The organism is Streptomyces sp. NPDC043854 (assembly GCF_056436005.1).
In genome coordinates, this window is sequence record NZ_JBWKDK010000009.1 from 1 (window position 1) to 55,386 (window position 55,386).

General features: G+C 72.6%; 55 protein-coding genes, 1 rRNA gene and 1 pseudogene (1 of these 57 only partly in view). 31 read left to right on the plus strand and 26 right to left on the minus strand.

All coding sequences use genetic code 11. The features are described 5' to 3' along the window. Nucleotides 1-91, plus strand: a 5S ribosomal RNA gene (rrf, locus tag AC068A_RS11005); the annotation flags it as partial. Between the two features lie 155 nt (nucleotides 92-246). Then, nucleotides 247-816, plus strand: a complete 570-nt coding sequence (locus AC068A_RS11010) for a GNAT family N-acetyltransferase (RefSeq protein WP_478583634.1) — start codon at nucleotides 247-249, stop codon at nucleotides 814-816. Here AC068A_RS11010 and AC068A_RS11015 read toward each other — a convergent pair. The 6 genes from AC068A_RS11015 to AC068A_RS11040 all read right to left on the minus strand — a co-directional run bounded on the left by AC068A_RS11015 (nucleotide 813) and on the right by AC068A_RS11040 (nucleotide 7,897). Then, nucleotides 813-2,339, minus strand: coding sequence for a P-loop NTPase family protein (locus AC068A_RS11015; RefSeq protein WP_478583636.1), 1,527 nt, complete (start codon nucleotides 2,337-2,339; stop codon nucleotides 813-815). The genes AC068A_RS11010 and AC068A_RS11015 overlap by 4 nt on opposite strands. A 3-nt stretch (nucleotides 2,340-2,342) precedes the next feature. Further along, on the minus strand, nucleotides 2,343-3,761 hold the full coding sequence (locus AC068A_RS11020) for an ATP-binding protein (RefSeq protein ID WP_478583637.1): 1,419 nt from the start codon (nucleotides 3,759-3,761) through the stop codon (nucleotides 2,343-2,345). A gap of 19 nt (nucleotides 3,762-3,780) precedes the next feature. Further along, nucleotides 3,781-5,340 (minus strand): SCO6880 family protein, encoded by a 1,560-nt coding sequence (locus AC068A_RS11025; protein ID WP_478583639.1) that lies wholly within the window; start codon nucleotides 5,338-5,340, stop codon nucleotides 3,781-3,783. After that, nucleotides 5,337-6,668, minus strand: a complete 1,332-nt coding sequence (locus tag AC068A_RS11030; RefSeq protein ID WP_478583640.1) for a hypothetical protein — start codon at nucleotides 6,666-6,668, stop codon at nucleotides 5,337-5,339. The genes AC068A_RS11025 and AC068A_RS11030 overlap by 4 nt, the downstream gene beginning before the upstream one ends. Then, a complete protein-coding gene (locus AC068A_RS11035) occupies nucleotides 6,658-7,479 on the minus strand; it encodes a DUF8175 domain-containg protein (protein WP_478583642.1) in 822 nt (273 codons plus the stop codon). Before AC068A_RS11035 ends, AC068A_RS11030 begins: the two co-directional genes overlap by 11 nt. Nucleotides 7,480-7,588: 109 nt before the next feature. Continuing rightward, nucleotides 7,589-7,897 carry a hypothetical protein gene (locus AC068A_RS11040; protein WP_042818271.1) on the minus strand — a complete coding sequence of 103 codons (309 nt, stop codon included), beginning with the start codon at nucleotides 7,895-7,897 and terminating at the stop codon, nucleotides 7,589-7,591. 373 nt (nucleotides 7,898-8,270) lie between these two features. On the opposite strand from AC068A_RS11040, the gene AC068A_RS11045 reads away from it, so the two are divergent. Then, nucleotides 8,271-8,711, plus strand: coding sequence for a YunG family protein (locus AC068A_RS11045; RefSeq protein WP_478583645.1), 441 nt, complete (start codon nucleotides 8,271-8,273; stop codon nucleotides 8,709-8,711). 33 nt (nucleotides 8,712-8,744) lie between these two features. On the opposite strand, the gene AC068A_RS11050 is transcribed toward AC068A_RS11045, so the two are convergent. Continuing rightward, complete coding sequence (locus tag AC068A_RS11050) at nucleotides 8,745-9,581, minus strand: pentapeptide repeat-containing protein (RefSeq protein ID WP_478583646.1); 837 nt, start codon at nucleotides 9,579-9,581, stop codon at nucleotides 8,745-8,747. 168 nt (nucleotides 9,582-9,749) lie between these two features. Here AC068A_RS11050 and AC068A_RS11055 point away from each other — a divergent pair, with 168 nt between their 5' ends. From AC068A_RS11055 to AC068A_RS11070, 4 genes are all read left to right on the plus strand, one after another. Continuing rightward, entirely contained in the window at nucleotides 9,750-10,535 is a 786-nt protein-coding gene (locus AC068A_RS11055) for a thioesterase family protein (RefSeq protein ID WP_478583648.1), read from the plus strand. Between the two features lie 47 nt (nucleotides 10,536-10,582). Next, a complete protein-coding gene (locus AC068A_RS11060; protein ID WP_478583650.1) occupies nucleotides 10,583-12,295 on the plus strand; it encodes a serine/threonine-protein kinase in 1,713 nt (570 codons plus the stop codon). A 73-nt stretch (nucleotides 12,296-12,368) separates the two neighbouring features. After that, complete coding sequence (locus tag AC068A_RS11065) at nucleotides 12,369-13,370, plus strand: C40 family peptidase (RefSeq protein ID WP_478583925.1); 1,002 nt, start codon at nucleotides 12,369-12,371, stop codon at nucleotides 13,368-13,370. A 203-nt stretch (nucleotides 13,371-13,573) separates the two neighbouring features. After that, the gene (locus tag AC068A_RS11070; protein WP_478583651.1) at nucleotides 13,574-14,284 is read left to right on the plus strand and encodes a phosphatase PAP2 family protein; all 711 of its coding nucleotides are present in this window, start codon (nucleotides 13,574-13,576) and stop codon (nucleotides 14,282-14,284) included. Nucleotides 14,285-14,436: 152 nt separating this feature from the next. Here the strand turns inward: AC068A_RS11070 and AC068A_RS11075 are convergent, their stop codons facing one another. Both AC068A_RS11075 and AC068A_RS11080 read right to left on the minus strand, forming a co-directional pair. Then, nucleotides 14,437-14,709, minus strand: coding sequence for a hypothetical protein (locus tag AC068A_RS11075; protein ID WP_478583653.1), 273 nt, complete (start codon nucleotides 14,707-14,709; stop codon nucleotides 14,437-14,439). 125 nt (nucleotides 14,710-14,834) lie between these two features. Continuing rightward, nucleotides 14,835-15,071 (minus strand): hypothetical protein, encoded by a 237-nt coding sequence (locus AC068A_RS11080; RefSeq protein ID WP_478583654.1) that lies wholly within the window; start codon nucleotides 15,069-15,071, stop codon nucleotides 14,835-14,837. A 223-nt stretch (nucleotides 15,072-15,294) separates the two neighbouring features. Between AC068A_RS11080 and AC068A_RS11085 the strand changes: the two genes are divergently transcribed. Beyond that, nucleotides 15,295-16,131: an SCO4651 family lipoprotein gene (locus AC068A_RS11085; protein WP_478583656.1), complete on the plus strand. Its 837-nt coding sequence runs from the start codon at nucleotides 15,295-15,297 to the stop codon at nucleotides 16,129-16,131. 154 nt (nucleotides 16,132-16,285) lie between these two features. Further along, a complete protein-coding gene (locus tag AC068A_RS11090; protein ID WP_478583658.1) occupies nucleotides 16,286-16,438 on the plus strand; it encodes a hypothetical protein in 153 nt (50 codons plus the stop codon). Nucleotides 16,439-16,525: 87 nt separating this feature from the next. On the opposite strand, the gene AC068A_RS11095 is transcribed toward AC068A_RS11090, so the two are convergent. Next, nucleotides 16,526-16,873: a metal-sensitive transcriptional regulator gene (locus AC068A_RS11095; RefSeq protein WP_478583660.1), complete on the minus strand. Its 348-nt coding sequence runs from the start codon at nucleotides 16,871-16,873 to the stop codon at nucleotides 16,526-16,528. Nucleotides 16,874-17,069: 196 nt separating this feature from the next. On the opposite strand from AC068A_RS11095, the gene AC068A_RS11100 reads away from it, so the two are divergent. After that, complete coding sequence (locus tag AC068A_RS11100; RefSeq protein WP_385427483.1) at nucleotides 17,070-17,690, plus strand: DUF47 domain-containing protein; 621 nt, start codon at nucleotides 17,070-17,072, stop codon at nucleotides 17,688-17,690. 5 nt (nucleotides 17,691-17,695) lie between these two features. Beyond that, nucleotides 17,696-18,694 carry an inorganic phosphate transporter gene (locus tag AC068A_RS11105; protein ID WP_478583663.1) on the plus strand — a complete coding sequence of 333 codons (999 nt, stop codon included), beginning with the start codon at nucleotides 17,696-17,698 and terminating at the stop codon, nucleotides 18,692-18,694. Between the two features lie 142 nt (nucleotides 18,695-18,836). On the opposite strand, the gene pstB is transcribed toward AC068A_RS11105, so the two are convergent. The 7 genes from pstB to mshD all read right to left on the minus strand — a co-directional run bounded on the left by pstB (nucleotide 18,837) and on the right by mshD (nucleotide 28,369). After that, nucleotides 18,837-19,613: a phosphate ABC transporter ATP-binding protein PstB gene (pstB, locus tag AC068A_RS11110; RefSeq protein WP_478583664.1), complete on the minus strand. Its 777-nt coding sequence runs from the start codon at nucleotides 19,611-19,613 to the stop codon at nucleotides 18,837-18,839. Between the two features lie 29 nt (nucleotides 19,614-19,642). Beyond that, on the minus strand, nucleotides 19,643-20,722 hold the full coding sequence (pstA, locus tag AC068A_RS11115; protein ID WP_478583666.1) for a phosphate ABC transporter permease PstA: 1,080 nt from the start codon (nucleotides 20,720-20,722) through the stop codon (nucleotides 19,643-19,645). Next, the gene (gene pstC / locus AC068A_RS11120; protein ID WP_478583667.1) at nucleotides 20,722-21,711 is read right to left on the minus strand and encodes a phosphate ABC transporter permease subunit PstC; all 990 of its coding nucleotides are present in this window, start codon (nucleotides 21,709-21,711) and stop codon (nucleotides 20,722-20,724) included. Before pstC ends, pstA begins: the two co-directional genes overlap by 1 nt. A 130-nt stretch (nucleotides 21,712-21,841) precedes the next feature. Next, on the minus strand, nucleotides 21,842-22,978 hold the full coding sequence (gene pstS / locus AC068A_RS11125; protein WP_478583668.1) for a phosphate ABC transporter substrate-binding protein PstS: 1,137 nt from the start codon (nucleotides 22,976-22,978) through the stop codon (nucleotides 21,842-21,844). Nucleotides 22,979-23,989: 1,011 nt separating this feature from the next. Next, on the minus strand, nucleotides 23,990-24,952 hold the full coding sequence (locus tag AC068A_RS11130; protein ID WP_478583669.1) for a CHAD domain-containing protein: 963 nt from the start codon (nucleotides 24,950-24,952) through the stop codon (nucleotides 23,990-23,992). Further along, complete coding sequence (locus AC068A_RS11135; protein WP_478583670.1) at nucleotides 24,933-27,215, minus strand: RNA degradosome polyphosphate kinase; 2,283 nt, start codon at nucleotides 27,213-27,215, stop codon at nucleotides 24,933-24,935. Before AC068A_RS11135 ends, AC068A_RS11130 begins: the two co-directional genes overlap by 20 nt. 221 nt (nucleotides 27,216-27,436) lie before the next feature. Continuing rightward, complete coding sequence (mshD, locus tag AC068A_RS11140) at nucleotides 27,437-28,369, minus strand: mycothiol synthase (protein ID WP_478583671.1); 933 nt, start codon at nucleotides 28,367-28,369, stop codon at nucleotides 27,437-27,439. 210 nt (nucleotides 28,370-28,579) lie between these two features. Between mshD and AC068A_RS11145 the strand changes: the two genes are divergently transcribed. Then, nucleotides 28,580-30,394 (plus strand): bifunctional metallophosphatase/5'-nucleotidase, encoded by a 1,815-nt coding sequence (locus AC068A_RS11145; RefSeq protein WP_478583672.1) that lies wholly within the window; start codon nucleotides 28,580-28,582, stop codon nucleotides 30,392-30,394. Nucleotides 30,395-30,537: 143 nt separating this feature from the next. On the opposite strand, the gene AC068A_RS11150 is transcribed toward AC068A_RS11145, so the two are convergent. Continuing rightward, nucleotides 30,538-31,311 carry an alpha/beta fold hydrolase gene (locus AC068A_RS11150; RefSeq protein ID WP_478583674.1) on the minus strand — a complete coding sequence of 258 codons (774 nt, stop codon included), beginning with the start codon at nucleotides 31,309-31,311 and terminating at the stop codon, nucleotides 30,538-30,540. 138 nt (nucleotides 31,312-31,449) lie between these two features. Between AC068A_RS11150 and AC068A_RS11155 the strand changes: the two genes are divergently transcribed. Next, complete coding sequence (locus AC068A_RS11155) at nucleotides 31,450-32,037, plus strand: TetR/AcrR family transcriptional regulator (RefSeq protein ID WP_478583675.1); 588 nt, start codon at nucleotides 31,450-31,452, stop codon at nucleotides 32,035-32,037. Between the two features lie 212 nt (nucleotides 32,038-32,249). On the opposite strand, the gene AC068A_RS11160 is transcribed toward AC068A_RS11155, so the two are convergent. From AC068A_RS11160 to AC068A_RS11180, 5 genes are all read right to left on the minus strand, one after another. Beyond that, a complete protein-coding gene (locus AC068A_RS11160; RefSeq protein ID WP_478583677.1) occupies nucleotides 32,250-33,788 on the minus strand; it encodes a sensor histidine kinase in 1,539 nt (512 codons plus the stop codon). Then, nucleotides 33,785-34,534: a response regulator transcription factor gene (locus tag AC068A_RS11165; protein WP_478583927.1), complete on the minus strand. Its 750-nt coding sequence runs from the start codon at nucleotides 34,532-34,534 to the stop codon at nucleotides 33,785-33,787. The genes AC068A_RS11160 and AC068A_RS11165 overlap by 4 nt, the downstream gene beginning before the upstream one ends. A gap of 97 nt (nucleotides 34,535-34,631) precedes the next feature. Beyond that, nucleotides 34,632-35,804: a S1C family serine protease gene (locus AC068A_RS11170; protein WP_478583679.1), complete on the minus strand. Its 1,173-nt coding sequence runs from the start codon at nucleotides 35,802-35,804 to the stop codon at nucleotides 34,632-34,634. 194 nt (nucleotides 35,805-35,998) lie between these two features. Next, nucleotides 35,999-37,021 (minus strand): LacI family DNA-binding transcriptional regulator, encoded by a 1,023-nt coding sequence (locus AC068A_RS11175; protein WP_478583681.1) that lies wholly within the window; start codon nucleotides 37,019-37,021, stop codon nucleotides 35,999-36,001. Nucleotides 37,022-37,114: 93 nt separating this feature from the next. Further along, a complete protein-coding gene (locus AC068A_RS11180) occupies nucleotides 37,115-37,849 on the minus strand; it encodes a response regulator transcription factor (protein WP_478583683.1) in 735 nt (244 codons plus the stop codon). 506 nt (nucleotides 37,850-38,355) lie between these two features. Here AC068A_RS11180 and AC068A_RS11185 point away from each other — a divergent pair. The 12 genes from AC068A_RS11185 (at nucleotide 38,356) to ygfZ (ending at nucleotide 48,517) form a co-directional block, all read left to right on the plus strand. Beyond that, on the plus strand, nucleotides 38,356-38,610 hold the full coding sequence (locus AC068A_RS11185; RefSeq protein WP_179173447.1) for a MoaD/ThiS family protein: 255 nt from the start codon (nucleotides 38,356-38,358) through the stop codon (nucleotides 38,608-38,610). Nucleotides 38,611-38,621: 11 nt separating this feature from the next. Next, entirely contained in the window at nucleotides 38,622-40,409 is a 1,788-nt protein-coding gene (locus AC068A_RS11190; RefSeq protein WP_478583685.1) for a hypothetical protein, read from the plus strand. Nucleotides 40,410-40,528: 119 nt separating this feature from the next. Beyond that, nucleotides 40,529-41,257, plus strand: coding sequence for an LmeA family phospholipid-binding protein (locus tag AC068A_RS11195; RefSeq protein ID WP_478583687.1), 729 nt, complete (start codon nucleotides 40,529-40,531; stop codon nucleotides 41,255-41,257). Nucleotides 41,258-41,675: 418 nt separating this feature from the next. Further along, the gene (locus tag AC068A_RS11200; RefSeq protein WP_478583688.1) at nucleotides 41,676-42,521 is read left to right on the plus strand and encodes a sulfurtransferase; all 846 of its coding nucleotides are present in this window, start codon (nucleotides 41,676-41,678) and stop codon (nucleotides 42,519-42,521) included. Between the two features lie 54 nt (nucleotides 42,522-42,575). Then, nucleotides 42,576-42,866 (plus strand): DUF1416 domain-containing protein, encoded by a 291-nt coding sequence (locus AC068A_RS11205; RefSeq protein ID WP_478583690.1) that lies wholly within the window; start codon nucleotides 42,576-42,578, stop codon nucleotides 42,864-42,866. 188 nt (nucleotides 42,867-43,054) lie between these two features. After that, nucleotides 43,055-43,318, plus strand: coding sequence for a DUF3099 domain-containing protein (locus AC068A_RS11210; RefSeq protein ID WP_478583691.1), 264 nt, complete (start codon nucleotides 43,055-43,057; stop codon nucleotides 43,316-43,318). A gap of 111 nt (nucleotides 43,319-43,429) precedes the next feature. Then, nucleotides 43,430-44,284 carry a hypothetical protein gene (locus AC068A_RS11215; RefSeq protein WP_478583693.1) on the plus strand — a complete coding sequence of 285 codons (855 nt, stop codon included), beginning with the start codon at nucleotides 43,430-43,432 and terminating at the stop codon, nucleotides 44,282-44,284. Next, on the plus strand, nucleotides 44,281-45,111 hold the full coding sequence (locus AC068A_RS11220) for a hypothetical protein (protein ID WP_478583695.1): 831 nt from the start codon (nucleotides 44,281-44,283) through the stop codon (nucleotides 45,109-45,111). The genes AC068A_RS11215 and AC068A_RS11220 overlap by 4 nt, the downstream gene beginning before the upstream one ends. After that, nucleotides 45,108-46,037: a hypothetical protein gene (locus AC068A_RS11225; RefSeq protein ID WP_478583697.1), complete on the plus strand. Its 930-nt coding sequence runs from the start codon at nucleotides 45,108-45,110 to the stop codon at nucleotides 46,035-46,037. Before AC068A_RS11220 ends, AC068A_RS11225 begins: the two co-directional genes overlap by 4 nt. A 304-nt stretch (nucleotides 46,038-46,341) precedes the next feature. Continuing rightward, the gene (locus AC068A_RS11230; protein WP_478583699.1) at nucleotides 46,342-46,914 is read left to right on the plus strand and encodes a heme-binding beta-barrel domain-containing protein; all 573 of its coding nucleotides are present in this window, start codon (nucleotides 46,342-46,344) and stop codon (nucleotides 46,912-46,914) included. A 151-nt stretch (nucleotides 46,915-47,065) separates the two neighbouring features. Beyond that, the gene (locus AC068A_RS11235; RefSeq protein ID WP_385681609.1) at nucleotides 47,066-47,530 is read left to right on the plus strand and encodes a Fur family transcriptional regulator; all 465 of its coding nucleotides are present in this window, start codon (nucleotides 47,066-47,068) and stop codon (nucleotides 47,528-47,530) included. 21 nt (nucleotides 47,531-47,551) lie between these two features. Continuing rightward, complete coding sequence (ygfZ, locus tag AC068A_RS11240; RefSeq protein ID WP_478583701.1) at nucleotides 47,552-48,517, plus strand: CAF17-like 4Fe-4S cluster assembly/insertion protein YgfZ; 966 nt, start codon at nucleotides 47,552-47,554, stop codon at nucleotides 48,515-48,517. A 24-nt stretch (nucleotides 48,518-48,541) separates the two neighbouring features. Here the strand turns inward: ygfZ and dtd are convergent, their stop codons facing one another. Next, on the minus strand, nucleotides 48,542-48,967 hold the full coding sequence (dtd, locus tag AC068A_RS11245) for a D-aminoacyl-tRNA deacylase (RefSeq protein WP_179173437.1): 426 nt from the start codon (nucleotides 48,965-48,967) through the stop codon (nucleotides 48,542-48,544). A gap of 162 nt (nucleotides 48,968-49,129) precedes the next feature. On the opposite strand from dtd, the gene AC068A_RS11250 reads away from it, so the two are divergent. The 3 genes from AC068A_RS11250 to AC068A_RS11260 all read left to right on the plus strand — a co-directional run bounded on the left by AC068A_RS11250 (nucleotide 49,130) and on the right by AC068A_RS11260 (nucleotide 52,049). After that, nucleotides 49,130-49,771, plus strand: a complete 642-nt coding sequence (locus AC068A_RS11250) for an RsiG family protein (RefSeq protein WP_478583703.1) — start codon at nucleotides 49,130-49,132, stop codon at nucleotides 49,769-49,771. 146 nt (nucleotides 49,772-49,917) lie between these two features. Further along, a complete protein-coding gene (locus AC068A_RS11255) occupies nucleotides 49,918-51,162 on the plus strand; it encodes a GNAT family N-acetyltransferase (protein ID WP_478583704.1) in 1,245 nt (414 codons plus the stop codon). A 95-nt stretch (nucleotides 51,163-51,257) separates the two neighbouring features. After that, nucleotides 51,258-52,049, plus strand: coding sequence for a putative protein N(5)-glutamine methyltransferase (locus AC068A_RS11260; protein ID WP_478583929.1), 792 nt, complete (start codon nucleotides 51,258-51,260; stop codon nucleotides 52,047-52,049). Between the two features lie 115 nt (nucleotides 52,050-52,164). Here the strand turns inward: AC068A_RS11260 and AC068A_RS11265 are convergent, their stop codons facing one another. Further along, nucleotides 52,165-53,016 carry a LysR family transcriptional regulator gene (locus tag AC068A_RS11265; protein WP_478583706.1) on the minus strand — a complete coding sequence of 284 codons (852 nt, stop codon included), beginning with the start codon at nucleotides 53,014-53,016 and terminating at the stop codon, nucleotides 52,165-52,167. Nucleotides 53,017-53,111: 95 nt separating this feature from the next. Here AC068A_RS11265 and AC068A_RS11270 point away from each other — a divergent pair, with 95 nt between their 5' ends. The 3 genes and pseudogenes from AC068A_RS11270 (at nucleotide 53,112) to AC068A_RS11280 (ending at nucleotide 55,375) form a co-directional block, all read left to right on the plus strand. Further along, nucleotides 53,112-53,843, plus strand: coding sequence for an SDR family NAD(P)-dependent oxidoreductase (locus AC068A_RS11270; RefSeq protein ID WP_478583708.1), 732 nt, complete (start codon nucleotides 53,112-53,114; stop codon nucleotides 53,841-53,843). A 248-nt stretch (nucleotides 53,844-54,091) separates the two neighbouring features. Next, nucleotides 54,092-54,622, plus strand: a pseudogene (locus tag AC068A_RS11275) (transposase family protein). Nucleotides 54,623-54,790: 168 nt separating this feature from the next. Beyond that, nucleotides 54,791-55,375: a hypothetical protein gene (locus AC068A_RS11280; RefSeq protein ID WP_478583710.1), complete on the plus strand. Its 585-nt coding sequence runs from the start codon at nucleotides 54,791-54,793 to the stop codon at nucleotides 55,373-55,375. Here AC068A_RS11280 and AC068A_RS11285 read toward each other — a convergent pair. Then, nucleotides 55,366-55,386 carry the 3' end of a hypothetical protein gene (locus AC068A_RS11285; RefSeq protein WP_478583712.1) on the minus strand. 162 nt of this gene lie beyond the right edge of the window, so the window shows 21 of its 183 coding nt (coding positions 163-183); the start codon falls outside the window, past its right edge; the stop codon is at nucleotides 55,366-55,368. The genes AC068A_RS11280 and AC068A_RS11285 overlap by 10 nt on opposite strands.

Sequence of the window (55,386 nt, forward strand, 5' to 3'; positions counted from 1 at the left end):
GCCCGGTTACATTCCGAACCCGGAAGCTAAGCCTTTCAGCGCCGATGGTACTGCAGGGGGGACCCTGTGGGAGAGTAGGACGCCGCCGAACAATCATTGCGGGAAGCCCCGCACCAACCCCCTCGGGGGTTGGTGCGGGGCTTTTCTGCGTTCACCGGCACCCCAGCAGTCCGCTACCTTCACCGGCCGACATGCGGCCTGATATCCGGGTGCGGGGAGGGCTGGGTGCGTGGTTGGATCCGGGCCATGAATCAGCATGTGATCCGGGCCGTGCGTGCCGACGAGTGGGAGAAGGTCAAAGGGCTTCGACTGGTTGCGTTGAGCGATCCCATGGCGCCCCTGGCGTTCCTGGAGACCGCAGCCCAGGCCGCGGAGAAGCCCGACGAGTTCTGGCAGGACCGGGCTCGGGGCGCTGCCGAAGGGCGCGGCGTGCGGCAGTTCGTCGCCGAGGCCCCCGACGGGCGGTGGGACGGGTCGGTGACCGTGTTCCTCGAGGAGGTCGGGTCCACCGACTTCCTGGAGCAGGACATCGAGCGCAACCAGGGGCACGTCGTGGGTGTGTTCGTGCGGCCCGAGCAGCGCAGGACCGGAGTCATCGACGCCCTGTTCAAGGCTGCACTGGAATGGGCCTGGTCGCGGGAGGAGCCGGAGCTGGAACGCGTACGGCTCTTCGTGCACGAGGACAATGCTCGGGCCGGGGCCTTCTACCGGCGGTTCGGGTTCGAGCCGAGCGGGCTCGTCATCCCCAAGCCGGGCGATCCGACCTCCAAGGAGCTGGAGTACGTCTTCGCCCGGCCGGCGAGCCAGAAGGGCTAGAGCTCGGGCCAGCGGGCGCGGGCCTGTTCACGGCTGCGGCACAGGGCGATCAGGGGGAGCGCGTCCTGCCGGAGCAGTTCGGGCAGCTGGGGGATCGGGGCCACGGCCGCGACGTCCTCCAGGACCAGCGTCAATGGTGGGTCGAGCCGGCCGTGGGATGACCGTGCGGCCATGCGGCGGCCGTGCTCGACCACGCTCGACGCGAGTGCGGTCAGCAGGGGCATTGCACTCGGATGGGTACGGGGATCCTCCAAGGATTCACCCACCACATAAAGGGTGCCCCCCTCCTGCACGAACGATGCGAGGGCGAGCGCATCTGTTCGGTTCGGGGTGCAGGCCTCGCGGATGTGGATCGACGTCAGGCAGGACAGGGCCCGGGCCGTGAGCCGGAGGGCCTGCTCGCGGCGTTCGGGATGGGCGGTGAGCGCGGATTCGAGTTCGCCGGCAGCGCCGGGAGCCGCCTGGGGGTGGGTGCGCAGGATCCGGACCGGGTCCTGGACGGCCGTGCCGAGGACCCAGCGGTGGATTTGCTTGAACGGGCGGTCGTCCAGGGCGGCCGCCTGAAGCCAGCTCCGCAGGAGGATTTCGGCGGTGTCGGCCACGGCCGCGTCCCTGCGGGCCGGCGGGCGTACCGGGGCCAGCACCGCGGCGGCGCGGGCGGCCGCGGTGTCCCGGTCGGCGCAGGCGTCGGCCGGGTTCCAGTGCATGCGGGCCGGGGTGTCGCAGCGATGCGTGGGGTCGTAGAGGAGGACCGGGCCGAGCTTGGCACGGGCGTCCTTGGTTTCCGCCCAGAGGGCCGGGGAGGACGTGACGACGAGGGCCGCGCCCTCCGCGGTGGCCAGGCGCCCCGCGGCCAGGCGGTGGCGCTCGGCGGGGCCGGCGTGGACGAGGTCGGCGGCGGGAGGCTCGGGCGCCGGATCGGCCACCGGCGGGGTGCGGGGCGGGGCGTGGCCGAAGCCGTAGCGGTAGGCGTCGTCCACCGGGCGGTCGTCGTCCACCGGGCGGTGGGCGCCGCCCACCGCCCGGGCAGGGGCGGTCGCCTTGGCTGCGGTCACCGGCTGCCCGGGCTTCGGCTGCGGCTCGGCGGCCGGCTGGGGCACCGGCGCGGCCGCGTCCTGTGGCGGGTCCGCCGGGTGCGGGCGGTCGGCCAGGGCGCGGCGGGCCTTCGTGCGGGCGACGACGCCGATCACGAAGACGGTCAGGACGAAGAGGACGAGGAGCTGCCCGACGAACAGGCCCCAGAACAGGCCCCAGCCGGAGAGGGCCGAGGGGTCGGTGTCCGGCCAGGCGGCGGCCATGTCGTGCGGCCGCGTTATCAGGGCCCGGACGGCCCGCGGGGTGCGGGTGAACGTGACGGTGTCCGGCCAGGAACCCCGGTCGAGGAGGGCCGCCAGGCCGGTGGAGGACCACACGAGCGCGGCCAGGCCGAGGAGGAAGGCGAGGAAGCCGACCAGGACGCCGTCCGGGATCCCGCCCCGGGGGGTGTCGGGGGGCGGGATACGTCTCGTGCCGCTGTCGTGCATGGGTCATGCCACCGTTGTCGCGGATCCCGGTCCGCCGCCCTGGTGGCGTTCGGCGAGCAGGGCCCGCTGTTCCGCCTCCCATTCGGCCGCGAGCAGGTCGTCGGGGAGCGGGGGCGGGGTGGAGGACTCCGTCATGGCGCGGTCCGTGTAGACCAGGGGGCGTTCGGCTTCGGTGATGAGGTGTTTGACGACCTGGACGTTGCCGTTGACGTCCCAGACGGCGATGCCGGGGGTGAGGGTCGGGATGATCTCCACCGCCCAGCGGGGCAGGCCGAGGACGCGGCCGGTGGCGCGGGCCTCGTCGGCCTTCTGGGCGTAGATCGTGCGGGTCGAGGCCATTTTGAGGATGGCCGCGGCCTCGCGGGCGGCGGCGCCGTCGACGACGTCCGAGAGGTGGTGGACGACGGCGACGAAGGACAGGCCGAGGCGGCGGCCGAACTTCAGCAGGCGCTGGAACAGCTGGGCCACGAACGGGCTGTTGATGATGTGCCAGGCCTCTTCGACGAGGAAGATGCGCTTCTTGCGGTCGGGGCGGATCCAGGTGTGCTCCAGCCACACGCCGACGATCGCCATCAGGATCGGCATCGCGATCGAGTTGCGGTCGATGTGGGAGAGGTCGAAGACGATGAGCGGGGCGTCGAGGTCGATGCCGACGGTGGTGGGGCCGTCGAACATGCCGCGCAGGTCGCCGTCGACGAGGCGGTCGAGGACGAGTGCCACGTCGAGGCCCCAGGCCCGTACGTCGTCTATGTCGACGTTCATGGCCTCGGCGGATTCGGCCTCGGGGTGGCGCAGTTGTTCGACGATGTCGGTGAGGACGGGCTGGCGGTCGCGGATGGTGTCGACGACGTAGGCGTGGGCGACCTTGAGGGCGAAGCCGGCGCGCTCGTCGAGGCCGTGGCCCATCGCCACCTCGATGATGGTGCGCAGCAGGGCGAGCTGGCCGGTGGTGGTGATCGCCGGGTCGAGGGGGTTGAGGCGGATGCCGTCGTCGTTGGCGGCGATGGGGTCCAGGCGGATGGGGGTTATCCCCAGCGCTTCCGCGATCAGGTTCCATTCGCCGACGCCGTCCTCGCCCTGGGCGTCGAGGACGACGACCTGGCGGTCGCGGAAGCGGAGCTGACGCAGGACGTAGGTCTTCTCCAGGGCGGACTTGCCGTTGCCGGACTCGCCGAGGACCAGCCAGTGGGGGGCGGGGAGCTGCTGGCCGTAGAGCTGGAAGGGGTCGTAGATGTAGCCCTTGCCGCTGTAGACCTCGCGGCCGATGATCACACCGGAGTCGCCGAGTCCGGGGGCGGCGGTGGGCAGGTAGACGGCCTGGGCCTGCCCGGTGGAGGTGCGTACGGGCAGGCGGGTGGTCTCGACCCTGCCGAACAGGAAGCTGGTGAAGGCGTCCGTCAGAGCGGACAGCGGATCTCGCATGGGCGGCCTTTCCTTCCAGCTAGCGTCGGATGCCGGTGGCGAACGGCAGGGTGTTGACGAAGGCGCGGTGGTGCTCGCGGTCGCACCACTCCAGCTTCAGGTAGGACTTGCCGGCCGAGGCGCGGATGGTCCTCTTGTCGCGGGCGAGGGCTTCCGGTGAACGGGACGACACGGTGATGTACCCGACCAGGTTGACTCCTGCCGCACCGCTGGCGAGGTCTTCACCTCTTTGGTCGAGGCGGCCGTGGGCGGCGATGTCGCGGGGGTCGACGGTGCGGTTCATCTTGGCGGCGCGGGAGGCGTCGGCCTCGTCGTTGGTCTTCTCGGTGAGCATGCGCTCGATGGCGATCTCGGTGGGTTCCAGGTCCATGGTGACGGCGACGGTGCGGATGACGTCGGGGGTGTGGACGAGGAGGGGGGCCAGGAAGTTCACGCCGACCGGGGTCATCGGCCACTCCTTGACCCAGGCGGTGGCGTGGCACCAGGGGGCGCGGGTGGAGGACTCGCGGGTCTTGGCCTGGAGGTAGGTGGGTTCGACGGCGTCGAGTTCGGCCGGCCAGGCGTTGCGCTTGGTCATGGCCTGGATGTGGTCGATGGGGTGGTCGGGGTCGTACATGGAGTGGACGAGGGAGGCGAGGCGGCCCTGGCCCAGGGGCTGGCGTACGCGGATGTCGGCCTCGGCGAGGCGGGCGCAGATGTCGGTGAGTTCGCGGGCCATGACGATGGCGAGGCCGGTGTCGCGGTCGAGCTTGCGGCCCTTGCGGGAGCCGGCGCGGGCGATGGCGTTGGCCTCGGCGGCGAGTTCGCGCGTGTAGTACATGCAGGCGACGAGGTACGCGCGGTGCTGCTCGGAGGAGGTGGAGACCATCGACTGGAGCTGGTCGTAGGAGTCGCGCAGCCAGACGGGGGAGGTCGGGTCGCCGCGCTGGGCGACGTCCTTGGCGTGGGCGTCGGGGTCCGCCGGGAGGGTCCGGGCCAGCATCTGGAGGCGGGTGACGAACCCGTCACCGTTGGCGACGTGCTTGAGGAGGGTGCCGAAGCGGTCGACGAGGGCTTCCTGGTCCTCGCTGTCGCGCAGGCCGACGCCGGGCCCCTCGATCTCGATGGCGGCGGTGACGGTCCGGCGGTCTGCGTGGAGGAGTACGGCGATCTCGTCGGGGCCGAAGGGAGCGGAGAGCCAGCTGATGCGGCCGATGCCGGGGGGCGGGCCGATCTCGACCTCGCGGCCGTCGGCGGCGCGGGTGCCGGCCTCCATGGCGCCGGAGCGGTAGGTGGTGCCGCGGCGCAGGATCCGCTTGTAGCTGCGGTTGATCTCGAACCACCGGTAGATGGTGCGGCCGCGGTAGGGCAGGTACACGGCGGCGAGCGCGAGCAGGGGGAAACCGGCCAGGGTGACGATGCGCAGGGTGAGGCCGGGGATGAGGAGTCCGCTCATCATGCCGAGGAACGCGCCGGCGATGATCAGGGCGATCTCGCCGTTCTCGCGGTTCTTGCCGACGATCGCGTTCGGCCGGGCGCGGCCGATGAGATACGTGCGGCGGGGCGCGACCGGGTGCAGCTGGTGGGACTGGGCCGTCAACGCCCGTCACCTCCTGTGTTCCTCGTGCTGGAGCTCGTACGGGGCGAGGGTGCGGCGGGTGCGCCGCCGGAGCCGCCGCCGGTGGGGCGGCTGCTGTGGGCGGCCACGCCTCCGGAGAGGGGGTTGGCGGGGCGCGGGGCGCTGTCGCCGCCGCCGGAGCGGTGGGCGCCGCGGCTGCTGTGGGCCTTGATGCCCTGGGACACGAGGGTGGCCGGGGAACTGATGACGGCGGCTGCCTGGGCGCCGTCGGTGGCCTTGCTGCGGCCGGCGCGGGCGGCGGCGATGTCGTCGCCGAAGCCGGGGACGAAGCGGTAGATCATCGCGGAGGCGAAGATCGCCAGGAGGATGATGGCGAGGCCGGAGACGACGGCGGAGAAGGCGCCCGGGCCCTTGTCGCCGGCGAGGGCCCCGGCGAGGCCGAGGACGATGACGATGACCGGCTTGACGAGGATGACGGCGATCATGATGCCGGCCCAGCGGCGGACGTGGCCCCACAGGTTGCGGTCGACGAGGCCCGCGTAGACGACGACGCCGAGGAGGGCGCCCACGTAGAGGAGGGCGGCCCGGATGAAGAGCTCCAGGAAGAGGACTCCGGCGGCGAGGACGGTGACGAGGGAGACGACGATCAGCATGATCGGGCCGCCGCCGATGGAGTCGCCCTTCTTGAGGGCCTCGATGAACGAGCCGAAGAACACGTCGGTCTGGCCGCCGCTCGCGGAGGCGATGACCTCGGTGACGCCGTCGGTTGCGGAGACGACGGTGTAGAGGATCAGCGGCGTGAAGGCGGAGGCGAGGACGGTGAGCCAGAGGAAGCCGATGGCTTCGCTCAGGGCGGTCGCCAGGGGGACGCCGCGGATGGCGCGCTTGGCGACGGCGAGGAGCCAGAGGACGAGCGTCAGGACGGTGGACGCGGCGAAGACGACGGCGTACTGCTTGAGGAAGGCGCCGTTGGTGAAGTCGACGTTGGCGGAGCCAGTGACGGCTTTGCTGAGCTCGGTGACGATCCACGCGGCCGCGTCGGCGCAGCCCCGGGCCAGGGAGGCGAGGGGGTTGAGGGCGTCGGCGGGGTCGGTGGGGGCCAGGCCGGTGCGGGGGGCTCCGCCGGTGGCTGCGCCTTGGCCGCGCTCGCAGTACTGCTTGGCCGGGCCGATCAGCAGGTCGCACGGGTTGTTGCTCGCGCCCGGCGAGGGTGTCGGTGTCGGAGCGGGTGTCGTTGCAGGTGGCGTGGCTGGTGGGGTGGTCGCCGCGTAGGCGCGGGACGCGAGGGCCACGACGGCCATGTGGACGGTTGCCACGACACCCAGCCGGAGCCGGAGGCTAGCGGGCATAGGTGAACCCTCCGAACTCCTTGATGGCCTTGCTGATGTCGTCTGCCGTGGATGCGGCGACGTCGCCGGGGACCGGCGCCGGTCCGTCCTGCTGGGTGTCGGCATTGACCTTCCAGTCGCTGCCCGTCCAGGTCAGCTCGAAGACCCAGGTCTTCCACGTGGTCCGGACCGGATCGGTGGACTTGGTGCCCGACATGCCGATCAGGCCGGTGTACCAGACCGAGACCTTGGCGGTGTTCGGGGTATACGCGTCGATCCGGGTGCCGACGGGCACGGCGCGGGTTACGAAGGTGCTGCCCTGCGGAGGATTGCCGTTCGCGTCGAGTCCGAGTCTGGCGAGGAACTCAGCGGAGTAGGCCGCGTCCTGCGGACCCTTCAGGCGGCCTGCCGCTGCCGGTGTGTAGATGGTGTCCACGAGGGTGTGCCGGGTGTCCTTCTTGAACATTCCGTCAGAGCCGAGCGCCACCGCGTAGTTGGCGGCGGCCGATTGGGCGCCCTGTTCGGTTTGGGGAAAGCCCTTGGGGATGCCTGCCGATTTGCCGTCCACCGGGAGGGTGCCCGTGGGGGCCGTCTGGGAGGTGGCCGGGGGTTTTTCCGAGGTGGTTGTGGTGTCGTTCGACTGGTTCGCGAACGCGATGGCGGCGATCAGCAGGACCACCACACCGACCACCGTGACCAGGCTGCGCGAGGCGCGCGGGGTGCGGCGGGGGGCGCCGTACGGGTCGGCGGGGGTTTCCGGGAGGCGGGTACGGGTGTGGCCCGTGCCGCCGACGTCGCCGTAGCCGCCGCCGTACTGGTCGTCGTTGCTCATTGCCTGTCCGCCCCCTCCGCGTCGTACGACGGTAGCGCTGGTCCCGCGTGGATGCGGTGTGGTGAGTCGTCCTCGGGTATCGGGTACGGGTTCCTGCGGGCGGACCCGGTTATACGGCCATTCCGTAGACGATCGTGAACAGCGTGCCGAGGGAGCCGATGATGAAGACTCCCGTGAGTCCGGCGACGATCAGGCCCTTGCCCTGTTCGGCGCTGAACGTGTCGCGGAGGGCGGTGGCGCCGATCCGCTGCTTGGCCGCGCCCCAGATGGCGATGCCGAGGCAGAGCAGGATCGCGACGGCCATGATCACTTCGATCATGACCTTCGCTTCATTGCCGAGGCTGCCGAACGGCCCCCAGTTCGGGGCGATTCCGCCGATGATGGTGGTGATGTCGCCCTTTTCAGCTGCCAGGATCATGTAACTCACCGCCCCTATATGGGTAGTTCCGGTAGCCCGTGCCCGACGGCAGGGGTCACTCACTATCTTCGCTGATGAAACCGCCGTCGTATGTCGACTTGGCGCCTCTCTTTACCCGATGTCCCGGTCCTTGGACCGTTCGGGCGCTCTGACCTGGGCGGAGGGCGGCCGGTACGCGGAAGGGCGTGGGGTCACTCTGTGTACCACGGGGGGTGACCGCGGGCAATGAGCGCCGTCCCGGTGTGTGTGGGGGCTGTGCGGCGGTTAGCCCGAACTGCTGATGCTTGTCCGACGTTCCGTCAGTCGGTCCATCGGGTCGGTCGGGGCGGCTTCGGGGCGCCGATTGTCAGTGGCGGCAGGCAGGCTGGGGGTCGTGACGACTACTCAGAGCAGTGCCGCCGCCGTTCCGTGGACGTTGGCGGACGTCGAGGCGGCCATTCGCGCGGGTTGGTCCGCGGAGACCTGTTCCCCCGACGACGTCGAGCGGGAGCCCTGGAGCGCCGACAACCCGGCGTGGGGCCACTGCGACATCACCGCGCTGGTGGTCCAGGACCTGCTGGGCGGCGGGCTGTTGGTCGGTGAGGTCTGGCTGGACGGGGAGCAGCACGGCTTCCACATCTGGAACCTGCTGCCCGGCGGGATACCCGTCGATCTGACGAGGGAGCAGTTCCGGCGGGGGCAGGTGGTGACCGAGGGGCGGCTGATGGGGCCGCGGCCCAAGGGGCGGCTGCCGAGGCGCTGGGAGGAGTACCAGCTGCTGCGTCGGCGGGTCGAGGACAGGCTCGGGCCGCTGGGGCCGCCGGCCGCCGGGTGAGCGGGCGGCGGCCGGCCTTCCGGGGCTGCCGGGTCAGGCCCAGTGGGCGGGGCGGGTGAGGGTGGCCGGGATCTTGGTGTGGGTGTCGCCGCGGGCGGCGTTCAGCTGGGCCTGGGTGAGGAAGAGCGCGTCGCGCAGGTCGGCGCCGCGCAGGTCGGTGTCGCGGAAGTCGGCGCCGATCAGGTCGGCGAGCCGGAGGTTGGCCCGGCCGAGATCGGCGGCGATCAGGTAGGCGCCGCGCAGGTTGGCGCCGCGTAGGTCCGCGCCGGCCAGGCGGGCCCCCATGAGGTCGGCGCCGCGGTGGTTCTTCCTGCGGCCGGGGGCCTTGGCGCGGACGAGCTCGCTGGTCTTCAGCAGCAGGGTGTTGATCTGCTGCCGCAGGGCGCCGACGTCCAGCCCGGCCAGGGCCCCGGCGTCCGCCGCGGCCCACCGGGAGGTCTCCTCCAGGGCCTGGCGGAGCTCGGGGTGCACGGGGCGGGCGGCGGGGCGGGCGAGTGCCTCGGTGACGTAGAAGAGCAGCTCGTGCAGCTGCCGCAGGACGGGGAAGACCTCGAACATGCGGCCGGCGGTGCCGGGGTGCGTACGCCAGTCGCGGCCGCCGAAGGTGACCTGGGAGACCTGCTGTCCCGCGCCGAAGCAGTCGAACGTGGTGCAGCCCTGGAAGCCCTTGCTGCGCAGCTGGGTGTGGATGCCGCAGCGGAAGTCCTGCCGGAGGTTCTTGCAGGGGGTGCCGGCGGCCTTGTTCACCGCGAAGTCGTTGGACTTGGCGAAGGGCAGGGCGACACAGCACAGCGCGAAGCAGTTGGTGCAGTCGGCGTGCAGGTCGGGGATGGCGGCAGGGGCGGCGGGGGCGGCGGGGCTGTCGGACACGGTCCCATTGTCCCCTCTCCCCTGTCCCCGTTCGAGCGGGGGCGCCTGCGGTCCTGCGCCGGGCTCGGGGCCGGGCTCGGCCCGGGGCAGGTTCGCGCCCGGGGCGGCGGCCGGGTTTCGGCCGCAGAGGCCTGGCGATCCGGGTTACCCGCGGGTAGCGTCCCGGGTATGGCGTTCTACGAGCGGATCGACGGGCAGCGGTTCCTGGCCACCGAGGACACGCGCGGCCCCTGGGACCCGGGTGCGCAGCACGCCGGCCCGCCGGCCGCGCTGATGGCGCGGGCGGTCGAGGAGCGGGCCGGTGCCCGGGCGGGCATGCGGATCGCGAGGATCACGTACGAGATCCTGCGGCCGGTGCCGATCGGGGCCGTGCAGGTGGTCCTGAAGGAGCTGCGGTCCGGGCGCAGCACCGAGGTGGTCGAGGCCGCGCTGTTCCCCGCGGGATCGACGGCGCCGGTGATGCTGGCGCGGGCGCTTCGGGTGCGGGTGGCCGACGGGGTGGTGCCCGCGGTGGTGCCGGGGCCGCAGCTGCCGCCGCCCGGGGAGGTGGCGCAGACGCCGTTCTTCGCGGTGCCGTGGGAGCGGGGCTACCACACCGCGATGGAGATGCGGTTCACCGACGGCGCGTTCACCGAGCTCGGGCCGGGCACCTGCTGGATGCGGATGCGGGTGCCGCTGATCGCGGGGGAGGGGACGCGGCCGCTGGACCGGATCCTCGTCGCCGCGGACTCCGGCAACGGGATCAGCGCGGCGGTGGACTTCGGGCGGTACCTGTTCGTCAACAGCGACCTGACGGTGCACCTGCACCGCCACGCGGTCGGCGAGTGGGTCGGCGTCGAGGCCCGTACGAGCGTGGACCCGGCCGGGATCGGTCTCGCGGACGCCGTGCTGCACGACGAGAAGGGGCCGGTCGGGCGGGGCGCGCAGAGCCTCTTCGTCGCGCCGCGCCCCTAGTCAACCCCCGTGCGGGGCGCGGAAGTCGGTGTGGCAGTCTCATGCCAATGGAGCCCCTGAGAGAGGTCGACCCCGCCTGCATCGGGGCACATGCGCTGCTGGCCCGGCTCGGTGCCGGAGGTATGGGGCAGGTGTACCTGGCGCGTTCGCCGGGCGGGCGCCTGGTGGCCGTGAAGGTGATCCGGGACGAGGTCGTCGGGCATCCGGAGGCGCTGGCGCGGTTCCGGCGCGAGGCCGAGACGGTGCGCGCGGTGCGGTCGGCGTACACGGCGAACCTGATCGACGCCTCGCTGGCGGCGGCGCCGTTCTGGCTCGCGACGGAGTACGTGGCGGGCCCGACGCTGGCCCATGCGGTGGCGCAGCGGGGCGCGCTGCCCGCGGACACCTGCCGGCGGCTCTTCGCGGCGCTCGCGGAGGGGCTGGCGAGCGTCCACGCGTACGGGGTGACGCACCGGGACTTCAAGCCGCAGAACGTGATCCTGGGCGCGCAGGGGCCGCAGCTCATCGACTTCGGGATCGCGCGGGGCGTCGGGGAGACGGCGCTGACCCAGGACGGCCAGGCGCCGGGCACGCCGGGGTACACGGCGCCGGAGGTGCTGCTGGGTGCGGAGGCGGGGCCCGCGGCGGACGTGTTCGCGCTGGGGGCGTCGCTGGCGTACGCGGCGACGGGGCGGCCGCCGTTCGGTACGGGTGTGGCGGCGACCGTGAGCTACCGGGCGGTGCACGAGCCGGTGGACGTGGCCGGGGTGGAGCCGGGGCTGGCAGCCCTGATCGAGGCCTGCGTGGCGAAGGACCCGGCGGCCCGGCCGGAGCTGTCGGAGGTCGTGGCGCGGTGCGCGGTGCGGGACGCGCTGGTCGACGATCCGGTGTACGTGGGGCTGGGGGCGCTGGGCGAGGCGGTGCCGCTGCACGAGATGCGGACGCAGGGGCCCGGGGCGGTTCCGTACGGGTACACGCCGACCGCGCACGCGGGCGCCACGGTGCCCGCGCCGCCGGCGGCCCGGGGGCGGCGGCGGGCGGCCGGCTGGGTGGCGGCGGGTGCCGCGCTGGCCGTGGTGGGCGGCGTGGCGGTGTGGCAGCTGCCGCTGGGCGGCGGCGGTGGGCGGGACGGCAAGGCCGCCGGGACGGCGGCGCAGAGCCCGGCGGCGCAGGGTCCGTCCGGGGAGGCGCCCGCGGGCCAGGCGCCGGCCGGCCAGGGGTCGGCCGCCCCGTCCGCGGCGGCGCAGTCGCCGACCGGGCCGCCCGTGTTCATCAGGCAGACGGCCCCGAACCTGGACGACTACAACCCGATCCTGAAGCAGTGCCACAACCCGGTCGGGGAGGAGCCCGGCCTCGCGAACTTCCAGACCGCGGTGACGACCGCCGAGAGTGACTACCTGGAGGAGCTGAAGCCGGGCCAGGTCCGGATCGGCTACCGGCTGAAGTTCCCGCTCGCCGACGCGCCGCCGTACTACGTGGCCCTCGTGGTGAAGCCGCAGCACGAGGTCGATGCGGCCGGCCGGTCCACGGAGGTGACCGACAACCGCCAGCTCGGCTTCGTGGCGAAGGCGCGCGATCTGTACGAGGGGGACGAGACGGAGTGGAAGTACGCCCTCTATCCGGACGACTTCTCGATGGAGCGGGACGGCCAACGGGTGCCGGCGCCGCCGCTGGCGCAGGATCCGGGTGGGTGGACGGTGGTGTTCCGCCACGCGGTCTCGGATACCCAACACAAGAGCGTGGTCTGCGACGGCTTCGACTCAGGTCCACAAAAGGGATGATTCCGACACGTACTGGTGAATCCCTGTGAAAGTCTGCTCGATGGGGGAGGGTTGACGGGTGCGCAGATTCTGGGTGATCGGCGGGATCGGCTTCGGGGCCTGCCTGTGCTTCCTCGCCCTCCTCGTGGTCGGCACGTATTCGGCGGCCGCGGGCATAGCGGGCGGCGGCGGCCGTGCCCTCGGCCTGGCCAAGGGGGCGGTGCCGGCGAAGTACCAGGCGCTGGTGCAGAAGTGGGGCGTGCTGTGCCCCACCCTCTCCCCGGCCGTTCTCGCGGCGCAGCTGTACTCGGAGAGCGGCTGGAACCCCACGATCGTCAGCCCGGCCGATGCCCGCGGCATCGCCCAGTTCATCCCGGGTACGTGGGCGACGCACGGCATCGACGGGGACGGTGACGGCGACCGCGACATCTGGGACCCCAACGACGCCATCCCCTCGGCGGCTTCGTACGACTGCACGCTCGCCAAGGACGTCAAGAACGTCCCCGGGGACCCGGTCGCCAACATGCTCGCCGCCTACAACGCGGGTCCCGGCGCCGTGCTCAAGCACCAGGGCGTGCCGCCGTACCGCGAGACGCAGGGCTACGTGAAGGCCATCACGACCCTCGCCAAGAGCTTCGAGAAGCCGGTCGGGCGGGTCGCGCCCTCCCAGCAGGCCGCCGGGGCCATCTACTTCGCGCAGAAGCAGCTGGGCACGCCGTACCTGTGGGGTGGCAACGGAACGCCCGACCAGGACGGGCGGTTCGACTGTTCGGGGCTGACCAAGGCGGCGTACGAGTCGGTGGGGATAACCCTGCCGCGCGTCGCGAACGACCAGTACAACGCCGGACCGCACCCGTCGAGGAACGAACTGCTCCCCGGTGACCTGGTGTTCTTCTCCGACGATCTGACGAACTCGCGGGAGATCCGGCATGTCGGGCTGTACGTGGGCGGGGGCTACATGATCAATGCTCCGTTCACCGGCGCGGTGATCCGCTTCGACAAGATAGACACGCCCGACTACTTCGGTGCGACCAGGGTCACCCGGGACGGCGCCGAGGCCCTTCCGGACCGCACCGCCGATGCCAAGACGCCCTGATGACGTTCGGTCAGGCCGTGGCCCAGAGCTGCGGCGACGAATCACTCTTGGATAACGTTGCCGTGATCATTCGGTGAGAGTGGAACCGCGCTGACAGAACGGGCGTTCCATGAACACGGGGAAGGATCACAAGGGGGGGTTCGCGGGGCGCACACACGGGTGCGCCCGAAGGGAACCGAGCAAGGGCAAGGTGCCGCATCGCCATGGCTGCATTCGCAAGCGGTGGGACGAACGTGGATGTCAGCCTGCTGTACGACATCAACGCACTGGCCCGGCATGCCCCGGCGGGCGTCGACCGGGCGGTCGCCCTGGTCGGCGACTACGGCATCCCCCTGGCCCTGGTGCTCCTCGTGCTGTGGTGCTGGCGCGGTGCGCGCCGGCAGGACGAGACCTCGGCCGCGGAGTCGTTCGCCGCTCTGGTGTGGGCGCCCCTCGCGGCCGCTCTCGCCCTGCTCGTGAACGTCCCGGTGCGCCGGCTGGTCGCCCGCCCCCGCCCCTTCGACGAGCACAGCGGGCTCCAGGTGATCGAACCGGCGCTGGGCCTGCACGACTACTCATTCGTCAGCGACCACGCCACCCTCACCATGGCGCTGGGCATCGGCCTGTTCCTCGCCCGCCGCAAGTTCGGCCTCATCGGGATCGGCCTGGCCCTCGCCGAGGGCGTCTGCCGCGTCTACCTGGGCGTCCACTACCCGACCGACGTCATCGGCGGCTTCGCCCTCGGCACCGCCGTCGTCCTCGTCCTCGCCCCGCTCGCGATGGCACTGCTGACCCCGGTGGTGCGCGCGGTGTCCCGCTCCCCGCGGGCGGGCCGGCTGGTCCGCGCCGGGCACCGGGCCCAGCCCTGCCCGGTGGACCTCGCGGATCGGGAGGCGGCGGACGCCGGTACGCGGGACAAGGACCTCGCCGCCTGACGGCACGGGCCGCTGAGGGGCGGGCCCGCGCGGGACCGTCCCGGCTCAGGAGTGCCCGTACGCGTCCCGTACGGCGATCAGGACCGCCGCCAGCAGGCACAGGGCCGCCACCCCGAAGCACACCAGCACCGCCGTCGGCCGGGGCCGCGGCGTCACGGGTCGCCGCCCTCAGCCCGCCCGCCGGTATCCGACGCCGCGTCACGGCGGTGGCGGGAGCGCAGCCACAGGCCGGTGGCGAAGGCCGCGGCGCCGGTCAGTCCGACGGCCAGGGCCACATCGGCGGGGCCGTCCGCGGTGCCCGTCGGCCGGGCCGTGCCCATCGGCCGGGCAGCGGCCGACGGGCGGGCCGCGGCCGCGGCGGCCGGGGTGAGCGCGAGGAGCAGGGCCCAGAGGAGGGCCGCGAGGCGGGGTGCGGGTCCTGGCATGCCTCCAGCGCATCCGCACGCGGGCGTCGCCGCCAGCCGGGAGGGTCGGAACGGGTGACGGCAGCGGCCCCCGGCGGCCCGGCGGCGGCCCCGACAACCCGGCCGCCCCGGCGGCTAGCCCGCGGCTAGCCCGCCGTCTGCCCCGCGGTGTGCCGGACGGCGTCCTTGCGGGCGAGGTCCCGGGAGCGGCGGGCGGGCCCCTTCCAGCCGCAGTTGCACACGGCCAGGCAGAACGAGCCGCGCTCGACGGTGTCGGTGGTGTGGGTGGCGTGGGCGTGGCCGGCGGGTGGGTCCTCCGCCGGGCGGGGCAGCGCAACGCTGTCGGGCAGAGCGGCGGGTGACGCCTCGGTATGCGGGTCCACCCGACCACGGTACCGGGGGCCGGAGCCGCCCGGCCGCCCGGCGGCGTCGGCCCGTCGGCCCGGCCGCCCGGTGGTCCCGTAGTCCGGCGGCCGATGGCCCGGCCGATCGCGGCCCGGCAGCCAAGCGGCCCGGCGGCCCGTGACGGGAAACCGCGGACCTCGTTATCCGGAGCGGGTGGGGGCCTCGGTCGAACAGCGGTCATGCGTTGGGGGTTGGCAGGCGATGGTGGTGCACCAGCACAGGCGGCGGCGCGGATGGGCGGGTGAGGCGGTGTTCGCCGCCGGCATGGCCGCGACCCTCGCCGCGATGAGCGGCTGCGGCGGCGCGGCCTCCGCGGGCGACGACCGGCCCCCCGGCGACCCGGTGGCCACGGTCCGCGCGGCCGCGGACGCGCTGGCCAGGACGGGCAGCGCCCGGGCCCGTACGGCGATGGAGATGGCGACCGGCGGCACCCGGGTCACCATCCGCGGCGAGGGCGGCGTCGACTTCAAGAACCGGATGGGCCAGCTCCTGGTCATGCTCCCGGCCGATGCCGCCGGCAAGGAGGAGCACCGGCCGATCACCGAGCTGCTCGTGCCCGGCGCCCTCTACATGAAGAACCGGGGCGCGGGCGTCCCCGCCGACAAGTGGGTCCGGGTCGACACGACCGCCCTCGCCGACGGGAACCTGGTCACCGGCGGGGCGACGGACCCGCAGGCCGCGGCCGAGCTGCTGCGCGGCGCGCTGGAGGTCCGGTACGTGGGCGAGACCGAGCTGGCCGGCGAGAAGGTGCGGCACTACCAGGGGACCACCGACATCGGGCGGGCCGCGCAAAGCGCCTCCCCGGCGGTCAAGGGGGCCCTGGAGGCCGCGGCGAAAGGGTTCAGCAAGGACACGGTGCCGTTCGACGCCTACCTCGACGAGCAGGGGCGGCTGCGGAAGGTTCGGCACCGGTTCACTTACGTCAACAATGGCGTGATCGATGTCTCCTCGACCACGCTGCTGTACGGGTTCGGGACGCCGGTGACCGTCGTATTGCCCGCGAGCAGGGACATTTACGCCGGGAAGATCGCCGACTAGCCGGGCGGACGGTCCCCGGGCGGCGCGTTCGGGCCATGGCGGGGTATCCGGAAATGGTCCATCCGTGTCATGCGCACAGCGCCCCGCCCTCCCTACCCTGGGAGACCGCAGGCCCACGTCCCCCGTCCGATGGCGGCAGATTGAGGTGACACGCGTGACTCCCGCTGGCGGTACGACGGTGCAGGACCACGTGGCGCTCGCCGAGATCGAGCTGTGCGGCGAGCTGATCATCGCCGCCTCCGCGGCGGACGGGGAGCGGCTCAGCCAGGACCGGATCGACGAGGTCCTGATGGGCCTCGCCCGGTAGCCGCCGCATCCCGCCGCCGCGGCCGGACCCACCCGATGCCCGCCCCTGCTGCCCGGCCCCGCCCCGGCCCCGCTCCGCTCCGCGCGGTCAGGTCCGCAGGAGCCGCGCGATCGCCTTCGTCGCCTCCTCGACCTTCGCGTCGATCTCGGCCCCGCCCTTGACGGCCGCGTCGGCCACGCAGTGCCGCAGGTGCTCCTCCAGCAGCTGGAGCGCGAAGGACTGCAAGGCCTTCGTGCTCGCCGAGACCTGGGTGAGTATGTCGATGCAGTACACGTCCTCGTCGACGAGCCGCTGGAGCCCCCGGATCTGCCCCTCGATCCGGCGCAGCCGCTTGAGGTGCTCGTCCTTCCGGTGGTGATACCCGTGCACCGCAGCGCCAGGGGCCGTACCGGCGGCGACGCCGGCTCCGGAGCCTTCCGCCTCGATGGCCGTCATGGGTCCTCCCGTGGTCCGGAACGAGGGGGGGTATACCCCCGATGGGTATAGGGTAGCGGGCCGCGCCCGGCCGGGCAGCGGTCCGCGGCCTCCACTCTGCCTGATGGAGGACACCGAGGATTGGCCTGGTTAGCCGTGGCCGGGGTATGCGCCTAGCATCAGCCTGACCGAATCCGATGCACCCCGAGGACCCCACGTGCGATTTCGTCTGACCCCCAGGGAGACGAGCTTCTACGACATGTTCGCCGCATCCGCGGACAACATCGTCACGGGCTCGAAGCTCCTGATGGAACTGCTCGGAGCGGATCCCTCCGCCCGGGCCGAGATCGCGGAGCGGATGCGTGCGGCCGAGCACGCGGGGGACGACGCCACCCACGCGATCTTCCACCAGCTGAACTCCTCCTTCATCACGCCGTTCGACCGCGAGGACATCTACGCCCTCGCCTCGTCCCTCGACGACATCATGGACTTCATGGAGGAGGCCGTCGACCTGGTGGTCCTCTACAACATCGAAGAGCTCCCCAGGGGTGTCGAGCAGCAGATCGAGGTCCTGGCACGGGCGGCCGACCTGACGGCCGAGGCCATGCCGCACCTGCGCACGATGGACAACCTGACCGAGTACTGGATCGAGGTCAACCGCCTCGAGAACCAGGCGGACCAGATCCACCGCAAGCTGCTCGCCCAGCTCTTCAACGGCAACTACGACGCCATCGAGGTGCTGAAGCTCAAGCAGATCGTCGACGTGCTCGAAGAGGCGGCCGACGCGTTCGAGCACGTGGCGAACACGGTGGAGACCATCGCGGTCAAGGAGTCCTGAACCCCGTGGACACCTTCGCTCTGATCGTGACCATCGGTGTCGCGCTCGGTTTCACGTACACCAACGGTTTCCACGACTCTGCGAACGCGATCGCGACCTCGGTTTCGACCCGGGCGCTGACCCCGCGCGCCGCCCTCGCGATGGCCGCGGTGATGAACCTCGCCGGAGCCTTCCTGGGCAGCGGTGTGGCCAAGACCGTCTCCGAGGGGCTGATCGAGACCCCGACGGGCAAGACGGGCATGTGGATCCTGTTCGCGGCGCTGGTCGGGGCCATCGTCTGGAACCTGATCACCTGGTACTTCGGCCTGCCGTCCTCCTCCTCGCACGCGTTGTTCGGCGGCATGGTGGGCGCGGCGCTGGCCGGCGGGATCGGGGTCATCTGGTCGGGCGTCCTGGAAAAGGTCGTCATCCCGATGTTCCTCTCCCCGATCGTCGGCCTGCTCGTCGGCTACCTGGTCATGGTCGTGATCATGTGGCTGTTCCGCCGGTCCAACCCGCACAAGGCCAAGCGCGGCTTCCGTGTCGCCCAGACCGTCTCGGCGGCCGGCATGGCCCTCGGCCACGGTCTGCAGGACGCCCAGAAGACCATGGGCATCGTGGTGATGGCGCTGGTCATCGCCGACATCGAGGAGCCCGGCGCCCCGATCCCGGTGTGGGTCAAGGTGGCGTGCGCGGTGATGCTCTCGCTCGGTACGTACGCGGGCGGCTGGCGCATCATGCGCACCCTCGGCCGCAAGATCATCGAGCTGGACCCGCCGCAGGGCTTCGCCGCGGAGACCACGGGCGCGTCGATCATGTACACGGCGTCGTACCTGTACCACGCGCCGATCTCCACCACCCACGTGATCACCTCGGCGATCATGGGTGTGGGTGCGACCAAGCGGGTCAACGCGGTCCGCTGGGGCGTCGCCAAGAACATCATCCTGGGCTGGTTCGTCACCATGCCGGCGGCGGCCGCCGTCGCCGCGCTGTGCTTCTGGATCGTGAACCTGGCGGTCGGATAGCCGTACGGGCCCCGCGCCCCGGCGGCGGCAGACACGAAGCGGGCCGGCTCCCCCCACCCAGGGGGAGCCGGCCCTTCGCCTTGCGGTGGCACCGCCATGCAGCACCGCAGGACGTCCGTGCGGCAGAGCCGCGGTCCGTGGATCAGCCGAAGCGGCCCGAGATGTAGTCCTCGGTCGCCTGGACGGACGGGTTGGAGAAGATGCGGTCGGTGTCGTCGATCTCGATGAGCTTGCCGGGCTGGCCGACCGCCGCGAGGTTGAAGAACGCGGTGCGGTCCGAGACGCGGGCGGCCTGCTGCATGTTGTGCGTCACGATGACGATCGTGAAGCGCTCCTTCAGCTCGCCGATCAGGTCCTCGATGGCGAGGGTGGAGATCGGGTCGAGGGCCGAGCAGGGCTCGTCCATCAGCAGGACCTCGGGCTCGACCGCGATGGCGCGGGCGATGCACAGGCGCTGCTGCTGGCCGCCGGAGAGGCCGGAGCCCGGCTTGTTCAGGCGGTCCTTGACCTCGTTCCACAGGTTGGCGCCCTTGAGGGACCGCTCGACGGTGTCCGCGAGGTCGGCCTTCTTGTGCTTGCGGTTCAGGCGCAGGCCCGCCGCCACGTTGTCGAAGATCGACATGGTGGGGAAGGGGTTCGGGCGCTGGAAGACCATGCCGACCGTGCGGCGGACCGCGACCGGGTCCACGCCGGGGCCGTACAGGTTCTCGTCGTCCAGGAGGACCTTGCCCTCGACGCGGCCGCCGGGGGTGACCTCGTGCATGCGGTTGAGGGTGCGCAGGAAGGTGGACTTGCCGCAGCCGGACGGGCCGATGAAGGCGGTCACGGAGCGGGGCTCGACGGTCATCGAGATGTCGTCGATGGCCTTGTGGTTGCCGTAGAAGGCGGACAGGCCGCTGACGTCGATTCGCTTGGCCATGAGGGTCACTTCGCTTTCGTACAGTCGCGTCAGCGACCGGTCTTCGGGGCCTTCCAGCGGGCGATGCCGCGGGCCACCAGATTGAGGATCATGACGAAGGCGATCAGGACGAGCGCTGCGGCCCATGCCCGGTCGTAGGAGGCGTCACTGCCGACCTTGTACTGCTCCCAGATGTACAGGGGGAGCGAGGACTGGGCGCCTTCGAAGGGGTTGCCGTTGATCAGCTGGGAGCCGAAGACCAGCAGCATGATCGGGGCGGTCTCGCCGGCGATGCGGGCGACGGCCAGCATCAGACCGGTGGCGATGCCGCCGATGGCGGTGGGGAGGACCACCTTGAGGATCACGCGCCACTTCGGCACACCGAGGGCGAGGGCGGCCTCGCGCAGCTCGTTCGGGACGAGCTTGAGCATCTCCTCGGTGGAGCGGACCACGACGGGCATCATCAGGATCGACAGGGCCATCGCGCCGGCGAAGCCGGAGGGGCCGAAGCCGAGCATCAGGTTCCAGGTCGTCAGGATGAACAGGCCCGCGACGATGGACGGGATGCCGGTCATGACGTCGACGAAGAACGTGACGGCCTTGGCGAGCCTGCCCTTGCCGTACTCGACCAGGTAGACGGCGGTCAGCAGGCCGATCGGGGCGGCGATCAGGGTGGCCAGCGCGATCTGCTCGATGGTGCCGAGCAGCGCGTGGTAGACGCCGCCGCCGGGCTCGAAGCTGGTCACGCCGTTCATCGAGTGGCTGAGGAAGCTGCCGTCGAGGACCTTCAGGCCGCGGCTGATGGTGGTCCAGATCAGCGACAGCAGCGGGACGACCGCGAGCAGGAAGCAGACCCAGATCAGGGAGGTCGCGACGCGGTCCTTGGCCTGGCGGCCGTTCTCGACGACGGCGCTGGCGCCGTAGGTGATGCCGATGAACAGCAGGGCGGCGATCAGACCCCACTGGATCTTGCTCTGGAGGCCGAAGGCGAGGCCGATGCCGCAGCCGAGGACGGTGGAGAGCACCGCGATGCCGGCGGGGGCCCAGCGGGGCAGGCCGCCCCGGGTGAGGCTGCCGGAGGAGGGGGACCGGTCGGCCCGGGTGGGGCGGTCCTGGATTGCGTTGCTCATCAGGCGTTGGCCCCCGAGTACTCCTTGCGGCGCGCGATGATCATGCGTGCGGCGCCGTTGACCAGCAGGGTGAGGAGGAAGAGGACGAGACCGGAGGCGATCAGTGCGTCCCGGCCGAACTCGTTGGCCTCGTCGAACTTCGCGGCGATGTTCTGGGCGAACGTGCCGCCACCCGGGTCCAGGATGTGCCCGGAGATCAGGAAGCTCGGGGAGAGGACGGTGGCGACGGCCATGGTCTCGCCGAGCGCGCGGCCGAGGCCGAGCATGGAGGCGGAGATGACGCCGGAGCGGCCGAAGGGCAGCACCGACATCCGGATGACCTCCCAGCGGGTCGCGCCGAGGGCCAGGGCGGCCTCCTCGTTCATGCGCGGGACCTGGAGGAAGACCTCGCGGCTGACGCTGGTCACGATCGGCAGGATCATGATCGCGAGCAGGATGCCGACGGTGAAGAGCGAGCGGGCGACGCCGACCTGCGACTTGTCGAAGACGTACGTCCAGCCGAGGTACTCGTCGAGCCAGAGGTTCAGTCCGGCCAGCTGCGGGACGAGGAAGAGGGCGCCCCAGATGCCGTAGATGATCGACGGCACGGCGGCCAGCAGGTCGACCACGTAGGCGAGGGGGGCGGCCAGCTTGCGCGGCGCGTAGTGCGAGATGAACAGGGCGATGCCGACAGCGATCGGAACCGCGATGGCCATCGCGATGATCGAGCTGACGACGGTGCCGAAGAGCAGGACGGCGATGCCGAAGACAGGGGGGTTCGCCGACGCGTTCCAGTCGAAGGTGGTGAGGAAGTTGCCCTCGTTCTTCGACAGCGCGATCGAGGCGCGGTAGGTGAGGAAGGCGGCGATCGACGCCATGATCACCAGGAGCAGGACGCCGGAGCCCTTGGAGAGCCCCGAGAAAATCTTGTCACCGGCGCGGCCGGTGGACGTCCCGTTCGCGGAGACAGGCGGCGGCGTGTCTATCTGGGTGGGTGTGGTGGTAGCCATGGTCTTTCCGGTCTGGACGGGGGACGGGCCCCCTGGCGGCGGTGCACCGGATTCCCCCGCGGGGCAGGGGAGGGGCCCCGGGGCCGGGCGGGTCGGACGGGACCCGCCCGGCGGTCCGGGGCTCAGGGGTTCAGGACAGCGAGTTGACGACCTCGCGGACCTTGGCGTTGATCTCGGCCGGGATCGGGGCGTAGCCGTTCTCGGAGAGGATCTTCTGGCCGGCGTCCGAGGCGGCGTAGCCGAGGAAGGACTTCACGGTGGGCAGGGTCTCGGCCTTGTTGCCCTTGTCGCAGACGACCTCGTAGGTGACCAGGACGATCGGGTAGGCGCCCTCGGCCTTGGTCGCGTAGTCGAGCTTCAGGGCCAGGTCGGAGCCGGTGCCGGCGATCTTGGCGGCGGCGATGGCCTTGGAGGCGTTGTCGGCGGAGGCCTTGACCGGGGCGGCGGCGCCGGTGTTCAGGTCGACCGTCTTGATGTTCTGCGAGGTGGCGTAGGAGAGCTCGAAGTAGCCGATCGCGCCGTCGACCTGCTTGACCTGGGTGGCGACACCGGAGGAGCCGGAGGCGCCGAGGCCGCCCGGGGCGGGCCACTTCTTGGCGGCCTCGTACGTCCAGGCGTCACCGGCGGTGGCCTTGAGGTACTTGCCGAGGTTCTCGGTGGTGCCGGAGTCCTCGGAGCGGTGGAAGTGCTGGATGGCCGTCGACGGCAGGGTGACGCCCGGGTTCAGCTTCTTGATCGCCTCGTCGTCCCACTTCTTGATCTTGTCGTTGAAGATGTTGGCGATCGTGGGGGCGTCCAGCGTGAGCTTGTCGACGCCGGCGACGTTGAAGCCGATGGCGATGGGGCCGCCGACCATCGGCAGGTTGATGCCCTGGCCGCCGGTGCAGATCTTCTTCGACTCCTCGACCTGCTCGGGCTTCAGCGCGGAGTCCGAGCCGGCGAAGCCGACGGTGCCCTGGTTGAAGGCGACGATGCCCTCACCGGAGGAGGAGGACTTGTAGTTGACCTCGACGCCCTGGCAGGCGGCCATGTAGTTCTTGACCCACAGGTCCACGGCGTTCTTCTGGGCGGAGGAGCCGGAGGCCAGCAGCTTGCCCTTGGCGTCGCCGCACTTGACGTCACCGGCGGCGACGGACGGCTTGCCGCTGGCGCTGCCGCCGTTGTTGGTGTTGTCGTCCGAGCCGCACGCCGTGAGGACCAGGGCGCCGGACACGACAAGCGCGCCGAGGGCGGAGGCACGAAGCATGTTCTTGCGCTGAAGCTTCACTTTTTAGGGTGTTCCTTCCAGAAGCCGCCGGCCGCTTTCGGTTCGGGGCGGCGTGCGAAGAGGACTACGTCGGGTGGGAGCCATCCGCAAGATCCGGCCAGCGGTTCGCTCCGTACGCCATCGAAATTAGGCAGATCAGGTGAAGCCATCGACGGAGGAAGGTGAACGACGGGTGAACCTCGACGGACGGCCGGGTGCGGTCCGCGCCGGAAAGCGAGGGGTGCTCCGGCCCGTCCCCCGAGCGTGATCCGGACGGGGGCGCCGGGGGCGGCCGAGGGGCGCGGGGGTGGCCCGCCGGGCCGGGCGGGGGAGGGCCTTCGGGCCGGTGCGCTGCGGCATTGTCCATGGCTCGGGGTGCGGGTCGAGGGGGCGCCGGGATGCGGGACCCGACCGGAACCGGTGAACCGGAATGCGATCCCGCTGCGGTGGCCGCAGGCGCGGCCGACGACGGAAGTCCCTGGCGCCGACCGCGCCGAACGGCGGGATCAGGGCCCGCACGGCCTGCTCGGCACCGGGCCCGCCGTCATCCGCATGCGTGGGTGTTGCCGGACTTCGACGGTATGCGCGGGACGGTGCAGCGTCCACCGGACGGGAATCCACCGGACGGGAACCCGGGCAGCGCGCCGCGGGATGTGCAGGCTGGGGAGCGGGCGCCGGGTGGCGGTGTCCGTGCCGCCCGGGCGTCCGGGAAGGCCCTGGCGCCTTCGGCGCGGGTGGTCAGGTGTGCAACTGGCCGGAATTCGACGGTGCTGGACGCGGTGCGCGTGCTGCGCATGGTGCGCGCGGTGCTGGGAGCCTTCGGCGGGACGCCGAAGGCGCCGCCGCGGCCGTGTGCGCCGGCGCGAGACCCGCTGCCACGGGCGCGGCGGCGGGGGGCGGCGCGGTGGCGCGGGCGGGGCGGCGCGGCGGCGCGGTGGTGCGCCGGCGGGGCGCCGCCGACGGGCCGGCGCGCGGATGCCCGGGGCCGCGGGCGGCCCGCCGGCCGGGGGACCGCCCGCCCGGCCGGGCGGGTCAGGTGGCGGCTGCCGGGGCCGGCTGCCACAGGTCCCGGAAGGTTCGGCGCGCCGACGCGACCTCGTGGCGCTGGTCGGCGTGGAGCACCCCGAGGGCGTACGCGGTCGCCGGGGCGATGCGCGGGGTGCGGGCGGCGGCGGCCGACGCGGCGGCCGCCTCGGCGGCCTCGCGGTGCCGGTCCAGGGCCTCGCCGGCGGCCGCCAGCCGGGCCGCGTCCTCGCCGAGGACCTCCCGGGCGTAGCGGTGGATCCGCAGGAGGCGGCCCACCTCGAGCCAGCCGCCGTCGTGGTCGGGCAGGTACGGGTGGGCCTCCGCGGCGGGCGGGAGCGCGGCGACGGCTGCGGTGAGCCGGGTCCGCGTCACCTTCGCCAGCGGGGCCAGGACGTCCTCGACCCGCCCCCGGGCGGCGATCACGTCGAGCGGCACCTCGGAGGCCAGGACGGCCACCGCGTCGGCCACCGCGTGGAACCGGGACGAGCCCAGGGCGTGCAGGGTCGCCGAGTGGGCCCGGGTCCGGGCCAGGGTCAGCTGCCGCTCCAGCAGCGCGGCGGCCCGCGCCGAGCCCACGGTCAGCGCCCCCGGGGTGCCGCGCGGCGCGGGGACCTCCGGTGAGCCGGACAGCCGGTGCAGCGCCTCCAGCAGCCGGGTCAGCCGGGCGGCGTACGCGTGCTCGTCGGCCAGCGTGGACGCCAGCCAGGCGAGCTCGCCGCGCAGCCCGTCGGCCCAGGACGAGTCGGTGACCGCGCGGAAGGTCGCCAGAGATCCGCTGATCCGGCGCGCAGCCCCCCGCAGGCTGCGCGCCGCGTCGGCGCCGTCCACGGCCTCGGCCCCGCATTCCTCGTGCAGCCTGAGGCCGCGCAGGAAGGCGGTGGCCTGGGCCCGCAGGTACGCGCCGAGCACGTCCCCCGCGGAGCCCCCGCCGCTCACGTTCGGTGTCAGGTCATGGTTTGGCAGAGCCACGCCGGCGCCTCCGGGCGTCTATGAGCATCTCCTGAACGTGCCGCAGCGGCTGGCCTTCGTGGTCGGTGCTGTGCCGGGTCCATTCGCCGTCCGGGCCCAGGTGCCAGGAGGAGGTGGAGTCGGACATGCCGGTCTCCAGCAGCCGGTCCAGGGCCGCGCGGTGGGCCGAGTCGGAGACCCGGACCAGTGCCTCGATGCGGCGGTCGAGGTTGCGGTGCATCATGTCGGCGCTGCCGATCCACACCTCGGGTTCGCCGCCGTTGCCGAAGGCGAAGACCCGGGAGTGCTCCAGGAAGCGGCCGAGGACGGAGCGGACCCGGATGTTCTCCGACAGTCCGGGGACCCCGGGGCGCACGGCGCAGATGCCCCGGACCCAGACGTCGACCGGGACCCCGGCCCGGGCGGCCCGGTAGAGGGCGTCGATGAGGGCCTCGTCGACGAGGGAGTTCATCTTGAGGCGCACGTACGCGGGGCGGCCGGCCCGGTGGTGGGCGGTCTCCTTGTCGATGCGGGCGATGAGTCCGTCGCGCAGCGACCGGGGTGCGACCAGGAGGCGGCGGTAGGTCTCGCGGCGCGAGTAGCCGGACAGCCGGTTGAAGAGGTCGGAGAGGTCCGCGCCGACCTGCGGGTCGGCGGTGAGCAGGCCGAGGTCCTCGTACAGGCGGGCGGTCTTGGGGTGGTAGTTGCCGGTGCCGACGTGGGAGTAGCGGCGCAGCGTGTCGCCCTCCTGGCGGACGACGAGGGAGAGCTTGCAGTGGGTCTTGAGGCCCACCAGGCCGTACACGACGTGGCAGCCGGCCTCCTCCAGCTTGCGGGCCCACTTGATGTTGGCCTGCTCGTCGAAGCGGGCCTTGATCTCGACGAGGACGAGGACCTGCTTGCCGGATTCGGCGGCGTCGATGAGGGCGTCGACGATGGGGGAGTCGCCGGAGGTCCGGTACAGGGTCTGCTTGATCGCGAGGACGTGCGGGTCGCCGGCGGCCTGCTCCAGGAAGGCCTGCACGGAGGTGGAGAACGAGTCGTACGGGTGGTGCAGCAGCACGTCCCGCTCGCGCAGCGCGGCGAAGATGTCGGGCGCGGAGGCGGACTCGACCTCGGCGAGGTCGCGGTGGGTGCCGGCGACGAACTTGGGGTACTTCAGCTCGGGCCGGTCCAGGGAGGCGATGCCGAACAGGCCGGTCAGGTCCAGCGGCCCGGGCAGCGGGTAGACCTCGGCGGCGGATATCTTCAGCTCCTGGACCAGCAGGTCCAGGACGCCGGGGTTGATGGACTCCTCCACCTCCAGGCGGACCGGCGGGCCGAAGCGGCGCCGCATGAGCTCCTTCTCCAGGGCCTGGAGGAGGTTCTCGGCGTCGTCCTCCTCGACCTCCAGGTCCTCGTTGCGGGTCACCCGGAACATGTGGTGCGCGAGGATCTCCATGCCGGGGAAGAGCTCCTCCAGGTGCGCGGCGATGACGTCCTCCAGCGGGACGTAGCGCTGCGGGGAGGCCTCCAGGAAGCGCGACAGCAGCGGCGGCACCTTGACGCGGGCGAAGTGGCGGTGCCCGCTGACGGGGTTGCGCACGACGACGGCCAGGTTCAGGGAGAGGCCGGAGATGTACGGGAAGGGGTGCGCGGGGTCCACGGCCAGCGGCGTCAGCACCGGGAAGATCTGGTTGCGGAACAGGGTGAAGAGCCGGGCCTGCTCCTTCTCGGTGAGGTCGGGCCAGCGGATGAGGTGGATGCCCTCCTCGGCGAGGCCGGGGGCGATGTCGTGCTGGTAGCAGGCGGCGTGGCGGGCCATGAGCTCGCGCGAGCGCGTCCAGATGAGGTCGAGGACCTCGCGGGGCTGGAGGCCGGAGGCGGACCGGGTGGCGACGCCGGTCGCGATGCGGCGCTTGAGGCCGGCGACGCGGACCATGAAGAACTCGTCGAGGTTGCTCGCGAATATCGCCAGGAAGTTGGCGCGCTCCAGGAGCGGGGTGGTGGGGTCCTCGGCCAGTTCCAGGACCCGCTCGTTGAAGGCCAGCCAGCTGCGCTCGCGGTCGAGGAACCGCCCGTGCGGGAGCTCGTCGTCCTTTTCGTCGTAGGCGTCCATGTCGGTGTCGATCTCGGGGGCGAGGTCGGCTTCGAGGCCGCTGGCGTGCGGGCGGTGCGCGGCGATGGAGCCGAGCCGCGCGTGCGCGGCGGGCGAGCCGGCAGGGGCCGCGGCGGACGCGGCGGACGCGGACGACGGGTGCTGTGCGGGGACCTCGGCGGGTCCTGCGCTGGGCTGGTGGCTCATGACTCCATTGTTCCGCGCGCGCGGCAGGACGGGCGCGCCGGAAGGGGCCGCGGTCGGTCGGAGTCGGGGATGCATGTCCGGAGAGTCGCAAGCGCGTCTTAAGGCCCGGTGAATGGCGTATGGCTTCCAGGCTCCGGATCGCGCACGAGTACGTCAGCTTCGCTCCGGAATGCACCCGTACGGGCCCGGTGCGCCCGGGAGGCCCGTACGGGTGATGACGCTCAGCTCTCCGTTCGGTACATGAGGTCGACCTCGTGCGTGCTGAAGCCGATGCCCTCGTAGACGGCGAGGGCCGCCGGGTTGTCGGCGTCGACGTAGAGCATCGCGGTGGGCAGGCCGGCGGCGGCCAGGTGCTGGAGGCCGACCGCGGTGAGGGCCTTGCCGAGGCCGCCGCCCTGGGCGCCGGGCAGGACGCCGAGCACGTAGACCTCGCCGAGCTGCTCGGCGGCGTGGATCTTCGTCCAGTGGAAGCCGACGAGCTCCCCCTCCCGCTCGGCGAGGAAGAAGCCCTTCGGATCGAACCAGGGCTGCGCCATGCGGTCGTCGAGGTCGCGCTGGGTCAGCGCGCCCTGCTCGGGGTGGTGGGCGAAGGCGGCCGCGTTGGCGGCGAGCCAGGCCGCGTCGTCCTGCCCGGGCACGAAGGTGCGGACGGTCACCCCGGGCGGCAGGGCCGGCTCGGGCAGCGGGGGCGCGTCGGGGCCGAGCGGGCGGCGCAGCTGGCGCAGCTCGCGGAAGAGGGTGAGGCCGAGGACCTGGGCGAGGTGGCGGGCGGCGGACTTGCCGCCGTGCGCCCAGACCCGGATCCGTTTGCCGGAGGCGGCGAGGAGGGCCGAGCCGAGGGCCCGGCCGTGGCCGCGGCCGCGCAGTGCGGGGTGCACGACGAGTTCGGCGGCGGGTGCCTCCACCGGGTCGGTGTCCTCCAGTTGGCCGTAGGCGGCGAGCCGTCCCTTCTCGGTGAGCAGGAAGTGCCGGATGCCCTCGCGGCGGCCGCCGCGCAGCTGGAGCCGGCCCTGCTCGGAGACGGCGGTGGTGCCGTCGGTGCGGGCCGCGTCCTCGATCAGGGCGATGACGGCGTCGGCCTGCTCCTCCGTCAGTTCGTCGAGGGTCTGGATCTGGCGTCCCGGCTCCAGGGCCGCTGCTGCGTCGTCAGTCATGCTCCGAGCGTACGGCGGTCGGGGCGTGGGCGGTGGTGTGCCGGCGGGGTCCGGTCGGCAGGTCGCGCGGGCGGGCCGGCGGGAGGCGGGCGGTGTCCGCGTTTTGCGTGTGACCAGCTCGATAGGTTGTACCCCTGTCGGTGCTACGCGCGTTGACCGTAGAGTGCGCCCGACCTCCCATGCTTTACCGCTGTTTCATAAGGGGACAAAATGTCAGCGACGCCACAACGGCACCGCCGAACCCGCCGGTTGACCCTCATCGCGGCGGCCGCCACGGCCGCTTCCGGTGCGATCGTCGTCGCCGCACTGCCGGCCGGTGCCGCGAGTGGCGACGGTGCGGGCAAGAGCCGCACCGTCGACGTGCAGCTGCTGTCGTTCAACGACTTCCACGGCACGCTGGAGCCCCCGCAGGGCTCCTCGGGCACCGTGACCGAGCGTCAGGCGGACGGCACCACCAAGGCCATACCCGCCGGTGGCGTCGAGTACCTGGCCACCAGCCTGCGCGAGGCCCGCAAGGGCCGCGAGTACTCCATCACCGCCGCGGCCGGCGACATGATCGGCGGCAGCCCGATGCTGTCCGGCCTGTTCCACGACGAGCCGACCGTCGAGGCGCTGAACAAGCTGAAGCTGGACGTCTCCAGCGTCGGCAACCACGAGTTCGACGAGGGCAAGGCCGAGCTGCGCCGCATGGCGTACGGCGGCTGCCACCCGGTCGAGGGCTGCTTCGAGATGGGCAAGGAGTTCACCGGCTCCGAGTTCAAGTACCTCGCCGCGAACGTCGTGGACGAGAAGACCAAGCGTCCGATGATGTCGCCCACCTGGATCTGGAAGAAGGGGGACGTCAAGATCGGCTTCATCGGCGTCACCCTGGAGGGCACCCCGGACGTCGTGACGGCCGAGGGCGTCAAGGGCCTGAAGTTCGGCGACGAGGTCGAGACGATCAACAAGTACGCCGCCGAGCTGAACAAGCAGGGCGTGAAGTCGATCGTCGCCCTGATCCACGAGGGCGGCCTGCCGGCGAGCGGCGCGTACAACTACGACTGCAACGTGCCGGGTGCCGGCGCCGGCATCTCCGGCGCGATCGTGGACATCGCCAAGAACGTGGACCCGAAGGTCGACGCGCTGGTCACCGGCCACACCCACCAGGCGTACGCCTGCAACATCCCGGACCCGGCGGGCAACCCGCGCGCGGTCACCTCGGCCGCCTCCCTGGGCCGCCTGTTCACCGAGACCACGCTGACGTACGACCGGCAGACCAAGGACATCGTCCGTACGCCGGTGTCCGCGCCGAAGCCGGTCAACAAGGTCGTCACCCGTGACGTGCCCAAGGCCCCGGACATGACCGAGCTGATCGACCGCTGGAAGACGCTGGCCGCCCCGGTCGCGAACCGCCCCATGGGCTACATCTCGGCGGACATCCCGGGCCGCGGCCTGGACGCCCCGGAGAAGCCGCTCGGCGACCTGATCGCGGACGCGCAGCTGGAGGCCACGGCCCCGGCGGACAAGGGCGGCGCGCAGCTGGCCCTGATGAACCCGGGCGGCATCCGCTCCGACCTGGCCTACAAGGCCTCGGGCGACGAGGGCGACGGGGTCGTCACGTACGGCGAGTCGTACACGGTCCAGCCGTTCAACAACATGCTGAACGTCGTGGACCTGACCGGCGCGCAGCTGATCACTGCCCTGCAGCAGCAGGTCAGCGGCCCGGTCAACGGTGTGAACCCGAAGATCCTGCAGGTCTCGAAGGGCTTCACCTACACCCTGGACATGACGAAGTCGGGCGCGGACCGCATCGTCGTGGACTCGGTGAAGCTGAACGGCGCGGCCATCGACCCCGCCAAGACCTACCGGGTCGCGATGAACGAGTTCCTCGCGGGCGGCGGTGACGGCTTCACCGTCCTGAAGGAGCACAAGAACAAGCTGGTCGGCGTCGCCGACCTGGACGCCTTCAACGCCGTGCTGGCGAAGTCCTCGGCGGCGAGCCCGATCGCCCCGCCGGCCGCGGACCGCATCACGGTCGTCAAGTAGGCGTCGGCTCCTGCCGTACCGCACGCCCGGAGGGGCGGTGGGCCTGACCGGCCCGCCGCCCCTCCGGCTTTCCCCGGTGCCGGTGCGGCGGCGGCCCGTGCCCGGTGGCACCCCCGTGGTCACGGGGCACGGGCCGCGCGGGATCACAGGCCCGCCAGGAACTTCCTGACGGCCTCGTGGAAGCCCTGCGGGTCCTGGAACGGCACGAAGTGCTCGGTGTCCAGGCCGGCGTAGGCCGTGTTCGGGCGGCGGGTGACCATGGCGTCGGCCTGCGCCTGCGGCAGGGCCTGGCTGCGCCGGCCGTGGACGAGGAGGGCGGGGCAGGTGGTCGCCAGCCAGGCGTCCCAGTTGTCGGGGGCGGCCGCGGCGATGGTGTCGAGGACGTCCTGCGGGTGGAACGGCAGCCGCCAGCCGCCGCCGGGCAGCGGGCGCAGTGCGGCCTCGTAGGTCGGGGCCATCTCGCCCAGGGCGGCGAGGAGTTCCCCGCGGGTGGCGGCGGTGTACGGCAGGTCGGCCAGGAACGCGAACGGGTTCGGCCTGCCCGGGGGGATCTCGACGGGGCCGTCGGTGTTGACGAGGGCGCTGACCCGGTGGGGGTGCCGGGCGGCCAGGTGGTAGGCGTTCATCGAGCCCAGGGAGAAGCCCAGGACGGCGACGGAGTCGAGGCCGAGGTGGTCGAGGAGGGCGACGGCGTCGCAGACGTAGCCGGCCCGGCCGTACTCGGCGGCCCGGTCCGAGTCGCCGTGGCCCCGCTGGTCGGGGGCGACGACCCGCCACTCGTCGCCGAGGACCTCGGCGAGGCCGGTGTAGGCGGCGGCTTCGGACATGCCGCCGTGCAGGGCGAGCAGCGGGCGGCCGGGGCCCCCGAAGTCCAGGTAGGACAGCGTGCGGTCGTCGATCCTCAGTGCGTGGCGCATACGTGTTCCCCCGTCCGTGCCGGGGGCGGCGGGGTGCCGCCCCCTTCGCTGGCTTCAGCCTGCCAGCGTTTGGGCAAGCGCGCAATACGTATGTCTTGGGCGAGCGCGCAAGCCATGGCCCGCGGCTACCATCCGGGCATGGGAAATCGCGAGGACCTGCTGGCCGGAGCGCGCCGCTGCCTGGAGGAGAAGGGCTATCTGCGCACCACGGTGCGCGACATCGCCGCGGCGTCGAAGGTGAGCATGGCCGCGATCGGCTACCACTTCGGCTCCCGCGAGGCGCTGCTCAACCAGGCGCTGTTCGCCGCCATGGACGAATGGGCGGCCGGCTCCGGCCGGCTCGCCGGACAGGGCGACACCGCCGAGGAGCGGTACGCCGACACCTGGGACCGCAAGATCCGGGACTTCGGCGAGATGCGCTGGCTGTGGCTCGCCTCGGTGGAGGCCTTCGTCCACGCGCAGTCCTCGCCCGAGCTGCTCGCCGTACTCGCCGAGAGCCAGCGCAAGAACCGGCGGATGGTGGCCGCGGTGCTGCGCGGGGTGCCGGTGGAGGAGGTCTCCGAGGAGGACGTACGCAGCCTGGGCGCGCTGCACATCGCGCTGCTCAGCGGGGTGATGGTGCAGGCCCTCACCGACCCGGAGGCAGCCCCGACCGGACACGGGCTCGCCCGGGGCCTGCGCGCCATGGTGGAGCTGCTCGACGGACCGGCGCCTGCCGACGGGTAGCGAGCCCCGGTCCCGCAGGCCGTGGCCCGGACCCGCCAACGGGGCTGCCGACGGGTCCGGCAACGGGCCGGGCAAAGGGGCCGGCACGGCTCCGGATCGTCGGGCGTTTCCGGTCGGGGCGGTGGCGGTGGCGGTGGCGGTGGCGGTGGCGGTGGTGGCGGCGGGCGCGGGCGCTGCTCCTCGGCCGGGCCCGCGGCAAGGTGGTGCTCGCTCTACTGGTTCGGCACAACCGGTGCAGCCACCACGGGGGCCCCGGGCGCCCCGCCGGTCCCGCCGGTCCCGGCCGCCCCGCCGGTCCTGCCCGCCCCGCCGGCCCCGGCCGCCTCGGCGGCCGCCGCGGGAGGGGGCGTCGGCGCGCCCGGGATCCGGAACACCGCCTCCGTGCCGGGGCCGCCGTCGCGAGGGCCCCGCAGCTCGGCCGTGCCGCCCGCGCGCTGCACCGTACGGGCCACGATCGACAGGCCGAGCCCGCTGCCGGGCAGCGCCCGGGCCGACGAGGACCGCCAGAACCGCTCGAACACGTGCGGCAGGTCCTCGGCCGGGACACCGGGCCCGCGGTCCCGTACGGTCAGCTCACCCGCCCGCAGCGCGACGGAGACGACCCCGCCCGGCGGGCTGAACTTCACCGCGTTGTCCAGCACGTTGACCACGGCCCGCTCCAGCGCCGACGCCTCGCCCCGCACGTACCAGGGCTCCAGCCCGGCCTCGAACACCAGCTCCGGACCGCGCAGCCGGGCCCGCGACAGCGCACTGTCCGCGACCTCGTGCAGGGCCACCACCTCCAGCCGGGCGGGCGGGCCCGCATCCGGCCGGGACAGCTCCTGGAGGTCGCCGATCAGCGAGGCCAGCTCCGTCATCTGCGCCTTGACCGAGGCCAGCAGCTCCCGCCGGTCCTCGGCCGGGATGGCCCGGCCGGTCTCCTCGCTGCGCGCCAGCAGCTCGATGTTGGTCCGCAGTGAGGTGAGCGGCGTCCGCAGTTCGTGGCCGGCGTCGGCGATGAGCCGGGCCTGCCGCTCCCGGGAGGAGGCCAGGGCCGCCGTCATGGAGTTGAACGACCGCGACAGGCGGGCGATCTCGTCGTCGCCCTCGTCGGGGATCCGCACCGTCAGGTCCTCGGTACGGGCGATGTGCTCGACCGCACCGGTCAGCTCGTCCACCGGCCGCAGGCCCGTCCGCGCCACCCACAGGCCGGCCGCGCCCGCGCCGACCACACCGACCCCGCAGACCAGCAGCAGCACCCAGGTCAGTGTGGACAGGGGCTTGTCGATGTCGGCCAGCGGCTTGGCCACGGAGATGCCGAAGACGGGGGCGTTCGGCTGGGCCTGCGCCTGGAAGGTGAAGACGCGCATGCGGGTCCCGGAGGCGGTCTGCACCTCGTGCAGCACGTTCGTCCGCCGCCCGGTGGCGACCTCCCGGTCGGCCGGCACCACCGGCAGATCGGTGCGGCCGCCCACCCAGCAGTGGGCGCCGTTCGGCAGGACGATCTGCACGGTCGCGTTCAGGTTCCCGGCGATCTCGCGGGCCGGCCGTGCGGGCCCGGTGACGCAGACCCCGTCGCTCAGGGCCCGGACGACCTCCGCGTCCGGGTTCGTCGCCACCAGCGTGCGGTCCAGCTGCTCGCGCAGCTGCGTGCGCACCATCACCCACGAGACGGCGGCCACGGCCGCGACGGCCACCGCCACCGCGACCGCCACCAGCAGGGCGAGCCGGGAGCGCAGCGGCAGCCCGCGGAACCGGGCGGCCGGGCTCACTCCGGACCCCCGGAATCCCCGGCCCCGGTCGTGCGCAGCACGTACCCGACACCACGCACGGTGTGGACCAGGCGGGGTTCGCCGCCGGCCTCGGTCTTGCGGCGCAAATACATCACGTACACGTCCAGGGAGTTGGAACTGGGCTCGAAGTCGAAGCCCCACACGGTCTTGAGGATCTGCTCGCGGGTGAGCACCTGCCGCGGGTGCGCCAGGAACATCTCCAGCAGCGTGAACTCGGTCCGGGTCAGCTCCACCGGGCGTGCGGCCCGGGTCACCTCGCGGGTCGCGAGGTCCATCCGCAGGTCCCCGAAGACGAGGTGGTTCCCGGGCTCCGGGGCCGGGCCGGGCGCGGGGGCGGCGTAGGCGCTGCGCCGCAGCAGGGCCCGGACGCGGGCGAAGAGCTCGTCCAGCTCGAACGGCTTGACGAGGTAGTCGTCGGCGCCCGCGTCGAGGCCGGTGACGCGGTCGCCGACGGTGTCGCGGGCGGTCAGCATCAGGATCGGGGTGGTGCTTCCGGCGGCGCGCAGCCTGCGGGCCGTGGTCAGGCCGTCCATGCGGGGCATCTGGATGTCGAGGACGATCAGGTCGGGGGCGTACGGGCCCGCCTTGTCGAGGGCGTCGAGCCCGTCGACGGCGGTCTGCGCCGCGTATCCCTCGAAGGCGAGGCTGCGGCGCAGGGCCTCCCGTACGGCGGGCTCGTCGTCGACGACGAGGATGCGCTGCTGGTCGCCTTCGACGGGCTTCATGCGGTCCCCCAGGGTGGTGAGCGGCGGGCGGCGGGCGGCGGGCGGCGGCCGGCGGCGGGCGGCCGGCAGTGCCTCCCAGCGTCGCACGGCCCGGCGGCTAGAAGGCCGCGCCGAAGCCGTCGGCGGTGGTGGAGGGGGCCCGGCCGCTGTCGCCGGCGGTGCCGCTGCCGCTGCCGCCCTTGCGCAGGGAGTCCAGGTCGGCCTTGATCGTGTTGACCGGGATGGCGAAGCCGAGGCCCACGCTGCCTGCGGCGGAGCTGTCGGCGGCGGGCGAGTAGATCGCGGACGGCATTCCGATGATCTCGCCGTTCAGGTTGACGAGGGCGCCGCCGGAGTTGCCGGGGTTGAGGGAGGCGTCCGTCTGGATGGCCTTGTACGAGGTGGTGTTCGAGCCGGTGTTCCCGTTGAACTGGCGGCCGTCGAAGGAGAACGGCCAGCCGCCGTCGCCGCCGGGCTGCCGCTGCGGTGCCTGCCGGTCCGACTTGGGCACGTTGACCTCGCGGTTCAGCGCCGAGACGATGCCGCTGGTGACCGTGCCGGTGAGGCGGTCCGGGGAGCCGATCGCGACGACCTGGTCGCCGACCCGGACACCGTCGGAGTTGCCGAGCCGGGCGGGCTTGAGGCCGGACGCACCCTGGAGCTTGATCAGGGCGAGGTCCTTGTCCGGGTCGGTGCCGACGGTCTTCGCGGGGAACTTCCTGCCGTCGCTCAGCGTCACCTGGATCTCGGCGGCGCCGCTGATGACGTGGTTGTTGGTGGCGATCTCGCCGTCGGCGGTGAGCACGAAGCCCGAGCCGGTGCCCTGGCCCGACCCGGTGCGGGTGTCGATGCGCACGACGGAGGGGCTGACCTGCTCGGCGACCCCGGCGACCGTGCCGCTGCTGGACTGCGAGACGACCGTGCCGTTGAAGCCGCCCGCGGCTCCCGCCCCGTCGCCGAGCAGCTGCTGGACGAGCGTGGCGGTGCCGCCGCCGATGACCGCAGCGGCGATCGCGACGGCGGCGAGCAGCGCCACCGGGCGCTTGGCGCGGGCGGCGTGCGCCGGCCCGCCCCCGACCGGCCCTGCGGGCGCCGGGGCTGCCGGGCCGGCCGGGGGAAGGGTCTCGCCGCGGATCACCGGGGGCTCGTGCGCCTCGAACCACCCGGGCGCCGGGCTGTCGGCGCCGGGCGGGTAGGCGGGCGGCGGCGGATAGGACCCGCCGAAGGGCGCGCTCTGGGACGTGCTGTTCTCCTGCGGGTACCCGCCGTCGCGGCGGAAGCTCTCGGTCATGCCTGTGACCCTGCCCGCGGATCATGAGAGCTTTCTGAGTGCCCGCTGAGAAGCCCGACAGAACCTTGTGTGCCCGATATGAATCCGGCCCGCCTCCGGGGCCCCGGATCCCGCCCCGGATCCCGCCCGGGACCCCGCCCGGCGGACGGAGCAGGCCGCAGGAGCAGGGCCCGGCCGCGAAGGGGAGGGGCGGGTCAGAGGCAGCCGCAGGAGCGGCGGATCACCAGCGCCGACGGGAACTGCTTGAGCCGCTCCCGCCGCGAGCCCGACACCCGCAGCCCGTCGTCGAGGACGAGGTCCACGGCGGCCCGCGCCATCGCCGGGCGGTCCGAGGCGACGGTGGTCAGCGGCGGGTCCGTGAGCGCCGCTTCCTTCACGTCGTCGAAGCCGGCGACCGCCAGCTCCCCGGGCACGTCGATCCGCAGTTCCCGGGCGGCCCGCAGCACGCCGATGGCCTGGTCGTCGGTGGCGCAGAAGACGGCCGTCGGGCGGTCGGGGCCCGAGAGGACCTCGAGCGCCACCCGGTAGGCGTCGTAGCGGTTGTACGGGGCCTCGATCAGGCGCCCCTCGATCGACCGCCCGGACTCCAGCATGGCCCGGCGCCAGCCCTCGACGTGGTCGGCGACGGGGTCGCCGACCGACGGGGTGTTCTCGATGCCGCCGATGCAGGCGACGTACTCGTGTCCGTGTTCGAGGAGGTGGCGGGTGGCGAGCTGGGCGCCGCCGATGTCGTCGGTGACCACCGCGACGTCGTCGATGGCCTCGGGCCGCTCGTGCAGCAGCACGACCCGGGCGTCCCAGGCCTCGATCTCGGAGGCCGCCCGCTCGCTCATGCCCTGGCTGACCAGGATCAGGCCGGACACCCGCATGCCGAGGAAGGCGCGCAGGTAGTGGACCTCGCGCTCGTCCCGGTAGTCGGAGTTCCCGACCAGCACCATCTTCCCGCGCTCGGCGGCCGCCTGTTCGACCGCGTGTGCCATCTCCGCGAAGAACGGCTGCCGCGCATCCGGAACGATCATGCCTATGAGGTCGGTGCGCCGGGACGCCATCGCCTGGGCGACCCGGTCCGGGCGGTAGCCCAGCTCCTTGATCGCTGCGAGGACACGCTCGCGCGTGGCCGGGGCGACCGGCCGGGGTCCGTTGTTGATGACGTAGCTCACGACGGCGGTTGAAGTACCCGCAAGTCGCGCCACATCATCCCGCGTCACCTTGGCCACGCTGGGAGTCTACGCGGGGTGACCGGCCTCTGGGCAGGGCATCCTGCGGACCGGATGGTCACGCGGGCGTCCGCCGTACGGGGGACGGCCCCCCTACGCTTCGGCCGCGACCTGTGTGGGCGCCCGGTCCGCGGCCTCCGCCGCGGCCCGTTCGGCCTTCTCCGGTGTGACGAAACGGTAGCCCACGTTCCGGACGGTGCCGATGAGCGATTCGTGCTCCGGGCCGAGCTTCGCGCGCAGCCGCCGTACGTGCACGTCCACCGTCCGGGTGCCGCCGAAGTAGTCGTAGCCCCAGACCTCCTGGAGCAGCTGGGCCCGGGTGAAGACCCGGCCCGGGTGCTGGGCGAGGTACTTGAGCAGCTCGAACTCCTTGAAGGTGAGGTCCAGGACCCGGCCCTTCAGCTTCGCCGAGTACGTGGCCTCGTCGACCGACAGGTCGCCGTTGCGGATCTCCATGGGGGAGTCGTCGGCGCCCAGCTGCTGGCGGCCGGTGGCCAGCCGCAGCCGTGCCTCGACCTCGGCCGGACCGGCGGTGTCCAGGAGGACGTCGTCGATGCCCCAGTCGGCGGTCACGGCCGCCAGGCCGCCCTCGGTGACGACGAGGATCAGCGGACAGCCCGGGCCGGTGGACCGCAGCAGCTGGCACAGCGACCGCACCTGCGGCAGGTCCCGGCGGCCGTCGACGAGGATGACGTCCGCCCCGGGGGTGTCCACGAGGGCCGGGCCCTCGGCGGGCGCCACCCGTACGTTGTGCAGCAGCAGGCCGAGGGCCGGCAGCACCTCGGTGGACGGCTGCAGGGCGTTGGTCAGCAGCAGGAGGGAGCTCATGCCCGCCCCCCTGCCCGGGTCGGTCGGTGGTGCACGGTTCGCTGGTCCGTCACGTCGGTTCCTCCTCGGTCCCGTCGAGGACTTTCGCGGTACTGCTTCGTACGGGGGTGCGCGCCGGGCACGGCGCGGTGCCGTGCCCGGTCCCTGCGGGCGTCCGCCGGTCCCCGCGCCCTGGGGGCCGACCGGGCGCCCTTGTTCTCGTTCCGTTCAACGTACTGAAAGCACAAAAGGACCCGGGGGCAACGTTGCCCGGATCCTTCGCCAGCAGAATAGCCCACCTGCCGACGCCCGGCCGAGGCTTCCGGGTCCGCGCTTTCTGTGGTTCGCGCCACCCCTGCAACCAGCGTATGCCCCGGTTTCGGCGGTTCGGCGGGCTTCGGGAAGGCTGCTGTAGGCCATTCGGGTGAACCCCGGTCGCGCCCGGGGGACCCGGAGGCACGCGGGACCAGCGGCCGGGAGGGGCCATCATGGAGGCCGACGGTAGAGAGCCGACGATAGGAGCTGCAGTGGCAACCGGAACCATCCGCTACTGGGCGGCGGCCAAGGCCGCGGCCCACACGGCGGAGGAGCCGTACTCGGCGCGGACACTGGCCGAGGCGCTCGACGCAGTGCGGGAACGCCACCCCGGGGAGCTGACCCGGGTCCTGCTGCGCTGCTCCTTCCTCGTGAACGACGAGCCCGTGGGCAAGCGCCCGCACGATGCCGTCCTGCTGACCGAGGGGGGCACCGTCGAGGTGCTCCCGCCGTTCGCGGGCGGGTGAGCGGAAACCCGATGAGCACTCCCGAGGAACAGCAACAGCAACAGCAACAGCACCAGGCCCGGCAGCAGCAGCCCGGACAGCAGGGGTACGCGCCGCAGGACCCGTACACGACCCAGACCTGGCAGTCGGACACCTGGGACACGGGCTACCAGCCGGTACAGCGCGCCGCCGAGCCGGTGCAGCAGCCCGTGGCGCCCGAGGGGTGGTTCCGGGACGAGGCGCCCGCCGCGCCCGCCCAGGTGCCCGCACCGGCACCGGCACCGTCGTCGGCTCCGGGCGCGGACTGGGCGCAGCCCGCCTACCTGCCGCAGCACCAGCCTCAGCATCAGCACCAGCCGCAGCACCAGCCGCAGATGCCGCCCCAGGCGCAGCCGCAGGCGTACCAGGCTCCGGTGGCGCCCGAGGGGTGGTTCCGGGACGAGGCGCCCGCCGCGCCCGCACCCGGGCCGGCGCCGGCCGCGGCCGCCGCGCCGGTGCACGAATGGGCCGCCGAGACCGCTTACCTCCCGCCGGTCCAGCAGCAGAGCGCAGCCGCTGCCGAGACGGCCTACCTCCCGCCGGTGCCGCAGCAGAGCGCAGCCGCTGCGGAGACGGCCTACCTCCCGCCCGTGTCGGCAGTGCAGCCGAGCGCTGCCGCCGCCGAGACCGCCTACCTTCCGCCGGTGCCGCAGAGTGCTGCCGCCGAGACGGCCTACCTCCCGCCGGTGTCGGCAGCGCAGCCGAGCGCTGCCGCCGCCGAGACCGCCTACCTTCCGCCGGTGCAGGAGAGCGCCGTCCCGGAGAGCTGGTTCCGGGACGCGGCCCCTGCCGCTGCGGCCCCCGCTGCCGCGGCCGCTCCCGCCGAGGCCTGGGCGGAGACCACCTCCTACCTGCCGCCGCAGGCCGCCGCCGAGCCGGTGCCGGCGGCCGCCCCGGACCCCGAGTCCGCTGCCGGCATGCCCCCGGTGGCCGCCGCGGCCGTCGCCACCGCCCCCGGCGGGCCCGTCGACCCGGCCGGGGAGCCCGAGTACTCCCCGCCCACCCTGGGCGGGAACACCATGCGCGCCGTCGACCCGGCCCAGGCCCGCGCCGAGGGCCGCTCGCCGATCATCGACCCCGGCCCGCAGTCGGCCCTGCTGACCGCCGCGCTCGGGCTGCTGCTCGCCGTCGCCGCCGTCGTCGGGGACCTCGCGCTGCTCCTGCCGCTGGTCGCCCTGCAGGGCCTCACCGCGGCCGGCTGGTTCCGGCTCAACGGCATGTGGCCGGCCCGCCAGGGCATCGCCCTCGCCTTCGCCGGAGCCCTCGTCGCGGACGCCGCGGTGCTCGCGGTGGACGACACCCACGGCGCCGGCGCGATCATCGGCACCCTCGGCGTGTGGGTGCTGCTGACGCTGGTCCTCCAGCTGCGCAGCCAGGCCGACCCGGACGAGCGGATGTACGGCCTGATGGCCTCGGTGGCCTCCGCCGCCCTCGCCATCGTGTGCGCCGGCTACCTGGCCGCCGACTCCGCCGCCGTCACCGTCGGCGCGGTGGCCGTCGCGGTCTCCGTGTTCGTCCGCGCGCTGCCCCTGCCGCCCCTGCCGTCCGCCGGCGTCTCGCTGGCCGCGGCGGCCGGTGCGGGCGTCGCGGTCGGCGGGATGACCTCCGTCGGGGTGGGCGGGGCGCTGCTCGGCCTGGCCGCCGGGGTGGGCGCGCTGATCGGGCTGCGCGTGGCCGCGTACGACTACCCGTCGAAGTTCGTGCACATGACGGCCGGCGTGGCGCTGCCGCTGGCGGCCGCCGCTCCCGCCGTCTACCTGGTGGGACGGGTGGTGGGCTGAGGCCCGGGCGGGGAACCGTGGGAACGCGTGGGGAGGCCGTCGGCGTCGCTGACGGCCTCCGTACGTCTGTACATGGTCAACTAGAGGCGGACGTACCGGTCTACAGGGGGGAGAGGCGCGTGCGCTTCCTGCGTGTCGTCGTGATCGTCGTCGTGGTGCTGGGCGCCCTGGCCGTGGGAGCGGACCGCTGGGCGGTCGGCTATGCCGAGAGCCGGCTCGCCGAGCGCATACAGGCGCGCCAGGGGCTGGCCGGATCCGCCGAGGTGGAGATCCACGGCTTCCCGTTCCTGACCCAGGCGCTGAGCCACGAGCTCGACCGGGTCGACGTCCGGCTGGACGGCGTCGACGCCGTCGCGGACGGCCGCAAGACCCGGCTCTCGCAGCTCCAGGCGAGCTTCCGCGGCGTGCAGCTGAACGGGGACTACAGCGGGGGCACCGCCCGGCGCGCCGAGGGCTCCGCGCTGATCACGTACCCGGATCTGACGGAGGCCTCGCAGACCGGCGTGAAGCTCGCCTACGGAGGGGCGCCGGACAAGGTGCGGGTGACCGCGTCGGTGGAGGTGCTGGGCCGCACCTTCACGCGCAGCGTGGTGTCGACCGTCACGCTCGTCGACGGCAAGGACGGCGGGAACGGCAAGGGCGGCGGCAAACTGGTCCGGGTGCGGGCCGACGAGGTGCCCGGCGAGGGCATCCCCGGGATCGAGAGCGCGATCCGCAAGAAGACCGACTTCGAGCGGCGCCTCGACGACGGGCTGCCGGCCGGGCTCCAGCTGACCGGGCTGACCTCGCACGAGGCCGGCGTCCACCTGAAGCTGAGCGGCGTGGACGTGTCGCTGGCCGGATCGTGAGACGGGGCGGTCCGATCCGCAGAAGGGCGGGCCGCACGCAGGCCCCGGCGAGGCCCCGGGAGCGCTCGGCGGCATCTCGGATCCCGCCATCCGGACGTTTCTGTCTCGATATATGACACGCCGGTGACAGGGCGGCCCGTTCGTCCCTACGATCCAGGCATGAAGCATCAGCAGGCGGACCTCACGAAGCGACGGGCAGTAGACCTGTGTCGCGTCGCCGCCATGCTCTGTCGATCCATGTGACCTGAGAGCGCATCCGCTCCACCAGTTCGGACGACCGTCCTTCCCGCGTGACCGCGCGCAGCCGTTTCCTCCCTGTCCACTGACGCCTCTCCGCCCAGTGCCCACGGGAGCGCTCCGCGCCGCCCTCTGCAGCACCCGCACTGCCCCGCCGCACACTGCCCCGGAGGAGAACACCATGAGCCGCAGCGACGTCCTCGTTGACGCCGACTGGGTCGAGGCCCACTTGAACGACGCCAACGTCGTCATCGTCGAGGTGGACGAGGACACGTCCGCCTACGACAAGAACCACATCGCCGGCGCCGTCCGGATCGACTGGAAGAAGGACCTCCAGGACCCGGTCCGCCGTGACTTCGTCGACCAGGAGGGCTTCGAGAAGCTCCTGTCCGCCAAGGGCATCTCCAACGGCGACACCGTCGTCCTCTACGGCGGCAACAACAACTGGTTCGCGTCCTACGCCTACTGGTACTTCAAGCTGTACGGCCACCAGGACGTCCGCCTCCTCGACGGCGGCCGCAAGAAGTGGGAGCTGGACTCCCGCGACCTGGTCGACGGCTCCGAGGTCCCGAACCGCCCCGCCACCGAGTACAAGGCCAAGGCGCAGGACACCTCGATCCGCGCCTTCCGCGACGACGTCGTGGCCGCCATCGGCTCCCTGAACCTGGTCGACGTCCGCTCGCCCGACGAGTTCTCCGGCAAGCTCCTCGCCCCGGCGCACCTGCCGCAGGAGCAGTCGCAGCGCCCCGGCCACGTGCCGACCGCCCGCAACATCCCGTGGTCGAAGAACGCCAACGACGACGGCACCTTCAAGTCCGACGAGGAGCTCAAGGCCCTCTACGAGACCGAGCAGGTCGACCTGGCGAAGGACACCATCGCCTACTGCCGCATCGGCGAGCGCTCCGCGCTGACGTGGTTCGTGCTGCACGAGCTCCTGGGCCAGGAGAACGTCAGGAACTACGACGGTTCGTGGACCGAGTACGGCTCCCTGGTCGGCGTGCCGATCGAGCTGGGCGCCAACAAGTAATCCCGGGCACGCGACGCCCAGCAGAACGACTTCTCGAGGACAGGACAGAGAAACATGTGCGGAGCAAAGACCGGCGGACCGGACCTCTCCACGCTCAAGCCCGGAGAGACGGCCATCCAGGGACAGGTGACCAAGGACGGCGAGCCCGTCAGCGGCTACGTGCGGCTGCTCGACTCGACCGGCGAGTTCACCGCGGAGGTCCCGACCTCGGCGACCGGCCAGTTCCGCTTCTACGCGGCGACCGGCACCTGGACGCTGCGGGCGCTCGTCCCGGGCGGCCAGGCGGACCGCGCCGTGGTCGTTTCCGAGGCCGGCGGCGTGACGGACGTGGCGATCGCGGTCTGACCGGCCACCGGTAGCCCATGAACCGGCCGAAGGGCCGCACCCCAGGGGGTTGGACGCCACTGGAGCGGGGTGCGGCCCTTCGCGCCGTCCGCTGCCGTACGCCATCGCGGTGGCCGCGGGCGTACGCCTCCGCGGTGTCCGCGGCCGTGCGCCTCCACGGCGTCCGCCTTCGGACCTACGCTGGAGGCATGTACGCCCGGCGGCGCCGCATCTACTTCCTTCTCATGGGCGGATGCCTCTTCCTCTTCGTCTCCGCCTGGTCCTTCGTGCGCCTGCTCTCGGTCGAGGCGGCCGTGGCCATGTGCGTCGTCGCCATGGTCATCCCGCCCGTCGCCGCGATGATCGCGAACCGGCGCGGCCCGGACGACCGCTGGTGGGACGACCCATCGGGCGATCCGCAGTCCGACGAGTGGTGGGACGAACTGGACGGAAAGCGGCGCCACGACGAATGATTTTCCAGCCGCCTGAAACGTAATGCGTTCCCGTACAACCGTTCCCCTCCGGTACATGTCAAGACTGCGCGGGTGATCGCCCGCGTGGACAGTCCTGTGGGGGACACTTTCTTGGAACATGAACAGACCGCTTCCGAGCTGCGGAAAACGGGGGAGGCGGGCCCGCAGTCGGACGCACCGGCACGACCCGGCACCGCTGCCGGACCCGGACCCGCCGCGGCCGCGCCTGGCGCCGCTGCCGCCCCAGGTGCCGGGCACCGCGGCCGTCGTACGGCCCTGCTGATCGCGGGTGCGGCCGCCTTCGGCATCCTCGCGGGCACCGTGACCGGCTACGCCGTCCAGTACGGCCGCCCGCCGACACCGCTGCCGCCGCTGGCCCAGCAGAAGATCGACCAGCCGAAGCCGCAGGCTCCGAACGAGTCGACGAGCGCCCGCGCCCTGAACGCCCATCGCTGGCACAAGACGGACGACGACCTCACCAAGCTGCTGCTGGAGGCCCCGGGCGGCGTACAGGTCCTGGACTCCGGAGCCGAGTCCGCGGACGAGTTCGCGGCGGACTACTACACGAGGCCCAACGGCGGCCTCGAACACCAGATCCGGTACGACCTGCGGCGGATCGCCATGATCCGCTGGTCGCAGGAAGACCGGAACCACGTCACGGTCCGGCTGCTGCAGTACCGGGACCGAGCCGGTGCCGACTGGTACCAGCATGCCCACGACTACCTGTCGGAGAAGCGGTACGCGGGCAACCCGGGCAAGGACCTGGTCGGCGTGCCCGCCGACTACGGCCACCTGTGGGTGGACTCGGAGGCCAAGCAGGAACCGGGCTACCACCCGACCAAGTCGGCCCGGGTCCTCGCCCGGCGAGGCGACATCGTCATGGAACTCGACTACACGAACACCCGCGGTGTCATCGACGAGAACGCCGTCGTCGAGCTGGCCAGGCGGCAGTGGGAGCGGCTGTGACCGATCTGCAGGACCAGAACCAGGACCGGCACCAGGATACGGCGGCCGCGTCCCCGCAGTCCGTCGCAACGCCCGCGCGCACGCCGAAGCGCAGGGCCAAGGCGCTGATCGCGGGCGGGGCGGGCCTCGCGGTGCTCGCCGCCGGAGTCCTGTGGGCGGCCGGGAGGATGGCCGACGCCGACCGCACCTCGCCGACGCGGTACTGGGTCGCGGTCGGGGCCAAGCCGAAGCCCTCCGGCTCGCCGGACTCGACGGCGACCGTCCCGCCGAACGAGCTGACGGGCAAGCTGTTGCCGCTCCCTGCCGACTACAAGCCCGGCCCCGATATCGACGCCGAAGGCAACGACTTCTACATCCCGGGGGAGCGGGCGCTGCAGGCCTTCAAGGACGCGCGCACCGGGCTCTCCGGCGACCAGCGGGCGGAACGAGACAAGGCGCTTGCGGACCTGAAGCTGAAGGGTATGGCCGGGCGCAGCTACCGCCGCTTCCGCGACCAGCAGGTGGCGGAGATCCACCTCATGCAGGCCGACTCCCAGGCCCTGGCCCGGTTCTCCGAGTTCAGCAAGAAGATCATCGGTTTCATGGGCGACGGCCGCGAGGCGCCGAAGGTGGAGGGCTTCCCCGACGCCAGGTGCGCGCTCCAGTCCTTCGGCAAGGAGAAGAGGGAGGAGAAGGACAAGATCGACACGATCGATTGCGTGGCCGTCCGGGGCGACGTGCTGGTGAGCTTCCGGACATACGGCCCCAAGCCGTTCTCCGCCGACGACGCCGTTGGCCTCTTCCGGCAGCAGCTGACCCATCTGACGTCCCCTGGGGAGTCCGTGTGACCGAGCAGAACACCGCCGACACCGCCGAGGCCGTCGCCGACACCGCCGACGGCTCGACGGCGGTCCCTGAGGCCACCATGGCGTCGCCCACACCCACACCCGCGCCTGCCACACCCGCGCCGAAGGATCGGCGCGCACTGTCCGCCGCCCTGCGCTGGACGGCCGCACTCGCCGTCTTCGCGGCCTTCGGTACAGGGGCCGCGTACGGGATCACCCAGGCCGACCGCACCGACCTCCCCGGCCTGTCCACCGAAGGCGACGGCCGCTGGACGTACCCGACCCTGGCCAAGCCGGCCCTGCCGGCCGGCGCCCCGCTGGCCAAGGGCCCGGACAATAAGGCCGAGACGCACTACGCGCCGCTCGCCGGCCTGCTGCTGCCGGCCCCCGAAGGGGCCCGGCCGGACGCCGGGCCCAAGGCGGACAAGGACCAGCAGGTGTCCGTGGACACCTTCCTGGACGAGTACGCCCCCGACAGCCGGGCGAAGCTGAAGGAGCAGCTGGAGCACGAGGGGCTGCGTCAGATCGTCGGCCGCGGCTGGACCACCCCGGACGGCACCCGCACGCACGTCTACCTGCTGCGCTTCCACGCCGCGGGCTTCGTGGACGCCTTCCGCGGCTGCGACACCAATACGCGGCTCGCCGGTGCCCCGGTGCTGGAGATGGACCTCGCCTGGCGGAAGGCGCAGATCGGGCAGAGCAGTCTGGAGGGCCAGGCCCTCCAGGGCCCCCACGGCCCCGGCACCCTGAACAGCAGCGACATCAGCCTGTACCAAGAGGTCAAGCCGACGACCGGCGAGGAGGAGAGCAGGCTCGGGTGCCTTCAGGCGGGTGACGTCCAGGGTGTGGTCATCCAGACCCGGAAGGGCGGGGTGGCCACCGTCTCCTTCCACCAGACGGTCGTCCTGCAGAGCCAGCTGCTGAGCTGACCGGCGCCGCCGGGGCCCGCCGCGCCGCGCCGGAGGTGACGGCTGCGGCCTACCTCACGGAGTGCACCGGTCCCCAGGCCAGTAGGCTTGGGGACCGGCCCCGTACCCGCCACCCGAAACCTCCGAGGAGCACCCCGTGCTTGAGGCAGTCTTCACCTCCCTGCTGGTCCTGGTCTGCGTCGGCGTCCTCGCCTTCACCGGCCTGGCCGTGAAGAAGCTGTACCAGGGCCAGCGCTGATCCTCCGATCGGCCGCCCCCCGGACCCACCGGAATCCCCTCCCAGAGATCGTCTGAGCAGCCACCCATGATCCAGATCCCGTCCGACCTGAACCCCGGCCTCGTCCCCCTCGCCTTCCTCCTCGGCACCTGGGAGGGCGCGGGCGTCTTCGACTTCCCCGGCGAGGAGAAGTGCAACTTCGGCCAGGAAGTCGTCTTCACCCACGACGGCCGGGACTTCCTGGAGTACACCTCCCGCACCTGGGTCCTCGACACCGAGGGCAAGAAGGTGCGGCCGCTGGAGTCCGAGTCCGGCTACTGGCGCATCGACAAGGACCGCAAGGTCGAGGTCGTCATGGTCCGCGACCAGGGCGTCATCGAGGTCTGGTACGGCGAGCTCGCCGACAAGAAGCCCCAGATCGACCTTGCCACGGACGCGGTCGCCCGCACCGCCGCCGCCGGCCCGTACAGCGGCGGCAAGCGGCTCTACGGCTACGTCCGGAGCGATCTGATGTGGGTCGGCGAGAAGGCCACCCCGGACGTCGAGCTGCGCCCGTACATGTCGGCCCAGCTCAAGAAGGTCGTCACGCCCGAGGAGGTCGCCGAGATGGCCCGCAACCTCCCGGACATGCCGGACGACGGCATCGCGTTCTTCCGCTGAGCCGGCCGAGACCGGCCGAGATGGGCGGGACCGGCTGAGACGACCGGACCGGCGCGACCGGCCGAGACCGGCCGGACCGGCTGACCGCGCACATCGGACAAGGGGACCGCAGGCCCGCCCGCGGTCCCCTTCCCGCGCTTACACTGGCCGGGTGGTGAGCGCCGAAAGCCCCGACCGTGCCTCGGGCACCGACTGGAAGAGCGACCTGCGGCAGCGCGGATACCGGCTGACCCCGCAGCGACAGCTCGTGCTCGAAGCGGTCGACACCCTGGAGCACGCGACACCGGACGAGATCCTCGCCCACGTGCGCAAGACGGCATCCGGGGTCAACATCTCCACCGTCTACCGCACGCTGGAGCTCCTGGAGGAGCTGAAGCTGGTCTCCCACGCCCACCTCGGGCACGGGGCCCCCACCTACCACCTCGCCGACCGGCACCACCACATCCACCTGGTGTGCCGCGACTGCGGGGACGTGATCGAGGCGGACCTCGGCGTCGCCGCCGAGTTCACCGAGAAGCTGCGCGCCACCTTCGGCTTCGAGACCGACATGAAGCACTTCGCGATCTTCGGTCTGTGCCGCGGCTGCGCTGCCAAACACCGTGCCGAACCCGCATAGCAGGGTCGTAGTCTTGGTCCCATGACCAGCCCCTTGCTGAACCTCCCCGGCGCCGTCCAGGCCGAAGGCCGCGACGAGGGCGTCGCCGCCCACTACGGAGAGCTCTACGGCGAACAGCGCGCCCTCGCCGACGGCCGCGGCTTCGTCGACCTCTCGCACCGCGGGGTCGTCACCGTCACCGGACCGGAGCGGCTGAGCTGGCTGCACCTGCTGATCACCCAACACGTGACCGAACTCCCGCCCGGACAGGCCACCGAGGCGCTGATCCTCTCCGCGAACGGCCACATCGAGCACCAGCTGTACCTCGTCGACGACGGCGAGACCGTGTGGGTGCACGTCGAGCCCGGCACCCAGGAGGCGCTGATCGCCTACCTGGAGTCGATGAAGTTCTTCTACCGCGTCGAAGTCGCCGACCGGACGGCCGAGTTCGCCGTCGTCCACCTGCCGGCCGGCTCCATCGCCGAGATCCCGAAGGAGTGCGTGGTCCGGGAGACCCCGCACGGCCGCGACGTCTTCCTGCCCCGCGGGGAGCTGGAGGCCTTCGCCGCCGCGCACGGCCCGGCCGCCGGGCTCCTCGCGTACGAGGCCCTGCGCGTGGAGGCGCACCGGCCGCGGCTCGGCCTGGAGACCGACCACCGCACCATCCCGCACGAGATCGGCCTGATCGGCACCGCCGTGCACCTCCAGAAGGGCTGTTACCGCGGGCAGGAGACGGTGGCCCGCGTCCACAACCTGGGGAAGCCGCCGCGCCGCCTGGTCTTCCTGCACCTGGACGGCTCCGAGGTGCACCTCCCGCCGCACGGCGCGCCCGTCCGGCTCGCCGCTGACGGGGAGGAGGGCCGCCAGCTCGGGTTCGTGACCACCGCGGTCCGCCACCACGAGCTGGGCCCGATCGCCCTCGCGCTGGTCAAGCGGAACGTGCCGGTCGATGCGCCGCTGCTGGCCGGGAAGACGGCCGCCTCGCAGGAGGTCGTCGTAGCGCCCTGACCGGACGCCTCGGACGCGCCGGGTTCAGACGTCGATGACGATCGTGAACGGGCCGTGGTTGGTGAGCGAGACCCGCATGTCCGCCCCGAACCGGCCCGTCTCCACCGTGGCCCCCAGCGCACGCAGCTGCGCGACGACCTCGTCCACCAGCGGCTCGGCGACCTCGCCCGGCGCCGCCGCGTTCCAGGTGGGGCGGCGGCCCTTGCGGGCGTCCCCGTACAGCGTGAACTGCGAGATCACCAGCAGCGGCGCGGCCACGTCGCTGCAGGACTTCTCCCCTTCCAGGATCCGTACGGACCACAGCTTGCGCGCCAGCTGCGCCGCCTTCTCCGGGGTGTCGTCGTGGGTCACCCCCACCAGGACGCACAGCCCCTCGCCGACGATCTCGCCCACGGTCTCGCCGGCCACGACGACGCTCGCGCCGTCCACCCTCTGCACCACTGCTCGCATACCACCTGTGTACCAGGCGTGCACCCGTCCGGGGCCGATCGGGTGGACCGGGACTGCGCCGGCACCACGGACAGTGGCACGATGCACGCAGACGGTGCTTCCCCCCGGCCCCACGGGCCGGGCGAGACCCCATGCACCGGTCGAGGGGACGGACACGTTGACATGAATACTTCTGGTACCTCCGTATCTGCGTCGGCCACATCAGCCGCTTCGCCCGCTCCTGCCGCTTCAGTCCCGTCAGTCGCGGCCGCTTCGGCGGCCGGCGCGGTCCGACCGCCCGCGCAGCGCACCGCGGAGGAGCAGGCGCCGACCACGCCCGCCACCGCGCTCGGACTGCCGGAGCTGCGCACCCTGCGGCGCGAGGCCCGGCGCGACGAGGCCGACCTCAGCTACATCCGCAGACTCCTGCAGGGCCGGATCGACATCCTGCGGGCCGAACTGGCCCGGCGCAGCGATCCGGAGGCGCCCGTCGCGCCCGAGCCGCCGGTGGTGCACCGGCTCTCGGAGATCCTCGCCGACGCCCCTTCCAGCCGCAGCGCCTCCGCCCGGCACGTCACGCTCAGGACCCCGCACGGCGAGGAGTACCGGCTGCTGGCCGCGGAGATGCTGGCCGACGTGGAGCTCTCGGACCTCCAGGCCCGGACGGACGGCGAACTGCACGACGCGATGGGCCGGTTGGTGCGCTACGAGCAGCAGGTCTCGCGCCGCCGGCAGCAGTTGCAGCACACGGTGGACGACTGCAGTGCGGAGATCGCACGGCGCTACCGGGAGGGCGAGGCGCAGGTGGACGACCTGCTGGCGTGAGCGGGCTCGGGCCGGGGCGGGCCGGCCTGGGCACGCGGGCCGTGGCGCGCGGGCCGTAGGGCGTGTCGTAGGGCGTGTCGTAGGGCGGGCGCGGCGGCGGAAATTGCCGCGACGCGGCGCGGACGCGCGCATTAGCGTGGCGAGTTATGAGTGCTGACGTGCGGCTGATCGTCGAATCCGAATTCCCCGCCTGGATGCGGGCCGTGACCACCGGCTTCCTGACCGCGACCCGGGTGACGGATTCCGACGTTGCCCAGCGCGTCAAGTACAGCGATCCCACGCGTGTGTGGGGCTCCTTCGACACCGCCACCGGCGCCTGCGTGGGCACCCTGCGCTCCTTCCGGCAGGAGCTCACGGTGCCCGGTGGGGCGGTGGTCGCGTCCACTGCGATCAGCAACGTTGCGGTCATGCCCACGCACCGCCGTCAGGGCCTGCTGAGCCGCATGATGGCCGGGGAACTGGCCGCCGCCGTCGAGCGCGGCGACGTGCTGTCCACGCTGATCGCCGCCGAGTACCCGATCTACGGCCGGTACGGGTACGGGCCCGCCGTGTCGATCGCGGAGTGGGAGATCGACGTCAAGCGCACCGGGCTGGACCCGCGCTGGTCGCGGCCCGAGGACGGCGGCCGGATCGACATCGTGGACGTCGCCGAGGTGCGCCGGGTGGGCCCGGCCCTGCACGACCGGATACGGGCGTCCCGGCACGGCGCGGTGGACCGCGACGCGCGCTGGTGGAGCCTGGCCACCGGCGAGGAGGCGATGTCGTTCCGGCCGTACAAGGAGAGGTTCCACGCGGTGTACCGGACGGCGGAGGGCGAGGTGGCCGGCCTCGTCGCGTACACCGCCGACGACCACTGGACGGACGCGAAGACCCCGCAGAACACCCTCCAGGTCACGGAGCTGCTGGCCGCGACCCCCGCCGCCGAGCGGGCCCTGTGGCACTTCCTGTGCTCCATCGACTGGGTGCTGAAGGTGCGCACCGGCTACCGCGCCCCCGACGACCTGGTCCCCCACCTGCTGCCCGACCCGCGCGCGGCCCGGCTGGTGACCAGCGCGGACTTCTTGTGGGTGCGGCTGCTGGACGTCGTACGGGCCCTGAGCGCGCGCACGTACGCGGTGCCCGGGGTCCTCGTCCTGGAGGTCGCCGACCCGGGCGGCCCGGCTGCAGGGCGCTACCGGCTCGACGCCGGTGCGGGGGAGTGCACGGTCACCGACGAGCCCGCGGACCTGCGCCTGGACGCGGCCGCGCTGGGCTCCCTGTACCTCGGCGACGAGTCCGCGGTACGGCTCGGCGCGCTCGGACGGGTGGCCGAGGTGCGGCCGGGCGCGCTGGCGCTGGCCGACGCGGTGTTCCGGACGGCGCGGCGCCCCTGGTGCCCGGACGTGTTCTGAGCGGGGACCTGCACGAGACCGTGGATGTGGATGTGGGTGTGGACGTGAGCGTGGATGTGGATGTGGATGTGAACGCCGTGGACGCCAGGGACGCCGTGGACGTGGTGGAGGCCCTGCGCGCGGCCGGCTGTGTCTTCGCGGAGGAGGAGGCGGAGCTGCTCGCGGCGGCCGCCGACGACGCCGCGCACCTGGCCGCCCTGGTGGCCCGCCGGGCCGGCGGCGAACCGCTGGAACACGTCGTCGGCTGGGCGGAGTTCTGCGGGCTGCGCCTGCGGGTGGGCGCGGGGGCCTTCGTACCGCGCCGGCGTACCGAGTTCCTGGTGTCCGAGGCGGTGGCGGGGGTGCCGGACCGGCCGGACCCGGTCGTGCTCGACCTGTGCTGCGGTGTGGGCGCGCTCGGCGCGGCGGTCGCGGCCCGGCTGGGCGGCGGGGCGGAGCTGCACGCGGCGGACATCGACCCGGCGGCGCTGGCGTACGCGCGGCTCAACGTGGCCCCGTACGGCGGCCGGGTGTACGAGGGCGACCTGTACGGCGCGCTCCCGGCCGGGCTGCGCGGCCGGGTGGACGTGCTGGTGGTCAACGCCCCGTACGTGCCGACCGGGGAGATCCCGCTGCTGCCGGCCGAGGCCCGGGAGCACGAGCCGGCGGTCTCCCTGGACGGCGGCCCCGACGGGCTGGACGTCCACCGCCGGGTCGCGGCGGGCGCGCTGCCGTGGCTGGCGCCGGGCGGGCGGCTGCTGATCGAGACGAGCGAGCGCCAGGCCCCGCGGACGGCACAGGCGCTGGAGGCCGGCGGCCTCGCGGTCCGGACGGCCGTGTCGGAGGAGTTCTGGGCGACGGTGGTGATCGGCACGCGCCCCGCCTGGATGACTGATGCGAAGGTGTGAGTGGTCGAGATGGATGTCACCTGGTCGCGCAGACTGACCCCGGCCGCGTGCACCCACCGCGATCTGCCGCCTGAGCCGGGCCGCGATGGGTGGAGCCTGGCCGGGCGGGTGGGAGCTACTGGAGACGTGTCGCAGTCCGGATGAGGTCGGCGACGGCTCTGGACCGGCTGTGCGGTGGCCAGGCGATCACGGTGGTGACTTTCGGTGCGTCCAGCACGGGCACGGCGGCGAGGTCACCGTGCAGGTGGGCTCGGCACGACTCCGGTGACACCGCACAGGCACGGCCGAGCGCGACGAGCTGCAGCAACTGCGCGTGGTCGCGGACCTGCGGGCCGGGGCCGGGCGGGTAGGTGCCGTCGGGGTCGGGCCAGCGTGGGAGGGGCAGGCCCGGCAGCCCGGTGATGTCGGCCATGTGCACATGGGTCCGGGCGGTGAGCGGATGCCCGGCCGGCAGGACCACAACCTGACTCTCCGTGCTGAGCTCTTCGGTGTGGAATCCGGCCGTCGAGTCGAACGGCCGGTGCAGCAGCGCCACGTCGGCCCGGCCCTCGCGCAGGAGTCGTTCCTGCTCGGCCGGACCGCACAGGATGACGTCGACGGGGACCGCGCCGGGTTCGGCGGCGTACGCGTCGAGCAGTCTCGCCAGCAGTTCCCTGGACGCGCTGGCCTTCGTGACCAGGACCAGGCCGGGGCGGCCGGTCACGGAAAGGGCGGCGCGGCGGGTCCGACGCTCGGCGGCCTCGACCGCGTCGAGAGCCGCCCGGCCCTCGACCAACAGCACCGAGCCGGCCTCGGTCAGCGTGACGGTGCGACTGGTCCGATCCAACAGCACTGCCCCGAGCCGGCGTTCGAGCCGCTGGATCGCCCGTGACAACGGTGGCTGCGCGATCCCGAGCCGCTGCGCGGCACGCCCGAAGTGCAGCTCTTCAGCGACAGCGACGAAATACCGCAGTTCCCGGGTCTCCATCCGGCCACGCTATCCCGGATCAATACCCCGACGGTATCGTTGCTCACCCGATCGGTCTTGGACCCCCGCCGAGGCCCGAAGGCAGCATCGTCCCTATGACTGAACGGACGATCGCGCTGGTCACCGGCGCGAACAAGGGAATCGGCTACGAGATCGCCGCAGGCCTGGGCACCCTCGGCTGGAGCGTCGGCGTCGGCGCCCGCGACGACCAGCGCCGAAGCGACGCGGTGGAGAAACTGCGCGCCGCCGGCATCGACGCGTTCGCCGTACCGCTGGACGTGACCGACGACGCGAGCGCGACCGCCGCCGCACGGCTGATCGACGAACAGGCCGGACGCCTCGACGTGCTCGTCAACAACGCCGCCATCGCGGGCGACATGCCACAGGAGCCCACCCGGATCGACCCCGCCACCATCCACGCGGTCGTGGACACCAACGTGATCGGCGTCATCCGCGTCACCAACGCAATGCTGCCGCTGCTGCGCCGCTCCGCCGCACCACGGATCGTGAACATGTCCAGCAGCGTCGGCTCCCTCACCCGGCAGTCAGGACCCGCCGCCGAGCAGACGGCAGGTCCGGTGTCCGCGGCGTACGCGCCGTCGAAGACGTTCCTGAACGCCGTCACCCTCCAATACGCCCGGGAGCTGAGCGGCACGAACATCCTGATCAACACCGGCTGCCCCGGCTACGTCGCCACCGACCTCAACGGCTTCCGCGGCGTGCGCACCCCCGAACAGGGCGCGGCGATCGCCATCAAACTCGCGACCCTGCCCGACGACGGCCCCACCGGACAGTTCTTCGACGACGCCGGCGCAGTGCCCTGGTGATGTGCACGGCGGCCATCACCCGCCACGCTGATGCCGCTGCGCCCATGCATCTCGAACAGATCCGTGGTGGCCGTCCCCGAAAACTCGGAGCAGGTGGCAACGAGGTCGACCATCTGGTGACAAGCGGCGCGACCGCTGCGCCACCGAAGCCCAGGTCGGCCCGCAGCATTGGTGACGCCTATCTTGGCAAGTCACAGAAGGGCTCGCTGGCGCGCATGACATGAAGCGAGGGAGTCCAAAGGTCGGTTGTGACGCCAGACCTGGACTCCCTCGCGACCGCGCTCTACGTGAAAACCGACGATCTGCTGAAGGAATCGCCGTACCTGGCGCCGTGGCGCCCCCGTCGTCGGGATCCCGCCCCGGCTCACGGATGCCGAGCTGGTCACCCTCGCGGTGATGCAGGCCCTGCTCGGCTTCACCTCCGAACGCCGCTGGATCCGCCACGCCCGGGACAGACCCTCATCGCCGACCGGCACTGCTACGGCCGCACCCTCGAACACGAGCTCACCGACTGGGGAGTCCGCCTGCTGCGGCCGGGCCCGCAACGGCGAACCCCCCCACGGGCCGGATCCGCCCTGCTCAAGCCGCTACGACAGGTCATCGAGTCCGTCAACCAGACCTTCAAGGCCCAACTCGACCTCGAACGCCACCAGGGCCGGACCCTAGGCGGAGTGATGGCCCGCGTCGTACCACGCATCCTCGCCCTGACCAGCGCGATCTGGCACAACGGCCACACCGGCCAGCCCGTCATGCGCTCGCTGACCGCCTATGACCACTAACCCTTCGCATCATTCATCCAGCGGCAGGGGAGGTGTCCTCCCCCGGAGGGGGCGGCCCTCCTCCCCCGGGCGGGGGAAGAGGCCGGTCCGCCCTCCGCCCGGGGGTGAGGCGGGGAGCGGTTCCGCGGGCTGATGCCGCGGGCCGAACCGGCCGACACGATGGTGTGCATGACGCATCGACAGCACGCGCCAGCCCCAGCCCCAGCCCCAGCCCCCGCCCCGGTCGCGGCTCGGGTTTCGGCTGCGGCTGCGGAAGCGCCCCGCTGGGCGGTCCGCGCCGCCCATGCCATCACGCTGCTCACCCTGCCGTCCGGCCTCTGGCGCCTGCTGCTGGCCGCCGGCTTCCTGGTCGGGTACACGGAGGCGGGGTACGTGGCGGCCGGCATACCGGGGTGGGGCCGGGTGTACACGGCCGCCGTCAGCGTGGGGAGCGAGCTGCTGGCGCTGCTCGCGCTCGGGCTGGTCCGCCCCTGGGGAGAGGTCGTCCCGCGCCGAATACCGTGGCTGGGCGGCCGGCGGGTACCGGCGCGGGCGGTCACGGTGGTGGCGGCGTCGGCCGCCGTCGTCCTGACCGCCGTGTGGACGCCGTTCGCGCTGTGGTGGATGGTCCCGCATCCGGACATGACCCCGCTCGGCGCCACCGTCGTCGGTTTCCTCTACCTCCCGCTGATCGCCTGGGGGCCGCTGCTGGGCGCGCTCACCCTGGCGTACCACCGCCGGCTCCGCGGACGGGGCGGCCCGGTTCAGGGCTGACGCGGTGCGGC

Bases quoted from the DNA above. Each gene is read 5' to 3' on its own strand.
- AC068A_RS11085 (WP_478583656.1), top strand. From the start codon at position 15,295: ATGGTGGTGCACCAGCACAGGCGGCGGCGCGGATGGGCGGGTGAGGCG.
- AC068A_RS11020 (WP_478583637.1), bottom strand. From the start codon at position 3,761: ATGCGAGATCCGCTGTCCGCTCTGACGGACGCCTTCACCAGCTTCCTG.
- AC068A_RS11280 (WP_478583710.1), top strand. From the start codon at position 54,791: ATGACGCATCGACAGCACGCGCCAGCCCCAGCCCCAGCCCCAGCCCCC.
- AC068A_RS11265 (WP_478583706.1), bottom strand. From the start codon at position 53,016: ATGGAGACCCGGGAACTGCGGTATTTCGTCGCTGTCGCTGAAGAGCTG.
- dtd (WP_179173437.1), bottom strand. From the start codon at position 48,967: ATGCGAGCAGTGGTGCAGAGGGTGGACGGCGCGAGCGTCGTCGTGGCC.
- AC068A_RS11070 (WP_478583651.1), top strand. From the start codon at position 13,574: ATGGCTGCATTCGCAAGCGGTGGGACGAACGTGGATGTCAGCCTGCTG.
- AC068A_RS11200 (WP_478583688.1), top strand. From the start codon at position 41,676: ATGAGCCGCAGCGACGTCCTCGTTGACGCCGACTGGGTCGAGGCCCAC.
- AC068A_RS11150 (WP_478583674.1), bottom strand. From the start codon at position 31,311: ATGCGCCACGCACTGAGGATCGACGACCGCACGCTGTCCTACCTGGAC.
- ygfZ (WP_478583701.1), top strand. From the start codon at position 47,552: ATGACCAGCCCCTTGCTGAACCTCCCCGGCGCCGTCCAGGCCGAAGGC.
- AC068A_RS11155 (WP_478583675.1), top strand. From the start codon at position 31,450: ATGGGAAATCGCGAGGACCTGCTGGCCGGAGCGCGCCGCTGCCTGGAG.
- pstC (WP_478583667.1), bottom strand. From the start codon at position 21,711: ATGGCTACCACCACACCCACCCAGATAGACACGCCGCCGCCTGTCTCC.
- AC068A_RS11210 (WP_478583691.1), top strand. From the start codon at position 43,055: ATGTACGCCCGGCGGCGCCGCATCTACTTCCTTCTCATGGGCGGATGC.
- AC068A_RS11180 (WP_478583683.1), bottom strand. From the start codon at position 37,849: ATGAGCTCCCTCCTGCTGCTGACCAACGCCCTGCAGCCGTCCACCGAG.
- AC068A_RS11255 (WP_478583704.1), top strand. From the start codon at position 49,918: ATGAGTGCTGACGTGCGGCTGATCGTCGAATCCGAATTCCCCGCCTGG.
- AC068A_RS11015 (WP_478583636.1), bottom strand. From the start codon at position 2,339: ATGCACGACAGCGGCACGAGACGTATCCCGCCCCCCGACACCCCCCGG.
- pstA (WP_478583666.1), bottom strand. From the start codon at position 20,722: ATGAGCAACGCAATCCAGGACCGCCCCACCCGGGCCGACCGGTCCCCC.
- AC068A_RS11060 (WP_478583650.1), top strand. From the start codon at position 10,583: ATGGAGCCCCTGAGAGAGGTCGACCCCGCCTGCATCGGGGCACATGCG.
- AC068A_RS11250 (WP_478583703.1), top strand. From the start codon at position 49,130: ATGAATACTTCTGGTACCTCCGTATCTGCGTCGGCCACATCAGCCGCT.
- AC068A_RS11170 (WP_478583679.1), bottom strand. From the start codon at position 35,804: ATGACCGAGAGCTTCCGCCGCGACGGCGGGTACCCGCAGGAGAACAGC.
- pstB (WP_478583664.1), bottom strand. From the start codon at position 19,613: ATGGCCAAGCGAATCGACGTCAGCGGCCTGTCCGCCTTCTACGGCAAC.
- AC068A_RS11030 (WP_478583640.1), bottom strand. From the start codon at position 6,668: ATGCCCGCTAGCCTCCGGCTCCGGCTGGGTGTCGTGGCAACCGTCCAC.
- AC068A_RS11230 (WP_478583699.1), top strand. From the start codon at position 46,342: ATGATCCAGATCCCGTCCGACCTGAACCCCGGCCTCGTCCCCCTCGCC.
- AC068A_RS11055 (WP_478583648.1), top strand. From the start codon at position 9,750: ATGGCGTTCTACGAGCGGATCGACGGGCAGCGGTTCCTGGCCACCGAG.
- mshD (WP_478583671.1), bottom strand. From the start codon at position 28,369: ATGACTGACGACGCAGCAGCGGCCCTGGAGCCGGGACGCCAGATCCAG.
- AC068A_RS11075 (WP_478583653.1), bottom strand. From the start codon at position 14,709: ATGCCAGGACCCGCACCCCGCCTCGCGGCCCTCCTCTGGGCCCTGCTC.
- AC068A_RS11135 (WP_478583670.1), bottom strand. From the start codon at position 27,215: ATGAGCCACCAGCCCAGCGCAGGACCCGCCGAGGTCCCCGCACAGCAC.
- AC068A_RS11190 (WP_478583685.1), top strand. From the start codon at position 38,622: ATGAGCACTCCCGAGGAACAGCAACAGCAACAGCAACAGCACCAGGCC.
- AC068A_RS11165 (WP_478583927.1), bottom strand. From the start codon at position 34,534: ATGAAGCCCGTCGAAGGCGACCAGCAGCGCATCCTCGTCGTCGACGAC.
- AC068A_RS11095 (WP_478583660.1), bottom strand. From the start codon at position 16,873: ATGACGGCCATCGAGGCGGAAGGCTCCGGAGCCGGCGTCGCCGCCGGT.
- AC068A_RS11270 (WP_478583708.1), top strand. From the start codon at position 53,112: ATGACTGAACGGACGATCGCGCTGGTCACCGGCGCGAACAAGGGAATC.
- AC068A_RS11010 (WP_478583634.1), top strand. From the start codon at position 247: ATGAATCAGCATGTGATCCGGGCCGTGCGTGCCGACGAGTGGGAGAAG.
- AC068A_RS11035 (WP_478583642.1), bottom strand. From the start codon at position 7,479: ATGAGCAACGACGACCAGTACGGCGGCGGCTACGGCGACGTCGGCGGC.
- AC068A_RS11145 (WP_478583672.1), top strand. From the start codon at position 28,580: ATGTCAGCGACGCCACAACGGCACCGCCGAACCCGCCGGTTGACCCTC.
- AC068A_RS11205 (WP_478583690.1), top strand. From the start codon at position 42,576: ATGTGCGGAGCAAAGACCGGCGGACCGGACCTCTCCACGCTCAAGCCC.
- AC068A_RS11040 (WP_042818271.1), bottom strand. From the start codon at position 7,897: ATGATCCTGGCAGCTGAAAAGGGCGACATCACCACCATCATCGGCGGA.